This is a genomic window from Streptomyces sp. NPDC048825 (assembly GCF_043198355.1).
Lineage (GTDB): Bacteria > Actinomycetota > Actinomycetes > Streptomycetales > Streptomycetaceae > Streptomyces > Streptomyces xiangluensis.
Window position 1 is genome coordinate 171,345 of the sequence record NZ_JBICUR010000010.1, and the last position, 57,671, is coordinate 229,015.

Genomic DNA, 57,671 nt, shown 5'->3' on the forward strand with positions numbered 1-57,671 from the left:
TGATGCGGCTGCTCGCCTCGCTCCCCCACTATGTGGCGAGCGGCGACGGGGAGGGTATGCAGCTGCACCAGTACGCGACGGGGGTGTACGCCGCCGGGGAGGGCGTCGTCCGGGTGGAGACCGCGTATCCGTGGGACGGCCGGATCACCGTGACCGTCGAGGAGGCTCCGGCGGACCGTGACTGGTCGCTGTCGCTGCGGATCCCGTCCTGGTGCACGCAGTTCAAGGCCTCGGCACCCGATGGGAGCGCTCCGACCGAGGCGGGCGACGGCTGGCTGAGGATGCGCCGCCGCTGGTCCGCGGGCGACACGCTCACCCTCGACCTCGACCTGAGCCCTCGGCTGACCCGGCCCGACCCGCGCGTCGACGCGGTCCGCGGCTGTGTGGCCGTGGAGCGGGGCCCGCTCGTGCACTGTCTGGAGGGTGTCGATCAGCAGCCCGGGGTCCGGCTCGACGATGTGACACTGCCGTACGGCTCCGACCTGGCGGTCGCTCAGGATCCGGAGCTGCTGGGCGGGGTCGCCGTCGTCACGGCCGACGGGCGCCGCCGGAGCGACGGAAGCGGCGTACGGCTGACAGCGGTGCCGTACTACGCCTGGGCAAACCGGGAAGAGGGCGCAATGCGGGTGTGGATTCCCGAGGAGTGACCTCGCCGGCCGGTTCGGCGTCCCACAGGGCGAGTTCGCGGTCGCGCGGACCGTGCACCACGGGCGGCCCGTCCGAACCGAAGACGCGCACCGGATGTGAGGCGTCCCAGGCGGGCCAGCCCGGGTCGCCCTCGGCGGCGAACCGCATCCACGCGGAGTGCATCGCGTCGGCCAGCTCCTGCGGGGCCCCCTCGCCCGCGAGCTTGGCCGACTCCGGGACGTCCCCGGTGTCGAAGACGAAGCCGAGCTCCAGTGCGTGGCACGCGCCGAGATCAGGGAGGTTCGAGGGCCAGGCGAACTCGTACACGTACGAGGAGCCGGGGCGGGCGTCGGCCAGCCGGTGCAGGGGGATGCGCAGCAGGTGGTCGGTGACCATCTGGCCGAGGAGTTCGGCGGGGCGGGCGTCCGGGTGGAGGGTGCGATAGCCGCGCGGGACCTCGGAGCCGCAGTGGCAGCGGGCCATGGCACCGGCGAGGGCGACCGGACCGAGCCGGTCGACACGCTCCATGAGACCGCCCGGCACCAGCCACAGCCGGTACTCGTCCCGGGTCCAGCCCATGAGCAGCTCGACGCCCGGCGCCGCACCACCCTCGACCAGCGCCTCCATGGGGTCCCGCGGGACGACATCGCCGTCGACGACGATGCCGAAGGCGGGCCCGCCGAGGACGGGGCTGCTCAGCCGCCCCACCTCGGCCTGCGTGCGCAGCAGCAGCTCGCGGTCGACGGCGGCGAAGGCCTCGGCCGTCGCCGGGATCTTCAGCCGGGCCGCCATCCGGCGCACCATGCGCCGTACTTTGTCGCGGTCGAAGGCTTCGGGCGGCGCGCTCTGCAGGACGGCCCGTCTGAAAAGGCCCTGTGCCTGCGGGGCGGCAAGCAGGGCTCCGGTGCTGATCGCCCCGGCCGACTGGCCGAAGACGGTCACCCGGTCCGGGTCACCGCCGAACTCGGCGATCGCCTCGCGCACCCACTCCAGGGCGGCCAGCTGATCGCGCAGGCCCGGGTTGGGCGGGGCGTCCGGGAAGAGGCCGTAGCCCTCCACGCCCAGCCGGTAGTTGATCGAGACCATGACGACGCCGTCGCGGGCGAAGGCGCGTCCGTCGTAGACGGGCACGGCCGAGGAGCCGCGGGTCAGTGCGCCGCCGTGGATCCACACCAGCACCGGCAGCCGGGCCCCACGGCCCGGCTCCGGCGTCCACACATTGAGGTTGAGGCAGTCGTCGCCCGGCACGACCGGGTCGGACAGCAGCCGGGCGAAGGCCTCGGAGTACGGGGGCTTCGGCGGTGTCGGCCCGAACGCGCCCGCGTCGCGCACACCCTCCCAGGGCGTGGGCGGCACGGGCGGCCGGAACCGGCGGGGGCCGAAGGGCGCCGCGGCGTACGGGATGCCGCGGAAGACGGCGATCCCGTCCTCGTACCTGCCGCGCACGTCCCCGTACGGGGTTCTCGCCAATGGCGTCGTCCGGTCTGCCGTCATCCGAGCACCAGCTCCTCGCACGCTCGTGAACCGTCGTTCACCTCAGAGCACCACACCTCCTCCGGATATTCCGGCGTGCGTCGCTGATGGGGGGCTATTTGGCGTACATCAGGGTGCCGAAGCCGAGCTGGTCGTAGCCGCCGCTGTTGGAGCCGTAGTCGCCGCCACCACCCTCCGGATAGGCCGTCCCGGCGATGCGCTGCAGGTACGGGACGGACAGGTTGCGGCGCCGCCGGTAGTGGGAGTCGAGCATGGCCCACACCGGGCGGACCTGGCCTCGCGCGACGTCGGAGATGACCGTGTGCTCCCTGAAGTCGCAGTTGACGCCGGTACCCCAGGTGTACCGCGTGAACGGCACGCTCTCATTGAGGTTGTACTTGGCGACGTACTGAGCGGCCTTCATGAACCGGTTGCTGTCGTAGCCGTACAGGTCCTCTCCCTGGTTCCAGGCCATCTCGCAGATCGCGCCCATCTGGCCCATGCCCATGATGCTGTGGCCCTGGTCCCGGCCGGACTCCTGCCACTGGCCGAGGTTGTCCGGGTGCAGGAACGGCACGGCCTTGCGGATGGCGCCGTTGCCCGCGCCGTTCTTGAAGTAGTTCACGGCCTGGTCGTACTTGGCGCCGTCGTCGCAGAGGATGCCGATGGCCAGGACGGACGCGACGTTGCACAGGTCCCAGTTCGCCCAGTAGTTGGTGATGCAGGCGCCGTTGTGCTGGGTGAGGAACTGGTTGTTGAGCGGGTAGAACACGTTGCGCATCATGTTCTGGAACCGGCCGAGATCGAAGCCGGCGTATCCGCGCATGAGTTCCGCCGCGTTGGCGAACTCCCAGCCGTAGATCCCCGCGGCGAGGAACCGGTCGGCGTTTCCGGTGATGGTGGTGAGCCTCGACGACCAGGCGTTGAGGATCCGCACGGCGCAGTCGGCGTTGTCGCGGGTGCCGCCCACGTGCCAGCGCAGCGCGTTCTGGTAGGCGGCGGCGATGTCGTTGTAGAGGATTCCGTAGTTCTGGCCGTCGCCGCCACGGATGATGGTCGCCTGCGGGTTGGGGGTCCAGGTGGACCGCGAGTGGGAGTTGTTGATCAGGCGTTCCCAGCCGGAGCGCCACGGGTCGTCGCCCGCGGCGACGCGGACCTTGGCGCGGTTGATGTCACCCCAGTTGTGCAGCATGCCGGGGTGGGTGAAGGTGGCCGGCGCCGCCTCGGCCGAGCCCGTGAGGGCTGTGGCCGAGGCGCCGACGGCGAGAGCGGCGGTGAGTCCGCCGGCGGTCTTCAGAAGACCGCGTCGGCTCAACTCCGTCTGGTCGAGGTGCTGGTGGGGGGGGAGTGCGGCTCATGTGGTGCATCTCCAATCCCGTGGGGGGATCTACAGGGGGGTGATGCTCACCTCGCTGAATCGCGCGGTGCTGCGGGCCAGGGGGTTGCGGGAGCAGACCACGAGGCCCACGTAGTAGGGGGCGTCACCGAAGCCGGGGATCTCGCCTGCGGCGAGAGTCGTCCAGGTGGCGCCGTCATCGGTGGAGACGGCCGCGGTGAAGGCGGTTCCAGCGCGCTTCAGCCGCAGCAGACAGGGGGCGGTGACCGTGCCGTTGCCCGTGAACGCCGACCGTCCGGCCACGGTCGTACGGAGCATCAGCTGGGCGGCGGTCCCGCCCGTGACGATCGCTCCGGCCGCCTGGTCGAACGGTGACAGCGACTTGGCCATCAGCAGCCCGACCCGGTCGCCGCTCGCACCTTCGCGGGAGACGAGCCGGGCGGTGATCTCGCTGTCGCCGGTGATCGGGCGACGTACGAACTGCCCTGTCATTCCTTGGTTGTTGACGGTCAGGTCGGTCCCCGCACCGCGGACGACGAGGGTCCCGTCCTCGTACGCCGTGCTGCCGGGGGTTCGCACAGCCACCACGCCGAACGTCCCGAACTCCCGGTCGTCGAGGACCACGTCACCGAGGTCGCCGTACGTCCAGGGGGCGGGCGGCGGCGTGCCGACCGTGAGCTTGATCGAGCCGGTTCCGTCACCTGCGGCGTTGCCCGCGGTGGTGGTGACGGTGAACTCGCCGGTCTCGGTGGGTGTTCCGGAGATCCAGCCTGTGCGCTTGTCCACGCGCAGTCCGTCGGGCAGGCCGAGCGCGGTGAACCGTACGGGCTCGTGCGAGGCCCGCAGCAGATGCCGGAAGGCGACGCCCTTGTTCGCGAACGCGGTGGTAGCGGAGGGGAGTTCCGGCACCGAGGGGCTCGGCATCTTCGCGGTGGCGTGCTCGGACAGCGGCCCGCGTCCGCCGCTGTTGGTCTTGGCGACGGCGTAGTGGTACGTAGTGCCGGGCTGCCCGGTGGCGTCCGCGTACCGGATGCGGGTGCCGAAGCCGACCGGGCCGACATCGGTCGCGACGGTCACATAGGGGCCGTCGGCGTCGGTCGCCCGCAGCACCTTGTACCGGGCGGAGAGGTCGGGGTCGGTCCAGGCCACTTCCACCGCGTCGGCTCCCGCGGTCGCCCGCAGGTCGCCGGCGGCCCGGGCGGGACGCGGCACGGACCAGACCTCACCGGACATGGAGGTCACGGTGACGTTGTCGAATGCACCGGTGCCGGTCTCGGCGTACTCCTCGTCGACGCCCAGGCAGGAGGTGAGGACGAGTCCCGCGTACGCCGTCCCACCCAACTCGACCTCGGTGGATCCGACTTCGGTCCAGCGGATGCCGTCCGGTGAGATGGCTCCGGTGCAGCGGCGGCCCTTGCGGGTGACGCGCACCCAGTACGGCATACGCATCCGGTAGCCGTCGCCCGCGCCCTCGACGTACGGGGCCTCGAGCGGCGTCGCCGACTCGGGCAGGGTGCCGAGGTTCGAGATCGGGAATGACGCGCTGGTGGTGATGGCCTGCTGCTGGGTGGGCGGCACGGGGGTGCTGCCGGTGGCGGAGATCGGTGCCCCGGCCTTCGGGCGTACGGTCCACACACCGCTCCAGGTGTGCAGCGGCAGGCCCTGGATGAGCATCGAAGCGTGCGGGGCGTCGCCCTCCGAGGGGGAGCTGCGCAGAGTGACGCCGATCTTGGAGTACTGGGAGCTGAGCGGGTACACGATGCGCGCGGTGATGGTGCCGTCGCCGCGCAGCGGCAGGTGCGCGAGCCGGTAGGTGTCGGCGGTGCCGCTCGCCTCCAGGACGAACCGCTCGCCGTCGAACACCGCGGAGCCGGCGCGCTTCACATCTCCGATGTCCTGGGTCGACCAGGGCTCGGGAAGACCGACGGTGGCCGATGCCCAGCCGGAACTGCCGCTCTTTCCTTGCGAGTTGACTGCCGTGATCTTGTAGTAGTACGTCCGTCCCGCGCGGGCTTCGCTGTCGGTGTACGCCGGCTTGTCGAGTCCGGAGGCGATCTGCTCGTACGGGCCCTCGGGGCGGGTGGCCCGCTGGACGGTGTACTCGCTCGCCCAGGCGGACGGCAGCCAGCCGACGGTGACGGCCTTGTCCTCCCCCACCGCCGTGACGCCGGCCGGAGCCGTGGGCGCGGTCGGTGCGGGTGCCTTGGTGCCGGCGTAGGCGAAGGTGCCGAAGCTCGGCAGGTCGTCGTTGCTGCCCTCGACGACGCGGGCGCCGCCCGTGCCGCGGAAGACGGCGGCCTTGGTGTACGGGGTGTCGAGACCGCGGACGCCGGCGTAGTGGGCGTAGTACATCTCGTAGATCGGGGGGATGTTGCCGCGGACCCGGTCCGAGACGGTCGTCTTGATGTACTTGCCGGTGCGGTCCAGGTCGGGAGTGAAGGGGACGTCGTTGCCCAGGTTGTAGCGGGCGGCGTACTCGGCGTTGGCAAGGATGCGGTTCTCGTCGAAGCCCCACAGGTCGACGCCCTGGTTCCAGGCGACCTGCGCGGCATCCCCCATCAGGCCGACGGCGAGCTGCTCGTGGCCCTGGTCGCGGCCAGACTCCTGGCCTTGGCCACCGGCGTTGACGATGCGGCCCCGGACGCTGCCGTTGCCCGCGCCCGCCACGGCGAAGCGGAGGGCGTCCTCGAAGAGGGTGGGCTCCTCGCAGAACACGCCGATGGCGAGGATGGTCTGAATGGACGTCAGGTCCCAGTTGCCGTTGGCGTAGAGCATGTATCCGGACACTGCCGGATACCAGACGTCCCGGAAGGACTGCTCGCAGCGGGCGATGTCCTCCTGAGCCCATCCGTCGTAGCCGCTGTGCCGCAGCAGCTCGGCCGCGTTGACGAACTTGAACGCCTGGAGTCCGGCGCCGAGCGGGCCGTCGGCCCCGGTGATCGCCGTCAGCGACTTCGACCAGGCGCCCAGAATGTCCCGCGCCTTGTCGGCGTGGGCGCGGTCGCCGGTGACGCACCACATGAGGGCGTTCTGGTAGGCGGCGGCCGAGTCGGCGACCGCCTGGTTCTGGAAGTTGGTGGGGCCGCGGCCCCAGGAGGTGATCTGGCCGGTGTTCTGGATCGTGTACGTGGCCTTCGAGCGGGCGTGGGCGGCGAACGCCAGGTAGCCGTCGTGGACCGGGGACTCCTGGGCGGCGATCGCGGCCTTCATCCGGTCCAGGTCCTCCCGGGAATGCAGGAGACCGGGGTGTCTGAAAGTGAAGGCCGCTTCGGCGGCCCGGGCCCAGGCGGCCGGGGCGGCGGCGGACAGCAGTCCGCCACCGGCCGCGGCCACGAGGCCCGCCGCGCCGAGGAACGACCGTCGGCTGAGGGCATGCATGGAACTGTCTCCTGGCTTACGGGTGCTGGACGGTGAGCTTGACGGACTTGGTCCCCGTGCCGGCCGTGTTCGTGGCGGAGACGGTGATCGTGTACGTGCCGGGGACCTGCGGCTTGCCGTAGATCTGACCGGTCTTCTTGTCGACCTCGAGGCCCGTGGGCAGCCCCTCGGCGTCGTACGCCGTCGGCAGCGCGCTCGCGGTGACGAGGTGGTTGAAGATCTGGCGCGCCGTGGCCGTGGCCTCGCCGGCGCTGGTGATCTCGGGCGTGGCCGTGGAGGCCGCGGTGGCCGCGTCGAGGAAGCGGAGGTTCTTCACGTGCTCGTTGGCGAACGCCGGCACCATGTCGGTGGTCAGGTACCAGCCGGGCTTGCGCATCTTGTCGTGGACGACCGTGCCGTTGATCGCCAGGTTCTGGAAGGTGAGGTTCTTGATCGGGTGGTCCGCGTCATAACCGGTCAGGATCGCCATGTTGGCGTGCGTGCCGTTGTAGGAGAGGTTGCGGACGTAGACGTCCTCGATGCCACGGCCGTGCGCGGCGTTGTACCGGTTGGCCATGACCCGCATGTTGACCAGCTGGCCCCAGGTGAAGTCCTCGACCCGGACGTCCTGGATGCGGATGTTGCGAATGAGGTTGCTGTCGCCGGGGTTGAGGGCGAAGCAGCCCTGGTAGAGGACTTGCGGTTCGCGGTGCTGGAGGACGTCGATGTTGCTGAAGACGATGTTCTCGATGGTCTCCGGCTTCTCCGGGTTGCCATGGGTGCCCATGTTCATCGGGTGCGCGACGTCGGCCCAGAGGGTGGAGTTGCGGACTGTGACGTTTCGGCAGTCGCCGTACCAGTCCCAGCGGTGGGCGTAGATGGCGATGCAGTCGTCGCTGTTGCGCATCCAGACGCCCTCGATCAGGACGTCCTCGCTGCTGAACACGTCGATGCCGTCGCCCCACTGGCCGCTGCTGTAGGAGTGCAGGTTGCGGACGGTGACCTGCTTGGACTGGCCGATGGTGCAGGAGTAGCCGGTCTTCGGATTGAGGACGAGGATGCCGTCGATCTCGATGTTCTTGGAGAACGACACCAGGGTGGCGGCGTCCGAGTCCCAGATGATGCCCCGGCCCACCAGGCGGGCGTTCTCCACGTTGACGAACTCCACGCGGGCCTTGAGCACCGCGCCGCCGGCCAGGTACACCGTCTTGCCGCTGGGCACCTTCACCACGCCGCCCGAGGGGGTGTGAAGGCCGGGGCCGAAGTAGATGACGTCGGGGTCGTCCTGCTCGGGCCGCGTCATCTCGATGGGGTTGGCGTGCAGCTGCAGGTTGCCGTAGATGTCGCCGTCGATCTCGATGGAGAGGTTGCGCGGCTCGGTGAGGCTGAAGGTGACCGTGTCGCCGCTGACCTGATGCTGGATGTCGTACGACAGCGGGCGGATACGCGCGGAGGGGATGGTGCCCTTGGACCAGGTGACCTGCACTTCCACGGTGCCGGTGAAGTCGAGGCCGGCGACCGAGGTGGGGCGGATGGTGCCGCTGCCGGTCTTCTCGTTGATGGTCTTCGTGGTGGCCCGCAGGACGGGCACCGGCTTCCACTGGCCGCCGGGCGTACGGGCCTTGACGACGTAGGTGGTGTTGACCGGCAACGCGCCCGGGACGGGGTGGATGACCAGCCGGTCCGCGGCCTCCGGTCTGTCGTCGGCCGCGCTCGCGGTGCCGGCCGCCGCGCCGATCAGGGAGTACGCGGCGGCGGTGGCGCCCGCGGCCTGGATGAGGGTGCGCCGGGACAGGCCGGTGCCTTCGGTGTCGTTCATCGAACAGCCTTTCAAGAACGCGGAAGCGTGAACGGGGAAGCGTGAACGGGGAAGGGAGAAGGGCTACTTGAGACCGGTGGTGGACATCCCGGCGACGAAACCGCGCTGGGCGACGAGGAAGATCAGCAGGATGGGGACGACGTACATCACGGAGCCCGCCGCCAGAAGGTTGTTGACGGGCAGCCCGCCGTCCGTCACGTAGGAGGTCATGATGGCGACGGAGAGCGTCGTGCGGTCGCTGGACAGGAGCAGCATGGGGGCGATGAAGTCGCCCCAGGTCCAGGTGAAGGCGATGACGAAGCTCGCGGACAGGACCGGCCAGGACTGCGGCAGGAAGATCCGCCAGAAGATCCCGGCGTAGCCGACGCCGTCGACGATCGCGGCCTCCTCCAGCTCCCGCGGCATCCCGGCGAAGAACTGCCGGAAGAGGAACACCAGATACGGAGCGGCCGACAGCCCCCACAGCACCCACGGCCAGTACGTGTCGACCATGCCGAGCTTCGCGAAGATCAGGTACGTCGGGAAGAGCGTGATCATCTGCGGCAGCATCATCGAGCCGAGCAGCACACCGAAGAGGATCTTCTTGCCGGGGGCGGTCAGGCGGGCGAAGCCGAAGCCGACCCATGCGGAACTCAGGGTGACCAGGGTGGCGTAGATCAGGGAGATGATGAGGGAGTTGCGGGAGTACCCGAGGAAGTCGATGGCGGTGAAGGCATCGGCGAAGTTGTGCCACTGGATGTTCTCGGGCAGCCAGTGCACCGGGGAGGCCGCCAGTTCGGGCGTGGTCTTCAGACCGGTGATGACCAGCCAGCCGAAGGGGCCGAGCATCAGGCCGGTGATCACGACGAGCACCGTGTAGAGGACGAGGCGGGACTTGCGCACCCGTACCCGGCCCCCGGAATCGGGTGTCTTGACGTCCTTGGAGGTCCGGGGGGCCTTGGGAGTCACGGTGGTGGCGGTCACTTCTTCGCCTCCGGGTCGACGTTGTAGAACACCACACCGGACGTGAATTTGAAGATCAGGCCGGTCGCGATGAGGATCAGGACGAAGAGCACCCACAGGAGCGCGGAGGCGTAGCCGTAGCGGCCGAGCGCGAAGTACTGCGCGAACACGTGCATCATGTACATGTAGTTGGACTGCGGGATCGAAGTGACCCCCGCCGGGGTGGCGTTGGCGGCGAGCAGCATCGGCATGATGGTCTGCACCGAGGCGATCATCCCGGTCACGGCCTGGAAGAGCAGGACCGGCGAGAGCAGCGGCACGGTGATGCTGCGGAAAGTCCGCCAGGCGCTCGCGCCGTCGATCCGGGCCGCCTCGTGGAGTTCGCGAGGCACGTCCTGGAGCCCGGCCAGCGAGATGATCATGATGTTTCCGGCCGCCCACAGCACCGTCATCAAAATCACGTAGCGGGCGTACGGGTCGTCGAGCCAGGCGATGGCGTCGATGCCGAAGATGTTGAGGACGCCGTTGGTGGCGCCGGAGTCCCGGTTGAAGAGCTGCTTGAAGATGAGGCCCGCGCCCACCGGCGGCACCACAGCCGGCACGTACAGCAGCGTGCGCCACAGACCGCGCGCCTTGAGCGGGCGGTTGACCAGGACCGCGAGCCCCATTCCCGCGATGATCGACAGCGGTACCGAGGTGATGGCGAACAGACCGGCGCGCCCCAGGGCGTCCCAGGTCACCGGGTCGTTGAGCAGCTCCTGGTAGTTGCCGAGGCCGACGTAGCGCCAGTTGGGGGAGATGCCGTCGAACGTGGTGAAGCTCAGCCACAGCGCGTACGCCATCGGGCCGATGGTCAGCAGCAGGAAGCCGATGATCCAGGGCGAGGTGAACATGTAGAACGCCCGGTGCCGGCGGGCGGTCATGGAGGTCCGGGGCGCGCCGCCGGAGCGTTCGGCGCCGGTACGTGAGACGGCCCGGGGCCGCTCCGCCACTTCGGGGATCTGGCCGACTGTCATCCCACCTGCTCCTTACCGCGCTTCAGCTGCTCGTTGAGGGCCGAGTTGAGGCGTCCCGCGAGGGTGTCGACGGAGATCTGGCCGTTCATCGCGGCCGGAAGGACCTGGTTGATGAGGGCTTCGAAGGCGTCCCACTTGGCGTAGGGCGTGAAGGGCGTCACCGAGAAGTGCTCCAACTCGGCCTCCTGCGCCTTGAAGACCCGCTTGTGGTAGTCCTCCTTCTGCGGCATCAGCGGGCGCAGCGACTTGAGCGTCGGTATCCCCCAGCCGCCCTCCGCACGCCCCTTGGCCGGGGCCTCACCGAAGAACCACTCGAAGACCCGCCAGGCGGCGTCCTTGTTCCGCGCCTTCTTGGGCATCCACAGGCCGGTGCCGGCCTGGCAGGAGCTGAGCCGTGGGCCGCCCTCGAAGACGGGAGCGGGGGCGAGGCGGGAGACCGCCGCCACCTTCGGATCTTCGTTGATCATGCCGCCGAGCCAGTAGCCGCTGCCGGACATGGCCATGCGGTTCGCGACGTAGGTGGGACCGTCCCAGGTGTCGGGGTTGGGCTGGATGAGGCTCGGCCCGACTTTGGTCCTGGCGTACTCCACGTACCAAGTCAGGGCCTTGCGGGCCTCGGGGGTGGTGAAGTCGACCCGGCTGAAGTCCTGGGAGAAGAGGCTGCCTCCGGCGGCGGCTGTCAGGTTCGTCAGGAGGACGGTGAGGTTCACGCCGTTGTAGCTGCCGCCGTACACGGTGGTCTGGCCGTTCTTCCGCTGGACCAGACGCTTGGCGTTCTCCAGCCACTCCTCGTACGTGATCGGCTCGGTCTCGGAGGGGTAGTCGACACCCGCCTTGTCGAAGAGCGCGGTGTTGTACCAGAACATCGCGTCCTGGGAGAAGTCCTTCGCCATGCCGTAGCGGGGACCCTTGCCCTGGGTCGTGCCGTCGAACCGCCACACGTCGTTGGCCGGGTCCAGGTCGTCCGTCCTGAGGATGGTCGACTTGGCGAAGTACGGGTCCAGGTCCTCGGCCACGCCCCGGGCGGCGAAGTACGGCGCGTCCAGGGCGCCGAGGCCGCGGACCAGGTCCGGCGGGTTGCCGCTGGTGAGCATCGCGATCAGCCGGGTGATGTCGTTCTTCACCACGGTGATCCTGATGCCGAGTTCCTTCTGGGCCTGCTGGATCAGCTCCGGGGAGACGTCGTCGAGTTCGACCATCATCGTGATGCTCTCGCCGCCGCCGGGCGCGGCTCCCGCGGTCGACAGGGCACAGCCGCTGAGGGCCGCCGCTCCGGCCGCGGCACCGCCCGCCGAAAGGGCGAGGAACCGGCGGCGGCTGGGGGGAGCACCAGGGCGTGCGTGCATGTACGCCTCACCTTCTTGCGGGGAGATGGGCAGGCCGATGGGAGCGGACCGGGAGCCGACCGGATTCGACAACCGGTTGCTATGGCAGTGGGCAGAGCTTCTTCCTGTCTGGAAACTGCGTCAAGAGTCTTGACGAACTTTCGAAAAGACTGGGTAACCTCGGCGACATGAGCCAGAAGGCCGGAGGTCGCTCCGGCGTCTGCGGCGAACCAACCAAGAGCAGCTCCTGGCATTGCTGATCCATCAAGGTCCCCTGCACAGGTCTGCACTGGCGCGACTGGCGGGCGCGTCCCGTACGACGGTCTCGACCATCGTCACCGAGCTGCGAGGACGCGGCCTGGTCACCCAAGGCCGAGGGGAAACCGATTGCCGATCTCGACGGACGGGCAGGTGATCTGCTGTCGGTCGATCCGCGCGCGGCGGTCGCGGCCCGGGATGAACCACACCTTCGACCGCGTGTGGGTGCACCTCGGTGCACCTCGGCGATCTCTCCGCGCGGAGGTCGGAGCGCCGGCACGGCTCTGGACAAGTGGGACGCCGACCGGGTGCCCGATGAACCGGGCGGACCTGCCGAACCCCGCGGACCCGGCGGCCCCGCCGGATTCCACCCTCACCCACTCGGGGTAACCGATTACGACGAGTTTTAGGATCCGGTCGCCATTGACAGCTACCAGCGAACCGCACCCTGCCCTCGGACGGTTACCCCGCACTAGCTGCTACACCACCTCCTGAAGCGTTCGCTTACAAGCCCGCGAGCATCGACAGACACCAACCTCAGTGATCACCGTACGCATTGACCGCCCCTTCGCGTCAGACTTACGGTAGAAGACGCTTTCAGAAAACGTTTCCCAGCACCTCAGGAGAGTCATGTCCAGCGCCCAGCCGCCGAGGGCCGTGTTCGCCATGGATCCGGTGCACCTCCCCCTGCTCTTTCCTGCGCCGCTCATGGCGCGGCTCCAGCAGGTCGCCGAGATCGACACCACGCTCGTCGTACAGGACTTCACCGCCCCCGAAGCCGCCTCGACGCTGGCCCGGACCGAGGTGCTCATCACGGGCTGGGGCTGCCCCCACCTCGATGAGGACGTGCTCGCCGCGGCGCCGAACCTGCGCACCGTTCTGCACGCCGCGGGCTCGGTCCGCTCGCTGGTCGGCGAGGCTCTGTGGAAAGGCGGGCTCACCGTCTCCAGCGCGGTGACCGGCAACGCGCTGCCGGTCGCGGAGTACACGCTCGCCATGATCCTGCTCGCCGGGAAGGACGCCTTCGCGTACCGCGAGCGCTTCCGGGAGACCCACGCCCACCCGTCCACCGCCGAGACCGCGGACACGGGCAATCTCGGCCGCCGGGTAGGGATCATCGGCGCCTCCCGGGTGGGCCGTCGGCTGCTGGAGCTCCTGCTGCCCTTCGACCTCGACGTCGCGCTGTACGACCCCTACGTGGACGCCGACGAAGCCGCCTCACTCGGCGTCGAACTCCTGTCGCTCGAGGATCTGCTCACACGCAGCGACATCGTCAGCCTGCACGCCCCCGACATCCCCGAGACCCACCGCATGCTCGACCGCGACAAGCTCGCCCTCATCAAGGACGGCGGAGTGGTGATCAACACCTCCCGCGGAGCCCTGGTCGACCCCGACGCACTGGCCGACGAGCTGGTCGGCGGCCGGCTGAGCGCGGTACTGGACGTCACCGAACCCGAACCGCTGCCCGCCGGATCCCTGCTGTACACGCTCCCCAACGTCTTCCTCACGCCGCACATCGCCGGCTCCCTCGGCAATGAGCTGGCACGCCTCGGCGGCATCGTCGTCGATGAGCTGGAACGCGTTTCCGCGGGCCTGCCTCTGACCCACGAGGTGCGGCATGCGGACCTGGCCCGTGTCGCCTGAGCCCGGCCCAGAGCACCGGCCGTCCCCCCGGAGAAACAATGGGATACGGTTCCAGCACCGGTCCGGGGCAGGAGCCCTGGCGGTCCGGTGGGCAGTCGCTACGGTGAAGGAGCCGCAACGGTGAGTGAGCGCACGGCGTCGGGTGACTCCGGACGGGCCACCATCCGGGATGTGGCGGCACAGGCGGGCGTCTCGGTCGCCAGCGTCTCGCGCGTCCTGTCCGGCAACTATCCGGTGTCGGAAGAGCTGCGCCGCCGGGTGATGAAGGTGGTTCAGGACCTGGACTACGTCACCAACGCCCACGCCCGCTCGCTCGCCGGTGGCGGCACGCCGACGGTGGCCATCCTCATCAACAACATCACGGGTGCCGCCTTCACCCACGTGGCCAAGGGAGTCGAGGGCGCCGCCTCGTTGCGCGGCTGGCTGTCGCTGGTCGGCACGACCGGCGACGATCCGGAACGCGAACTCGCGCTGGTCAACCTGATGCGCCAGCAGGGCGTCACCGCGGTGATCCTGCTCGGCGGCGCGTACGACTACGACGAGTACCAGCTGAGGATGGCCCGGTTCGCCCGTTCCCTGGACGCGGCCGGCTCGCACCTCGTGCTGGTGGGCAGGCCTCCGCTGGAGGGCGACGTACCGGCGACGACGGTGGACTACGACAACGAGGGCGGCGCCTACGCCATGGCCAGCCACCTCCTGTCCGCCGGTCACCGCCGTGTCCTGGTACTGCCGGGCCACGCCGAACTCACCACCGCCCAGGGCCGGTTGAACGGCGCCCGGCGGGCCTTCGACGCGTACGGCGTGCCCTTCGATCCGAAGATGGTGCTGCACGGCCCCTACGACGACGAGCACGGGTACGACGCCGTCGAGGAAAGCCTGCGGCTGGGGCTGGACTTCACGGCGGTGCTCGCGGGAACCGACGTGGTCGCCGCGGGCGCCATGCAGGCCCTGCGTGCGGGCGGGCTCAGGGTGCCCGAGGACGTGTCGATCGTCGGCTACGACGACATCCCGCTGGCCTCTCAGCTCACCCCCCAACTGACCACCGTTCACGTGCCGTACGAGGAGATGGGCCGCGTCGCGCTGCGCGCGGTGGCCAACCGGCGCGAGAACGGCGCAGGCCGCCGCAAGGGCGGCGACGGCGACCACGTGGTGCTGGGCACACATGTCGTCGTACGGCACTCCGTCCAGCCTCCCCCGGTGCCTTAAGGGCCTGGGACGTACCCCCCAGCTCGACAGTCGTAGCAGCTCGAAAGATGGCTGTTACGTAAACGCCTTCGAGGAACCTCGAAGGCGCCGGGCAGCGTTCCCAGAGCGCTACAGGCATCCGCTTCCGCGCCGCTGACCTGCACATCCGTATCGGTGTGCTGGTGGCTCACGCCGACGACGGCAGGCAACGTCACGGACAACCGAACTTAACAATTTGCCGTCGGACTCTTGCGTGAAACAGAGGGAGAGACCTACGTTTCACAGCAACCGTTTTCTACAGCTTCCGCCAGAGGGTTTCCGAGACACGAGCCGACGTCTTCCCCGCTCGCCGTCGCCCCACCGAGCCACCCCTCTTCCGCGATCGTCTACGCCTCGAAGGATGACCGTACGATGAACTTCACCAACCCCCGGAGAAGGTTCGCTCGCGCCGCTGTCGCGGGTGTCGCACTGACAGGTCTGCTCGCTGCCTGCGGCGGCTCCGGAGACGACGAGCCCGCCAAGTCCTCCGGTCCGGTCACCCTCGACTTCTGGGGCTGGGCCAACGGCCAGGAGGCCGTCGTGAAGGCGTTCAACGCCTCCCACAAGGACGTCCAGCTGAAGTACACCAAGGTCACCGACCAGCTGACCATGCAGAAGCAGCTGACCAACGCCGTCAAGGCCGGTAACGCTCCCTGCCTGATGCAGAACACCGGCGAGTACGTGACGAGCTGGGTCTCCCAGGGCGCGCTCGCCGACATCACCGAGTACGTCGAGGCCGACAAGGACAAGTTCAACCCCGGCTCGTGGGCCACCGGCCAGGTCCAGGGCAAGGTCTACGGCGTCCCCACCGCTTCGGCGCCCGCCTTCACCATCTACCGCACCGACCTCTTCGAGAAGTACAACCTGGAACCCCCGGCCACCTGGGACGACTTCATCGCCGCGGGCAAGGAGCTGAAGAAGCACAAGATCAAGATCACCAACTACGCCGGTGAGGACCCGAGCACCCTGGAGGTGCTCGCCATGCAGGCCGGAGCGCACTGGTACTCCGTCGAGGGCGACTCCTGGGTGGTGAACTTCCAGGACGAGGGCACCCTGAAGGCCGCCGACGTGATCCAGCAGATCATCGACAACGACCTGAACTCCAAGCTCTCGTTCGCCGACTACGCGGCCGTGCAGCGCAACTACGACAACGGCGGCACCGCGACCCGGCAGATCTCCACCTGGCAGATGTCCGGCATGGTGCAGAACTTCACCAAGTCCTTCGGTGACTGGGCGCTCTCCCCCTGGCCGACCTTCAAGGGCGAGGCGCCCAAGACTCCGGCCGGCACCAACCAGAGCGGCAACCTGACGCTGGTGTCCGAGCAGTGCAAGAGCAAGGAGCAGGCCGCCGAGGCGGCACTGTGGATGTCCACCGACACCGGTGCGGTCAAGACCATGGCGAGCCCGGAGACCGGCAGCGGTGTGATGCCGGCGCTGGCCGACAGCGACGCGTACGTCTCCGAGGCGATCTCCGAGAAGCTGCTCGGCAAGAACTACGAGCCGGCCAAGAAGATCGTCACGGACAGCCTGGGCACCGTCACCAGCGACTGGACCTTCGGCCCGAACTGGACCGCGATGTTCACGGAGATGCAGGACGAGTGGGCCGCGGTCGTCAGCAAGAAGCAGAAGGTCACCGACCTGCTCGCGCACATGCAGGAGTGGACGGTCAACGACCTGAAGCAGCGCGGCATCAGCGTCAAGGGCTGAGGCACACTTCATGATTCGCTCACTGCGCTGGAAGGGTGCCGCGTTCACGGTGCCCTTCCAGCTCGGCTTCGTCTTCCTCTATCTGCTGCCGATCGGCTACGCGGTCTACCAGTCGCTGTATCTGCAGAAGCAGTCCGGACTCGGTCTCGGCGGCGCGACCAGGGAGTTCGTCGGGCTGGAGAACTACCAGCAGGGCCTGACCGACTCGGCGTTCATGACGTCCATCCTCAGGGTGGTGCTGTTCGCCTGCGTCCAGATCCCGTTCATGCTGCTGATCAGCCTGGTGCTGGCGCTCTTCCTGGACGCGGTCACCTCGAAGGTGGCCGGCCGGTTCCGGATCCTGCTCCTGGTTCCTTACATGATCCCCGGCGTGGTCGCGGCCATCGTGTGGGTCAACCTGTACAGCCCCGAGGTCGGCCCGCTGACTCCCCTCGGCGAGCTGTTCGGGTTCGACTGGAACTTCTTCGCGCCCTCGATGGTGTGGCCGGCCATCGGCAACCTGCTGACCTGGCACGGCATCGGCTACAACATGGTGATCATCTACGCGGCGCTCCAGGGCGTGCCCCGCGAGCTCTTCGAGGCCGCGCGTCTTGACGGCGCCTCTGAGCTGCGGATCGCGCGGAGCATCAAGATCCCGTTCGTGCGCGGGGCGCTCGTCCTGACCGCTCTGCTGTCGATCATCCAGATGCTGCAGATCTTCAACGAGCCCGCGCTGTTCCGGAACGTGACCCCGCAGACGGTCAGCGACAGCTTCACCCCGATCATGATCATCTACAACCAGGCGTTCAACGCCGGCAACTACCACTACGCCGCGGCTCTGTCGGTGCTGCTCGCCCTGATGCTCGGCGTCGCGTCCTTCCTCTTCTACCGGCTGACCTCGAGGGAGGCGGACTGATGGCGCTGACAGAAAACCGTAAGGAAAACGGCACGGAAACCTCCGCCGTGCCACCCCACGGGCGCGCCGTCCGCCGGCGCACCCGCCCCGACCCCGCTGCCCGTTCACGGGGTGGGCAGCGGTTCCTCCTCGTCGGTCTGGTCCTGGCCGGCGCCTACAGCCTGTTCCCGGTGTACTGGCTGATCATCGCCGCGACCAAGGACCGCGTGGGGCTGTACCAGAGCAACGGGCTGTGGTTCTCCGGCTTCCACCTGTGGGAGAACCTTCAGCAGGTCTTCACGTACGAGGACGGCATCTTCCTGCGCTGGACCGCCAACTCGTTCCTGTACGCGGGGGTCGGCTCCCTGGGCGGCACCCTCATCGCCCTCCTCACGGGCTACGGCCTTGCCCGCTTCGACTTCCCCGGGCGGGGCGTGGTGTTCACGGCCGTGGTGGGTTCCTTCCTGATTCCGATCGCGCTGCTCACGCTGCCGCTGTACCTGATGTTCTCGGAGATCGGCCTGGTCGACACCCCCTGGGCGATGCTGATCCCCTGCTTGATCAACCCGTTCAGCGTGTACCTGGCCAAGGTCTACACGGAAGCCACGATCCCGTTCGAGCTGCTCGAGGCGGCCCGGATCGACGGCGCCGGCGAGCTGCGGATCTTCTTCAGCATCGTGCTGCGGATGATGACCACGGGCGGCGCGACGGTGTTCCTGCTCGCCTTCGTCAACACCTGGAACGCCTTCTTCCTCCCGCTGACCGTGTTGCGCGGCGAGGAGAACTGGACGCTAAACCTGGGCCTGTACAACTGGTCCGGCAAGCGCCTGGAGTCGGGCATCGACGTGACCAGCCTCGTCCTGACCGGTGCGCTGCTGTCGATCATCCCGATGGCGATCATGATGGTCGCGATGCGCCGCTATTGGCGGACCGGCGTCACCCTGGGCGCACTCAAGTAACCAAGCCCGTGTAACGCAACTAGGCGGTCAGAGACGTGACTTCGTCGCTGACCGCCGAGGCGTCCGCCAGGCATTTCTGGCGGAGAAACCGTTCCTGGGGACTGAGCAGTGGTGAGTCCGCTCAGCCGCACGCCCCGAACGGTCTTGGGCGCACTGGTCCCCGGCGTACTCAACCCCGGGGTAGCGACACGGATCCTGTCCGTGGTCCGATCCCGGGAGGCCGGTTCCCTGCGCGACCTGGCCAGATGGGTACGGCCAGAGGTGATGGGGAGGCCCCGAACCATCACTCCGGTGGAGCGGGGCCCCGCACGCTGGCGCCGTACCCGGCGTCCCAGATCGCACGATCACCGTAGCCCGAACAGCCCAGGACGCCGCAAGCCCGGAAGTCGATCACCACACGATCGAGTTAAACCGCCCTTGTGCACACTCCCGGGCGAGCAGCCAGCACCCCTACTCCTGCCCGCTGTCCCCGCCGTCCTCGCTGTCCAGATCCCGCACCTCGAACCAGTCGAAGTCGGCCGGAGCGCGTGTTCCGCCCAGATCCTGGGCGCAGATCCCGACAAACGCACCGGTGAAACGCAACCGGTTCCCGTAGTCGTCGGAGAGCTTGCTCGCGTCGAGGACCGGGCCCACGGCCTGCCAGTCGGTTCCGTCAGGCGAGGCGAAGAAGCGCAGTTCCGTACCGTCGAAGCGTGCCCTCAGGTACGCCAACGGCCAGTCGTCGGCGTCGAGTTCGGACTCCTGGAGCTCCCCGTACGCTCCGTCGTCGCTGAGGACCACGCCCAGGACGCGTCCCCTGCCCTCGGTATGGGTGAGGCGCAGGTAGTAGTGCGTCGACGTGTCGTACCAGCAGATGAGGCCCGCGCGCTGGCTGAAGTGGGAGGGGCGGAAGTCGACGACCGTCGTCACCTCGCACCGCACCGAAGCGAGGCGCCGCGCGAGAAGGCTCTGGTCGAAGAGCGAGTGCGGACTCTGCCGGCCGCGCAGCCGCAGATGTCCTGGGCGTTCGCCGAGTGACAGCCACTCGGAGGTCGCGGGCGCCCGCAGCGTACTCCAATGCCCGTCCAGGGAAGGCGAGTTGAAGTCGTCACGGGCGGGAGGCCCGGCGGCCGGGCCCGGTTGTCCCGGCTCCACCCCCGTGGGTGCCAGAACCTCCAGACTCGGCCGCCGTCCGCCGTCGGCCAGCCGCAGCCAGCCGTCGTCCGTCCAGGTCACGCGCTGCAGGCAGGTCTCCCGGCCGAGAACGCAGCGCGGCCCTTCGGGCGTCTGTACGGGGCGGGAGGCCAGGTGCACGAGGTACCACTCCCCCGCCGGAGTCTCGACCAGCTCGCCGTGACCGGCCTTCTGAAGCGGCCAGTCCGGGGTGTCCCGGGTGGTCAACAGCGAGCCGAGCGGGTCGAGTTCGTACGGTCCTGTCAGCTCGCGGGAGCGGGCCATGAGGATGCCGTGGTTCCAGCCGGTGCCGCCCTCGGCGAGCATCAGGTAGTACCAGCCGTCGCGGAAGTAGACGTTGGGGCCCTCGATCAGCTCGTCGTGCTTGAGGATCGTGCATGGCTGCCCGATCAGGGCCCGCTTGTCGGCGTCGTACTCCTGGAGCAGGATCCCCGCGAAGGACGGGTGCCCGTCGCGCGGGTCCCACTGGATGTTCAGCAGCCAGCTGCGGCCGTCCTCGTCGTGGAAGAACGACGGGTCGAAGCCGGAGGAGTTCAGGAACACCGGCTCCGACCACGGACCCTCGATCGACGGGGCCGTGATCAGGTAGTTGTCGACGTCCTTGTAGGGGTGCCCGATGGTGCGGACGATCGTGTAGACGAGCCAGAACTGCCCGTCGTGGTACGACAGTGAAGGCGCCCACACGCCGGCCGAGTCGGGGACTCCGCGCAGGTCGAGCAGATCAGGACGGTCCAGGATGTGGCCGGCCGGCTCCCAGTGGACGAGATCCGTGGAGCGGTGCACGGGCACGCCGGGGTACCACTCGAAGGTCGAGGTGGCGATGTAGTAGTCCACGCCGACGCGCACGATGCTCGGGTCCGGGTGGAATCCCGGCAGCACGGGGTTGCGGAGGTGGCCCGAGGTCATGCCGGTCCTTTCACAGGTGTCTCAGGTGCCTCAAAGACGGCTGCGCCAAGGGCGGCGTGGACGCCGCCGCGCGGCGGAGGCCTCGGGGCCTGCGCCGCGCGGCGGCAGTTCGGTGACGCTCAAGAAGTCGCGCAAGCCGTAGTCGACGTGAGCGATGACGGTCCCACCGTCCGCCGCTTACGCCATCGTTGAGACGCACCCAATCTAGGAACCGGTTGCTATCGGGTCAACGATTCCTTCGCGTGAGCTGCGCTACTCGAAACTTTCGCTGCCGCTTGGAGTGACGCGAGGACATGCCGGGGCATGGGTCCGCGGGTCCATGTGGCGCGGGGCATGCGGAGCCCACAGGGCTCAGTCACAGGGCAGGCAGGCTCCTGTACGTCACTGGGATGTGGACCCGGCCCAGATCGCCGAGGCGTCGTCGCGGTACGGGTCGGGCAGCCGGATCGGGCGGACGGGGATGATGCGTTCGCGTCCTTCGGTGACGGCTGTCCACGGTGTGGGGTGGCCGGAGTAGCACAGGGTCGCGAGGGCGAAGACGGAGTCGGCGTAGACCTCGACGTACTCGCCGATGGTGAGGATGCGCAGCGAGGCCGCGGGTTCGCTCAGGATGGTCTCGCCGAGGCGAGTGCCGTCGGGGCCGGTGACCCAGAGGTTCTTGCCGTCGCAGCCCACGGCGAGGGCCGCACGGTCGGTGCCCGGTGCGTCGGTGCGGAGGGTGATCTCCACGGGCCCGGAAATGGCGACGTCGCCGACCGCGTGCAGGGTGGGGCGGTCGGTCTCCTCGCCGAGCCAGGCGTTCAGGCCGGGCCACCATTCCAGGCGGGGCGCGCAATCGCCTTGCGCCACAAGGGATTTGGGCTGGGCGAGCATGCCCCGGCAGCGGTCCCCGTCATCGCTGAGGCCGACCTGGCGGGGTGTCGTGTGCAGGACGACGCGGGAGCCGTCCGGAGCGGGGATCACCCTGGGGGCGTAGGCACCGGTCGGGCTCAGCGGGCCACGGCGGGTCCACGGGCCGCGCAGGCGGGGGGCCGTCCACGCCTCGATGCAGCGGGTCTGCCCGATGGAGCCGAGCAGCAGCCAGCTGCCGTCGTCGAGGCGTTCCAGGACCGGGCACTCGAACTCGTCGATGTCGCCCGGTGCGAGGAGCGGCGGGTGGACGGTCCAGTGCTCCAGGTCGTCGGAGGTGGCCAGGGCCACGCAGCCGCCGGCCTCCACCGGGAGGGAGGCATCGCTCGCGCAGACGGCCATGACCCAGCCGTCGCCCTCGTCGTCCCGTACGACGAAGGGGTCGCGCCAGCCCATCCCTTCGCCTGTGCGGTACCAGCGCGGGTCGGCCTCGACGACCGGTCCGGTGCCATGGCGGCGCCAGCCCGTGCCGTCGGTGCGGTCGGAGTACGCGAGTCCGACGGCCTGGAGCGGCGTACCGCCGGGCAGCAGGCCGCTCACCCCCGTGTAGAACATCGCCATTCCGTCGCCGTACCGGAACGGATGCATCGTCCACACCGCCTGGGCGTCGAAGCGGCCCGGCAGCCCGTTGCCGAAGGCGGGTCCTTGCGGCTGCCAGTGAACGAGGTCGGTGGAGGTCGCCCGGCCGTACGAGGTCTCCATCCGCATGTGATCGAACTCGGCCGTCCAGGGCCCCTGAAGGTGCAGCACCGTGTAGGTGCCGTCCTCGTCCCGGAGCAGGGCGAAGTCGTTCAAGCAGAGGCCTGGCGGGGCGTATCGCATGCGTAGTTCCTGTCGGCTCACAGCGCCCAAACGCGTGCGCTGACCATCGAGTTAAAACGGGCTCAGATTGGAATCGGCCCAAGTAAATCTGAACGCAAACGCTTGCGCAACAAGGAGGCCGGGTTTACGGTCTCGTCACCCCCACATCACACCGACGTGAAATCAACGGGAGGAACTGCGCCGTGACGGCCAGCATCAACGACGTCGCCCGCGCCGCCGGCGTCTCGGCGTCCACCGTGTCCCGCGCCCTGCGCGGCCGGACCGGCGTCTCCGACGAGGTACGGGACAAGATCGCGGCCGTCGCCGCTCAGCTCGGCTACACCGCGTCCCGCTCCGCCGCCAGTCTGGCCAGCGGCCGTACGTTCACCATCGGCGTCCTGGTTCCGTACGTGGGCCGCTGGTTCTTCGGCACCGTGCTGGACGCCGCCGAGCGTGTGTTCAGCGCGGCCGGGTACGACGTGCTGCTGTACAACCTGGGCTCGCCGGAGATTCGCAAGCGTTTCTTCACCAGGCTGCCGGTGCGCAAGCGGGTGGACGCGGTGCTCTCGCTGCTCATCCCGGACGAGGAGGAGTCGGCCGCGCTGCGCTCGCTGGGGGTGCCACTGGCCACCACGGTCGGCGGCACCCGGCCCGGTTTCACCGTCGTCGGCATCGACGACCGGGCCGGCACCGAGAGCGCCGTACGCCATCTGGTGAACCTCGGCCACCGCCGCATCGGCATGATCAGCGGAGCCAGCGGGCCGCTGCACTGGACCACCCCGATCGAGCGGCGCAACGCCTACCTGGACGTCCTGGCGGACGCCGGAATCGAGCACGATCCGGCTCTGGAGGCGGACGGCGACTACACCGTCGAGGGCGGTGAGCGGGCGATGACCGAACTGCTGGCCGTCTCCCGCCCGCCGACCGCCGTGTACGCGCAGTCCGACGAGATGGCGATGGGCGCCCTGCGCGCCCTGCGCCGCCACCGGCTCAGGGTCCCGGACGACGTGTCGGTCGTCGGCTTCGACGACCACGAACTCGCCGATGTGGTCGGCCTGACCACCGTCGCCCAGCCGGTCGCCGACCAGGGCGCCGAGGCCGCCCGGCTGCTGCTGCGTCAGCTGGACGAACCCGGCGCCGAACCACCCACGGAGCAGGTGCAGATGCCCATCCGCCTCGTCCTGCGCGAGACGACCGCCCCGCCCCGACCGCGCGGACCGCAGTAACCCGCACCACTCGAGCTCTACTTCCCCCACGCCCAGACAGCACGTCAGCACTGCAAACCCTCGCCACAGCACGGAAGGCACAGCCATGAGTTCGACCAGCAGAAATGTCCGCCGCACAGCCAGTACGGGCCTGGCTCTCGTCCTGCCCCTGGCGGCGCTGGCCGCCTGTGGCGGGGGTGGTACCACCGACACCTCCGCCGAGGCGGGCAGCGGCAAGGGCACCATCAGCGTCTGGGCCCACCAGGGCCAGAAGAGCGAGGACACCGCGATACAGAACGCGGTGAAGTCCTTCAACTCCTCGCAGAACGACATCAAGGTCGAGCTGAAGCTGATCCCCGGCAACGACTACACCAAGACCATCACCACGACGGACGCCTCCGAGCTGCCGGACGTGATGGAGTTCGACGGCCCGACCATGGCGAACTTCGTCTTCAACCAGAAGCTCGCCCCGATCGACGACTACGTCTCCGCCAAGACCCTGGACAACGCCAGCGAGGCCAACAAGGCGCAGGGCGAGATCGACGGCAAGCACTACGGCCTTGGCCAGTACGACTCGGGCCTGGGCATCTACGGCAACAAGAAGCTCCTGGACGCGGCCGGCGTGAAGTACCCGACGAGCGTGGACGACGCCTGGACGGCGGACGAGTTCACCGCAGCGCTCAAGACGCTGAAGGCCAAGGACTCCGACGGCAAGGTCCTCGACGTTCAGGAGAACAACGGGTTCACCACCGAGTGGGGCACCTACGGCTTCTCCCCCATCGTCTGGTCGGCCGGTGGTTCGCTCCTCAAGGACGGCAAGGCGAAGGGCGCAATCGACTCGCCGGAAACCGTGTCGGCGCTGCAGACCTTCCAGTCCTGGAAGTCCGATGTCGACCCCAACACCGACGGCAACGCCTTCGCCAAGGGCCGCGTCCCGCTCAGCTGGGTCGGCCACTGGATGTACCCCGTCTACAGCGAGGCGCTCGGTGACGACCTCGTCGTCCTGCCGCTGCCCGACTTCGGCAACGGCCCCAAGACCGGCCAGGGCTCCTGGGCCTGGGGCATCGGCGCCGACTCCAAGAACGCCAAGGCCGCCGGTACGTTCCTGGACACTCTCCTGAACGACGAGAACGTCGCCGCGATGACGACGGCCAACGGCGCCCCGCCCGCCACCAAGTCCGCGCTCGCCGCAAGCGACCTCTACAAGCAGGGCGGCCCGCTCCAGCTGTTCTCCGACCAGCTCGCCAAGCCTTGCGGCGACACCGACATCACCAAGTCCTGCGTAGCCGTGACCCGCCCGCTGACCGCCGGATACCCCACGGTCACCGCCAAGTTCGCCGAGGCCCTCAACTCGGTCTACGGCGGCGCCGACCCGAAGGACGCCTTGTCCAAGGCCGCCAGCGCCATCGACCAGGACTTCTCCGACAACGCCGGCTACGAGATCCCGTAGGACCCATCGGCCGGGGCGGGCCGCGCACACCGCGCCCGCCCCGCCGGGAACAGGACACCCCGTGAAATCCGTCGAACCCGCGCACGCCGCACCCCATGCCCGGGAGCAGGCCCCACCCGTGACCTCCGTCGAACCCGCGCGCCCTGCGCGCGCTGTGCGCAAGAACCGCGACTGGTTGCACGGACTGCTCATGTCCACGCCCGCCGTCGTCGGACTCATCGCCTTCGTCGGTATCCCGTTCGGCTACGCCGTCGTCCTCTCCTTCTACAACGTCCGCCTGGGCTCCCCCCTGGAACCGACCTGGTTCGGGATCGAGCACTACCGGCGGCTGTTCACCGACCCCGATCTGTCCGGCCCGTTCCTCAGGTCCCTGCTCAACAACCTGACCTTTGCCGCGGTCGTCGTACCCGTGCAGACCGGTCTGGCGCTCGGCCTTGCGATCCTGCTCAACCGAAAGCTCAAGGCGATCGGCCTGTTCCGGTCCCTGTTCTTCATGCCGGTCGTCTTCCCGATGGCGCTGGTCGCCGTGATCTGGCGGCTCATCCTCGCCCGCAGCGATCAGGGCATGCTCAACTCCGCGCTGGACGCGGTGAGTTTCGGCAACTGGGGCGCCTTCGACTGGCTCGGCGACTCCGCCACCGCGATGGTCTCGATCATCATCCTCTCCATCTGGCAGGGCGTCGGCTTCCAGATGGTCATCCTGCTCGCCGGGCTCCAGCAGATCCCGGGTGAGCTCTACGAGGCCGCCGAGCTCGACCGCGCCTCCCGCTGGCAGCAGTTCCGGAATGTCACCCTGCCCGGCATCCGCGGCACCCTCGTGTTCGTCGCCATGCTCACCTCGGTGCTCTCCTTCCGCGTCTTCGACCAGGTCTACGTTCTCGTCAAGGGCGGCGGACTCAATGAGGACGCGGCCCGCACCGTGATGTACCAGGCGGTCACCACCGCCTTCGACCAGAACAACATCGGCCAGGCGTCCGCGATCACCGTCGTCTTCTTCCTGATCGTCGTCGTCCTGACCCTCATCCAGCGCCGCGTCGTCCGGCCCGACAACACCGACTAGCAAGGGCTGACCATGAGCATGAACACGGGCCTCACCCGCACTCCCCTGCGCCGCGTCCTCGACTACGCCGTCCTGTCCGTCCTGGCTTTCGTCTTCGCGCTGCCCGCCATCTATCTGCTCATCGGCAGCCTCAAGCCGTCCGACGAAGTCCTGAACGGCCTGTCCGGCTTCCTGCCCACCAACCTGTCCTTCGACAACTACACGGCCGTCCTCGACAGCCTCAACTCCGAGAGCACCGGCTACTTCTGGCGCTTCATGGGTATCTCGCTGCTGCTGGCCTTCGTGGTGGTGACGGGCGGTCTCTTCGTCAACTCCATGGCCGCGTACGGGCTTTCACGGCTGAAGTGGCGCGGCCAGAACGCCGTCTTCACCCTCGTCCTGCTGCTGATGCTGATCCCGTTCGAGTCGGTGGCGGTCCCGCTCTTCTACATGTTCAACGACCAGCGCAACACGCTCCCCATCCTGGCGCTCCCGTTCATCGCCAACGCCTTCTCGGTCTACCAGTTCCACACGTTCTTCCGCACGATTCCGCCGAGCATCGAGGAAGCCGCCCGCATCGACGGCGCGGGCCCCTGGCGCACCTTCTTCGCCATCATCGTCCCGATGTCGAAGCCGGCCTTCGCCTCCGTGGCGATCCTGACCTTCCTCATCCAGTGGGGCTCGTTCCTCTGGCCGGTCCTGATGGTCTCCGATCCGTCGGTACGCCCGTTGCCGCTGGAGATGAGCGTCTTCCAGGCTCAACTGCCCCCGGACTGGGGTCAGATCCTCGCCTTCGGCGTGCTCCTGGTCCTGCCCGTGCTGGTCGTCTTCGCCTTCTTCCAGCGCTGGTTCGTCCAGGGCGTCGCCAGCTCGGCCGTCAAGGGCTGAGTCAGCCGTGCCTGCGGTCCCGTACGCAGCGGAAACCTGTGTTGCCGACCGAGCTGTCCGGACTGTTGGCGGTGCGGGCCGCGACACGGTAGCGGTTGCAGTAGGAGTCGTGGCACAGGTAGGAGCCGCCGCGCATCACGCGGGCCGTGCCCTGCTCCGGTCCCGTGGGGTCGGTGTGGGGCCCGGTGCCGTGGTCGGTGCCCCACCAGTCGGCGCACCACTCCCAGACGTTGCCGGAGGTGTTGAACAGGCCGAACCCGTTGGGCGGGAAGGCGTCGACGGGGGCGGTGCCGACGTAACCGTCCTCGCCGGTGTTGCGGAACGGGAAGCGTCCCTGCCAGATGTTGCAGCGGTGTTCGCCACCGGGCGTGAGCTCGTCTCCCCACGGGAAGCGCTTCTGGTCGAGGCCGCCGCGGGCCGCGTACTCCCATTCGGCCTCGGTCGGCAGCCGGGAGCCCTCCCACCGGCAGAAGGCGAGTGCGTCGCCCCAGGAGACATGGACCACCGGATGGTCCCAGCGGCCGTCGAGGCCGCTGCCGGGCCCTTCCGGCGCAGCCCAGTACGCGCCCTGCACCCCGCACCACCAGGGCGTTCCCTCCGGCCGAGGTGACTCCTTGCGCAACTCCCCCGGCAGGAACCGGGCGAAGACGTACGACCAGCCGAAGCGCTCGGCGTCGGTGCGGTAGCCCGTGGCGTCCACGAACGCCGCGAAGCGTTCGTTGGTGACACAGCGGGCGTCGATCTCGAACGGTCCGAGGGTCACCTCGCGGACCGGGCCCTCACCGTCACCGGGGTTGGCGTCCACGTCCTCACCGCCCATACGGAAGGTGCCGCCGGGCAGCGCCACCTTGGAGCCGCCGGGCGCCGTGCCGCTGCCGGGAACGGGCGGCGGCTCGGACGCGGCGGGTGCCGCTTCGGAGGACCGGCCGGGTGCACAGCAGTGGGAACTCACGCGGCCCAGTACAACACGCCCCCGATGTGCCGGAGCGAGCGAGTCAGCCCGGCGGCAGCGGCTGCTGGGCCCAGATCGTCTTGCCGTTGACGGTCTGCCGGCTGCCCCAGCGCTGGGTGAGCTGGGCGACCAGCAGCAGACCTCGGCCACCCTCGTCGTAGACGTGCGCCCGGCGCAGATGCGGCGAGGTGGAGCTGCCGTCGGAGACCTCGCAGATCAGTGCGCGGTCGCGGAGCAGGCGCAGCTGGATGGGCGGTTCGCCGTACCGGATCGCGTTGGTGACCAGTTCGCTGACGACCAGTTCGGTGACGAAAGCGGTCTCGTCCAGGCCCCACTCGGTGAGCTGCTCGGTGGCGTACTGCCGGGTGGCGGCCACGATTTCGGGGTTCGGCTCGATGTCCCAGGTGGCCACCTGCTCGGCGCCGAGCGCACGGGTACGGGCCAGCAGCAGGGCTACGTCGTCGGCGGGCTGCGGTGGGAGTACGGACTTCAGCACCGCGTCGCACAGGGCATCCAGCGAATCGGCGGGCACGGTCAGCGCACCGCACAGATCGGCGATGCCGCGGTCGAGGTCGCGGTCCCGCCCCTCGATCAGCCCGTCCGTGTAGAGGGCGATCAACGAGCCCTCGGGCAGCACCAGTTCGGTCGCCTCGAAGGGCAGGCCGCCCACCCCCAGCGGCGGCCCGGCGGACATCTCGACGAGCCGCGTGGTGCCGTCAGGCAGCAGGACGGCCGGCGGCGGATGCCCGGCGCCGGCCACGGTCAGCCGGCGCGAAACGGGATCGTAGAGCGCGTACAGACAGGTCGCTCCCAGCTCAGCGACGTCGTCGGTGGTGCTCTCGTCCGTCGCCAAGTGCGACACCAAGTCGTCGAGGTGGGTGAGGAGTTCGTCGGGCGGCAGATCCACGTCGGCGAGGGTTCGTACGGCCGTACGCAGTCGCCCCATGGTCGCCGACGACTGGAGGCCGTGCCCGACCACGTCCCCGACGACCAGGGCGACCCGGCTGCCGGACAGCGGGATCACGTCGAACCAGTCGCCGCCGATACCGGCCGCCGCCCCGCTCGGCAGGTAACGGTGGGCCACCTCCACGGCCGCCTGCCCGGGCAGCCCCCGCGGCAGCAGGCTGTGCTGAAGGGCCAGCGCGGTCGACCGCTCACGGCCGAAGCGGCGGGCGTTGTCCACACAGACGGCGGCCCGGCTCGCCAGCTCCTCGGAGAGAACGACATCGTCACCGACGTACGCATCCGGATTGGCGGCCCGCACGAAGACCGCGACACCCAGTGTCGTGCCACGGGCCCGCAGCGGCACCGCCAGCATCGAGTGGACCCGCACGCCGTACTCACGGTCCTTGGCGTCACGTGCCTCATGGCCGCTCAGCCACCGGTCGAAGTCCGGCTCCCCCGCCCCGCTGAGCACCGCCACTCCGTCCATCAGCGCTCGCGCGGGCGGCGAGAACGGCGGATAGGTGTCCGCCTCGCCCAGCTCGACGGCCGCCTCCGGTGTGCCCGTGGTGACGGACCGGTGGGCGGCCCGATGCAGCACCACATCGGTGCGCTGTGCCGTCGGCGGTTCGTCCGCTCCGAGGACCCAGTCGAGCAGGTCGACGCTGGCGAAGTCGGCGAAGCGCGGTACCACGAGCCCCACCAGTTCCTCGGCGGTGCGCACCACGTCCAGGGTGGTGCCGATGGAGGCGGCGGCCTCGTTCAGCAAAGCCAGCCGCTGCCGGGCCCAGTGCTGCTCGCTGCTGTCGAACGCCGCCAGGGCGGTCCCGACCAGCTCGCCGGAGGGGGCCCGCACCGGCCACATCTCGATGTTCCAGGCGTGGTACCGCGTGGCGGACGGTGCCCGGGTGAAGCTCTCGTAGTGCACGGGTTCCCCGGTCTCGGCAACCTGCCGCAGATGCTGCAGGAAGCCCCGGCTGTGATCGGCGTCCTCCACGGTCTCCGGGTAGTACCGGCCGACCAGGGTGTCCTCCGGGACCCCCATCACCTGGCAGGCCACATTGTTCAGCCGCACATAGTGCTGCCCGGTGTCGAAGATCGACATCGACATGGACGCCTGCTCGAAGGCCTGCGCCGCGAGGCTGGGCCCCTGCCCGTCGAACCGCTCGGCGGTGACGACGAATCCGGTGGCCGTACCGTCCGCGCCCAGCAGGGGGCTCGCCCTCAGGGCCAGCGCGAGCCGGGATCCGTCCCGGTGCCGCAGCACGGCGGTGCCGGTCAGCGCGGCGACGAGCTCGGACGGCATGTCCTCGGCGAGCAGTTCCCCCGCCGCCCGGCCCACGGCCTCCTCGGCCGCGTATCCCGTCAGCCTCCGGGCACCCTCGCTCCACCCCGTCACCGTGCCCTGTGCATCAAGGATCGCCGAAGCGGCGACTTGCTCCATACGCCCCAGAATGAGGGCATCGTGCCATCCCATCAACCCGGCTGTCGTCGGTGCATCAACCGTCTGTCGTCGGCACGTCAACTGGCTGTCATTGGCAGGACCGCGACAGCGGCCTCAGAATCGCGGCATGCACCCCGCCACCGTGCCCCTGTGCATCGCGGATCGCGGATCGCGGAAACGACTACGCCCCGCACCGCCGCGTGGCGGAGCGCGTCGCCATCGAGGGGGACCGGCCGTACTGACCCGCCCCGCCCTCACGGCGAGCGGGTCAGGGCTTGCGTGCCGCCGGGCCGGCTTCCTCTCCCGTGCCGACTTCTGCGGCGTAGGAGAGGAAGTCGTCGACCATGCGGTGGAAAAGCGTGGCGAGCTGCTGGAGTTCCTGGGGTGACCAGTCGGACAGGGCCATCTGCATACCGCGGGCGCTCATCTCGCGGATGCGGTCGACGGCTTCCTGGCCGGCCTTGGTGATCTGGATGCGCTGGGCGCGGCGGTCGTCGGGGTCGGGTACGCGGGTGACGTAGCCGCCCTTCTCCAGCTGCTGCACCTGTCGGGTCACATGCGAGGCCTCCACGGCCAGCCGGTTCGCCAACTCGCCGGGACGCATCGGCTCGGAGTCGTCGATCTGCCGCAGAAGTGCCACGGCGGCGCGGTCCAGCGGCACTCCGACCAGCGCCATGAGCCGGTCGTGCTGGCGCGTTCGGCCCATGAGATAAGCGATGCGCGTCAGCGCCCGCTCGATCTCGATCACTTCCGTGGAGGCGGGGGTGGTGGCCGGCGTTGGTGTGGACATAGGGATCACTTTACCAGCTTCTTGCCTAACTCAACTAAATCCACCCGTCCCCGGCCGGCCACCCGCGCTCCGGTACGCCCCTCATGGTGCACGCCGCGGAGACAGCTTGAGCACGCTCCCCTCGCCGTTGGCCGAGAGAAGCAGGGAACCCTCCGGAGTGACGGCGAGACCGGCGAACTGGCGGGGAGAGCCGGGCATACCGTGGGCGAACAGCGCGGGCTGTTCGGTGTGACCGGTCCCTGGGGGCAGGCCGACCGCCAGGTCCTCGGCGTCGACCCTGGTCTCGCCCGTGGCGAGGGAGATCGCCAGCAGCCTGCGGTGCTCGGTGTCCACCGTGAACAGTTCGTCGCCCAGGGCCGCCAGCCCCTGCGGTGCGCCGAGCCCCTCCGCGACGGCCACCGCCTCTCCCCCGTCGACCCCCTCGCTGATCCGGAGCACCGCCCCGCGCCGGTCGTCGCTGACATAGCAACGCCCCTCCACGTCGAAGGCCACGTCCACGGGGTGGTCGAGCCCCTCCGCGAGCACGGTGACGGAGTCGTCGCGCTCGTCGATCCGTACGACCCGGCCGGCGCCCGACTCGGCGACCACGAGGAAGCCGTCCGGCCCCACCGCGATACCGAACGGCTGGTTCAGCCCGGCCGCCCGTTGCCGCGTGGTCTTCTCCACAGGGTCGTGGGTCTGGACGTTGCCGTACTGGGAGGTGAGGTGCAGGAGCCCGTCCGCGGCGGTGATGCCGTGGGTGAAGATGAGCAGCTCCTGCGTGGTCACTTCGCCCGGCTCACCGTCGGCGGTGGGCTCCGGGCGCGCCACGCGGTAGTGGTCGGCGGCGTAGACCGTGCCGCCGAGGTCGATCGTCACCCCGTAGGGGCCGTCGAGTCCGGTGGGCACGATCTCGCGGATCCGGCCGTCGGGGTGCATCTGAGTGACGCCGCCGCTGGCAAAGCTGGAGACGTACATGCGGTTCTCGGCGTCGAAGGCCGCGTTGTCCAGGCCGACGACACCGCTGGTGACGATCGACCGGTCGCCGCTGCCGAAGAGATCGATACGGGTCACGATGCCGGCCACGCCGCGCGACAGAACCGTCAGCACCCCGCCCTGGTCGAAGCGCACCGCGACCGGCTCGTGCACGTCCTCCGCGACCAGTTCGGGGGCGCCTCCGTCAGGGGGTATCCGCCAGACCTGGTTGGTGAGCATGTGCGGGTAGTAGAGGTAGCCGTCCGGGCCGAGCTGCATCGCGTTGCCGAGGGCCAGCCCTTCGGTGAGCACGACCGGGTCGCCGCCGTCCGGGAACAGCTCGAGCAGGCGGCCGTCCATCTTCATCTCGTTGACGAAGAGGCGGTCACCGACGCAGGTGATGCCGTTGGGCACCTTCACCTCGTCGGAGACCAGGGTGTACTCGCCCTTGGGGCTCCGGCGCCACACCCTGCCCGGCGTCAGGTCCGCGATGTACATCGAACCGTCCGCCCCGAAGGCCAGGTCGTCCGGCGCCTGGACCGGACCGTCCAGCGGCACCACCACGTCGACGTCCCCCGAGGCGGGATCCACGGCGCTGATCTGCCCGGCGATGAACTGCGCGACGTACAGCCGCCCGTCGGGCCCGAAGGTCACGCCGTTCGAACCCCACAGCCGGTTCGGCCGGTTGAGCCGTCTCATCTCCCACCGGCTGCTCGTGGCGGACCGGCGGCCGGTGTCGTCGTAGCGGCTGGGCTCCATGCTCACTCCCCCTGTCATTCGGCCTGACTCATTCGGCTCCGGATCCGGCTCCGGCTCCGGCTTCGGCTTCGGCTTCGGCTTCGGCTTCGGCTTCGGCTTCGACGAGGACCTCGTGCATGCCACCGTCCTCGCGCCAGCGCCGGAGCAGTTCGTGGAACACGACCGGCCCGTCGCCGTACGACTCGCTGCGCTTCCTCGGCCTGCCCTCGTTGTTGTAGTAGCCGGGTGTGCACTCGGCCTGGAAGGCGTGCAGGTCGGCCGCCTTCTCCCGGATCGTGGCCACCCAGGCGGCCTCCGCCTCGGCACTCGGCTCGATGTACCGGGCCCGCCGCTCGCGGGCCTCGCCGACGACCGCGGCCACATGGGTGGCCTGCTCGTCCAGGACGTGCACGAAATTGACGGCGCTGGCGTTCTGCAGCGGGCCGAGCTGGAAGAGGTTGGGAAAACCGTGGCTGTAGAAGCCGTGCAGCGTCTTCGGGCCCTCCTTCATCCAGGTCTCCAGCAGGCTGACACCGCCACGGCCGTGCACCGGGATGAGTCCGGACAGGATCCCCGAGGCGCCGACCTGGAAACCAGTCGCGAAGATGATGCAGTCGACCTCGTACTCGTTCCCGCCGACCACGATCGCGTCCTCGGTGATGCGCTCGACGCCCCCGTGATCAGCCGTGTCCACGAGGGTCACATTGGGCCGGTTGAACGTGTCGAGGTAGTGGTCGCTGAAGGTGGGCCGCTTGCACATATAGCGATACCAGGGCTTGAGCAGTTCGGCCCTGGCCGGGTCGTCCACGATCGCGTCCACGCGGGCGCGGATCTCGTTCATCTTCTGGAAGTCGGCAAGCTCGTACAGCCGTTCCCTCTCCTCGGGAGACACGTCCGTGTAGCTGTTGCTCGGGATGAGCTTCTGCTGCAGCCGTGCGGTGGAGGTCCAGCCGTCGTTCACCAGGTCCTCGCCGGCCCGCCCACCGGTGACGAGCGCGAGGAAGTTCTCCCTGCGGCGCTTCTGCCAGCCGGGAGTGAGCGACTTCGCCCACTGCGGATCCGTGGGGCGCTGGCCGCGTACGTCCACCGAGGACGGGGTGCGCTGGAACAGGTACAGGTGCTGGGCGTCGCGTGCCAGATGCGGCACGACCTGGATCGCGGTCGCGCCGGTGCCGATGACCGCCACATGCTTGTCGGCCAGCTTGTGCAGGTTCCCGTTGGCGTCGCCGCCGGTGTACGCGTAGTCCCAGCGGCTGGTGTGGAAGGCGTGCCCCCGGTACGTCTCGATACCGGGGATGCCGGGCAGTTTGGCCTGGCTGAGCGTTCCGCTCGACACGACCACGTATCTCGCCCGCATACGGTCGCCGCGGTCGGTGGCGACGATCCACTCCAACTCGTCCTCGTCCCACCGCAGTTCGGTCACCTGGGTCTGGAAGCAGGCGTCGTCGTAGAGGTCGAAGTGCTTCCCGATGGCCTGTGCGTGCTGCCTGATCTCCTCTCCCGGCGCGTACTTCCACTTCGGGACGTAGCCGAGCTCTTCGAGCAGCGGCATGTAGACGTACGACTCGATGTCGCAGTGGATTCCGGGATACCGGTTCCAGTGCCAGGTGCCGCCGAAGTCCCCGGCCTGCTCGATGACCCGGATCTCCCGCACTCCCGCCTGGCGCAGTCGCGCGCCGGCCAGCAGACCGCCGAACCCGCCGCCGACGACCAGTGCCTCGACCCGGTCGTGCAGCGGCTCCCGCGGCACGAACTTGGTGTACGGATCGTCTGCGTACGAGGCGAACTCGCCGACGAGGGGCTGGTACTGCCTGTTGCCGTCCGGACGGATCCGGCGGTCGCGTTCGGCCCGGTACTTCTCGCGCAGGGCGTCCGGGTCGAAACCCAGTTCCTCGGGGGTCAGTTCCTCCGAGGTCAAGGGTGTGGTGGCGGACGGATTGTGGGGGTTGGACATCCGTGTCCTCTCTACTGTCCGTGCTGTCCGTGCTGTCCGTGCTGTCCGTAAGCAACTACCGTTGTACGGCGTGCCGTTGGCCGGTCTTTGGCCGTCAGTCCGCCGGCCTGTGCCGGCGGATCCAGGCGGCCTGACCGCCGTCGACGAGCAGGTCGGTGCCGGTGATGTAGCGCGATTCCGGGCCGGCGAGGAATGCCGCGGCGTCGGCGATCTCCCCGGTCGTTCCCATCCGGCCCGCGCCGCACGCGTCCAGCATCCGCAGCATGTGCGCGCCGGTGTCCGACTCCGCCTCCGCCCGCGACATCGCGGTGGAGATCACGCCCGGGCTGAGGGTGTTGATCCGGGCACCGCGCCGGTTCCAGGCGAGCGCGGCGGCCTCGGCCCGTACGTGGTTGGCGCGCTTGGAGAGGATGTAGGCGCCGATCGCGTTGTCCCCGACGGCGGCGACGGCGTCGAGCCCCATCAGTTCCTCCGCGGGAGCCGTCGCAAGGACGGCTTCCTCCTCCCGGCTCAGGGACGCCATATGACCGGCCATGCTGGAGACGCACACCAGGGACGTGCCCCGGGCGGCCACCTTCTCGAAGGCGTCGATCACGTGCACGGTGCCGACCATGTCGACCTCGAAGATCTTCTGCGCCGACGCGGTCGCGGCGGACACCCCCGCGGTGTGCACCACGGCGGCCAACCGGCCCTCGCCCGACGCCGTTTCCGCGAGCTTCTCGACCGATTTCCGGTCGGACACATCGGTGACCACGCCCTGAGCGGCATAGCCCTCGGAGCACAAGGCATCGACGAGCCGGCCGAGCCCCGCGAGCGAGGCATCGGCGACGAGCACGGTACGCCCGCTGCCCAGCCGCCGCGCGACCGCCGAGCCCATGCCTCCGGCCCCCGTGACCACGAGAACCTCAGGACGGTCCGCCATCGACAACCTCCTTGATTTCAGGGGTCGTTACCAGTCTCGCGGAGAGGAGCGGCCTCACTCCTCCACCAGCCGGATGGCCGCGGCCGGGCAGATCGCCACGGCTTCGCGCACCTCGTCCAGGAGGTCGTCGTCAGGTGTCTCGGCCAGCAGGATGGCGACGCCGTCCTCGTCCCGCTGGTCGAAGACGTCCGGGGAGGCCATGACGCACTGCCCCGATGCCACGCATTTCGGCTCGTCCAGTTCCACACGCATGGTTGCTTCCTTCTGCGATACGGCGGTACGGGGTGGGTCACCAGGTGACGGGCAGGGAATGGACGCCATAGGTGGTGCCCGTGTGGTCGAACTCCAACTGGTCGATGGTCGTGGCGAGTCGCAGGGTGGGGATGCGGCGGTAGAGGGTGCCGTAGACGACCTGGAGCTCCAGTCGGGCGAGGTTCTGGCCCAGGCACTGGTGGGGGCCGTAGCCGAATCCCTGGTGCTGACGGGCGGGTCGGCTCAGATCCAGTCGCTCGCTCTCGGGGAACGCTTCCGGGTCCCAGTTCGCGGCGTGCAGATCGAAGATGATGCCGTCCCCGGCACGGATCACCACACCACCGATCTCGATGTCCTCCTTGGCGACCCTGCGCACTCCGGTCTGGAGGATGGTCAGGTAGCGCAGCAGCTCCTCCACGGCGTTCGCGATCACCTTCCGGTCGTCGGTGTCGCGCAGCACGGTGAGCTGGTCGGGGTTCTGCAGCAGGGCGAGCGTACCGAGGCTGATCATCGTGGCGGTGGTCTCGTGCCCCGCGATGAGCATGGCCACGCCCATGTTGACGGCCTCCACATGGGCCATCTCGCCGGCCTTGGCCCGGCCGGCCATCTCGGACAGCACGTCGTCGCCCGGGTTGTCGAGCTTCTCCCTGAACAAGGTGTCCAGGTACTGGCCCAGTTCGCGGCTCGCCGCCATCGCCTCCTCCGCCGAGAGCGAAGTGTCCAGGACAAGGCCCGCGTTGCGCTGGAAGAACGCGTGGTCCTTGTACGGAACGCCGAGCAGTTCGGCGATGACCAGCGACGGCACCGGCAGGGCGAGCGCCGTGAGCAGGTCGACCGGCTTCGGCCCGGCCAGCATGTCGTCGATCATGCCGTCGACCATCTTCTGGATGGTGGGCCGCATGGCCTCGATCCGCTTGACGACGAACGGCCCGTTGACCGAGCGGCGCAGCCGTGTGTGCTCCGGCGCATCGGTGTTGGTGATCAACTTAGGGGTGTGGGGGGCGATCTGCGCCCGGTGCGCGTTGACGTGCGGAAAGCCGGGCTCACAGTCGTCGTTGCTGACGCGGGGGTCGGTCATCAGGGCTCGCTGGTCGGCATGCCGGGTCACCAGCCAGGGCGTGCCGCCGTTCCAGATCCGGACCTTGCTGATCCCCTTCTCCGCCCGCAAGGGCTCCACGGCGGGCGGCGGGGCGAGCGGGCACGCTGCGGCCCGGCGCATCGGATACTCGGGAAGCGGCGCGCTCGCGTGCGCGGGACAGCCGGTCACGGTGTCGGCCATGTCTCTCCTCGGTGGTGGGGGCTCCGAAGGGATCGGATCGGAGACCGGCGACGCGCTGGCCGAAGGCCTCGATGAGCACATGGAAGCGGACCGGACTGACGCCTTCCGGACAGTTACCTGACAGAACGCTGATGTGATCCAGATCACCCGCGAAGGCCGCAGCGTGGGCACCCGAGTCACAGCGGCACAGACATACCACCCGGAGTACGGGAAGTGAACAAACGGTCCGGATACGGCCGTACGCGGCTACTGAGAGATCTCCCAACCTCTGGCGCGGCACGCCGAATTGGCGCGCATCAGGGCGGGCGGGCCGGTCGGCCCTCGGCCGGGACCACTGGCCCATGGCCGACATGGTCGCGTCCGTACGAAGCTCATGAAAGGGCCGGGGACAGCACCCGCCGCCCGCCGCATCGGACCCCGGAGGTACCCCATGCTTCGCCCCATCGCCGTCGGCGTCGACGGTTCCCCCGAGAGTCTGGCCGCCGCCGACTGGGCGGCCCGCGAGGCACAGCGCCGTCGGCTGCCGCTGCGTCTGGTGCAGGCCTGGCTCTGGCAGCCGCAGGACGTGCCCATCGCCCAGGACCCGGAGGTCCGCAGGCACTGGGCCCTGCGGATACTGCGCGAGGCGGAGCAGAACCTCGCGGGACGGTATACGGATCTGCCGATCAGTACCGAGCAGATCGCCGGTACGGCCGCCGAGGTGCTTCTCACGCAGGCGGAGCGGGCCGACATGCTGGTGCTGGGTTCCAGCGGACACGGCACCATCGCGGGCTTCCTGCTCGGCTCCGTCGGCCAGCAGGTGCTCGCCCACGCGGCGGGCCCGGTCGTGATGGTGCGGGCGGACAAGCACGCCGCCGCCGAGGCCCCCGGTGACGAAGTTGTGGTCGCAATCCAGGAGTTGGGCGATCCGGCCGATGAGCCGCTGCAGTTCGCCTTCGAGGCGGCTGCCGCCCGAGGGGCGACCCTGCGCGCCGTACACGCCTGGAATCTGCCCGCCCTGTACGGATACGGCGCGGCCGCCGGTCAACTGGCGAGCCAGGCGGGCGGTCTGGCGGCACTGAAGGAAGAGGCGCTGTCGGCGGCCCTCGCACCGTGGCAGGAGAAGTACCCCCAGGTGCAGGTCACCCAGACCGTCGACCTGTCCTTCGCCTCCGGAGCGGTGCTCCAGGCCGCCGAGCGCGCCGCCCTTGTGGTGGTGGGCCGCACGAAGCACCGGCCCCCGCTCGGAATGCATGTGGGCCCGGTCGCCCACGCGATCCTGCACCACGCCAAGGCCCCCGTCGCCGTCGTCCCCCACGACTGACGCGCGCTCAAGAAGGAGCGCGGAGAAGCCACCATGAAGGCGGCGATCTGACGGGGCAGGTCAGGGGGTGGCACCCCGTCAGATCGCCGGCCGGTAGAAGAACGTGCGCCGCGACACGATCAGTCCGCCGTCGGTCTCGATCTCGAACCAGTCGCAGAACAGCTCGCTCAGCGGCTCGCCCGTGCGTGAGACACCTGTGAACTCACCCCAGCAGCAGACCTCGTACGTCCCCGAGACACAGCCGTACAGGCGGTGCGCGCCGCCCGCCACGATGCGCACCTCTCGGTAGAAGTGGTCGATGGCCGCCCGCCCGTGCAGCGGCGCGTATCCGGGGCGCTCGTAGCGCGCGGTCTCCGTGAACAGGCCGGGCAGCGCCGCCCAGTCCTGTGCGTCGATGACCAGGAGCAGTCGCTCGATGACGAGCCGCTGGTCAGGCATTGCCGCCGTTCCGGTCGCGGAGGTGGTGCAGCGTCAGTCGCACACTGTGCCGGTTGCACTGCTCGAACAGGTCGAGCAGACGGTCCGTCAGATCGCCCTGCGGATTCCTGATGATGAAGATTCCGGTCAACTGGAGATGGGCGGCCTCGAGCTGGCCATTGCGCTGAACGTGTTCATTGATCTGCCAGATGATCGATCCGCCTGTCACCCCGTTTGCGGCCTTCCGTTTGAGGACGACGAACGAAATCGGATACTTGGCCGGCACCGCGTCCACATCCACGATGTTTCCCGCCGCTTCGCTCCGTCGCTCGATCGAGCGACGGTAGTGACGGAGGTAGCTCTTCTCCACCCAGTCGGAAAGCAAACTCGAAGGACTGTCGAGCGACTGAAGGTTCTCCAGCTGTATCAGCCGGTGGTACTTCACCCGCCGGTCCAGGCACCGCTCAATACGATTCAGATACTCGTCCTGAAGCCGCTCGATCTCCGGATCCGGATCCTGGTGGAAGATCTCGACGAAGGAGTTCACGGCGTAGATCTCATCGCCGTCCCGCGCACTGTCGATGACCTTCCCGGCCTCCTCGTAGAGGCGCGCGGCCTGCGTGTAATGATCCTGTACCGGGCCATGGCGAGCCGGGTAGTACTTCGTGAACGAGCCGACACGCTCCCGGAACTCGTCGAAGGACCGGTGTGTCTCCCTGCTCAGTTTCGCGACCTTCGCCCGGGTGAGCCTGGCCTCCCTGGCCCCGTCAAGGGCGCTGGACACCACGCCGTACACCAGAAAGGCGAGCATGATCAGAATTCCGCTCAGGAGACCAGTCTGCGTCGAACTGATGCGCTTTCCGAACCAGTCCTGAACGAGACTGATCACTCCCGCAAAAGGAATGGCAGCGAAGAAGCCGGCGAGCCATCGACTGATGCCGTACCACGGCCGCCTCTCCTCTTCCTCGTCGTCTCCCCCGTCACTATTGCGCGGCTCTGCCATATGTTGCCTCCCCCGAGCGCCACACACACCGGGTAATCAGATTACCCAGGCAACTCTCCTTGACACGCGCGCATTTGGAGCCCACAGAGGTGTTTTGACGGACCGTCCGCCCCGGTGCGCGAAATGAGCGCACGCCTGCGACCGGCGCTCAGGAGGAGAGGTCGACGCCGTACATGGTGCGCCCGCCGACGAGCTCGCGCCCGGCGACCAGATCAGCCTCGATGCGGACGAAGACCTCGCGTGGCGAGGCGGCCCCCAGGAGCGCAGGCCGGCCCATGACAGCCGCTCCTACTCGGCAGGGCCGGTCACCACCGCGGCCCGGCCGGTGACGACGACGCTCCATCCGGAGTGCGTGGCGGCATCGACCTCATCCGCCTCGAAGGCGACGACGAAGCCGTCGACCGCGCGGACGAGCTCCGAGCCCGCGGCCGTAAGCGGCAGCACCGCGCCGTCCTCGTCCAGGCGGAAGTTGACCGGCAGGATGGCGGGCAGCGCCTTGACGCGTGTGGACGATCCGGCCCACGGGAGACTTCGCCGGCAGGCTCACACACTCCTGCCGGTCGAACTCGCGGAAACCGTCGTCCGGATACACAAGTCAGTCGTTCCGCGCGGCAGAACCCGCCGTCACCGCAGACCGCCGCTGCCGTAGGGGGCGTACAGATCCAGCAGCCGGGTCCTGGCCGCCTGCAGCCGGTGGGCGAGGACCCCGCCGACCCACTGCGCGACGGCCGCGCCCAGCGCGGGATCGGCCTGGCCCATCACACGAACCGTCTGCGCGTCGAACTCGTAGGCGCGCACCGGCGACGTGGCCTCCGCGCCCAGCTGCCACACGTACGGGGCGAACAGCCAGGACCAGCCGACGAGTTCGCCGTGCCCAAGTGTCTCGATGACGGGAGACCGGCGCCCGGGCACATGCATGTCCAGGGTGACCGTTCCACTACGGATGATCCAGAACCGGTCGGCCCGGTGACCCTCCTCGAAGAGGCGACTCCCCTGGGGGATGGACACCTCACGGGCCGCGCGCATCAGCCTGCCGCGGTGATCCACGGAAAGCGCGCTCGTCATGGTGCTGATAGCGGTCATGGCAACGGCCTGCCTTTCTACGCGACGCGAGCGAACGTTCTCTGGTGGGTGCCGCTCACCGGCCGGCGGAAGGTTCCATCCCTGCCCTTACGAGCCTGCCGCCCGCGAACGCCTCACACCCTGGGCCGAACGTCCCGTGTCACGGCCATATGGCCCAGGAGGCCGTTCGGGGACCCCTCCCCCCGGCCCCTCAATAGACTCGCCGCCTGCTCTCGGACGGGACGCGAAAGGGATGGGGACACCATGGCGAGGCTGACCACGGCAGGACGTACGGGACGACTGACGGGCAGTGCCCTGTTGGCGACGCTCACCCTGCTGACCGTGGCAGGCTGCGGCGGCTCCGGCGATGACTCCGGGGGTGCCACGGCAGGCGCGAGCACTACCGAGTCGGCGGACTCCCGTGCCGACAGCACCCCTGAGAGTCCGTCAGCCTCCGCCTCCAGCCCGTCCCCGTCCCCGTCCCCGAAGGTGACGGCGGCCGACGGAACCGACACCGGCGCCTGCGCCGACGGCAATTGCGAGATCGCGGTGTCCAAGCCGGTGACGATCCACTTCAAGATCCCCGCCGGTCCCGCCAAGCTGTCCGTGACCAAGGTCGGCAAGAACGAGGTCGGCTACAAGGTCACCCAGGGCACCAGCACCAACGGCAGCTCGGCCGGCGGCACGGCGAGCGGCGAGGGCAGCGGCTGCACCACGTTCTTCTACGCCAACGGAAGCGGCACCCAGTGCGGAGGGGCCGGGGAGCCGCCCGCCAAGGAGGCCGGCACGGTCGCGCTGCAACTGGTGCCAGGCCCCGACGGCACCGCGATCCTCCGCCTCGTATCGGCCTGACCCACCCGCCGGGGCGAACGGGGCCGACGGAAGCGATCTCGTCGCCATCGACGCGGCAGACTATTTCGTAATGGGATCCATTTTCATGTAGCGTCGAGGTCGCTCGCTCACCAAGGAGGACCCCATGGCCGTTCCCAAGCGGAAGATGTCCCGCAGCAACACCCGTCACCGCCGTGCCCAGTGGAAGGCCAGCACCCCGCAGCTCGTGCCGGTCACGATCGACGGGACCGTCCACCAGGTGCCGCAGCGGCTGGTGAAGGCGTACGAGCGCGGTCTGCTGCACCCCGAGGACTGAGCGCGATGGCGGACGACCGGCTGCCCGTGACCGTGCTGTCCGGATTTCTCGGCGCGGGTAAGACCACCCTGCTCAACCATGTCCTCGGCAACCGTGAGGGACTGCGCGTCGCGGTCATCGTCAACGACATGAGCGAGATCAACATCGACGCCGCCCTTGTACGCGGCGGCGAGGCCGCACTCTCGCGCACCGAGGAACGTCTGGTCGAGATGACCAACGGCTGCATCTGCTGCACGCTGCGCGACGATCTGCTGGAGGAGGTCGACCGGCTGGCCCGCGAAGGCCGCTTCGACTATCTCCTCATCGAGTCCAGCGGCATCTCCGAGCCGATGCCGGTCGCCGCCACCTTCGCCTTCGCCCGCGACGACGGAGCCGTACTCGGCGACCTCGCCCGGCTCGACACCATGGTCACGGTCGTCGACGCCGCGAACTTCCTGCCGGAGCTGACAGACGGCGACGAACTCGCCGAGCGGGGCCTCGACCAGTACGAGGACGACGAGCGCACCGTCAGCGACCTGCTGATGGACCAGATCGAGTTCGCCGACGTCATCGTGCTGAACAAGCTCGACCTGGTCGACGACGAGAGCGCGGCCCGGCTCCGGGCGACCCTCACCCGCCTCAACCCCGTGGCGAGGATCGTGCCCGTCGCCCACGGCCGGGTGAATGTCGGCGAGGTGCTCGGCACCGGGCTGTTCGACCTCGATCGCGCCCAGCAGGCGCCGGGCTGGGTCATGGAGCTCAACGGCGACCACGTCCCGGAGACCGAGGAGTACGGCATCTCCTCCACGGTCTTCCGCTCCCCAATGCCGTTCCACCCCGGGCGGTTGTGGACCTTCGTCACCGAAGAGCTCGACAGCGGGGCCTTCGGGCAGGTCCTGCGGTCCAAGGGCTTCTTCTGGCTGGCGAGCCGCCCGCAGGTGACGGGGCTGTGGTCGCAGGCCGGTTCCGTCGCCCGTTTCGAGCCCTCCGGTGCCCGTGGGGCGGACGGTCCCTCCGGCCAGGAGCTGGTGTTCATCGGCACCGGGCTGCGCGCCGAGGCGCTGCGGGCGGCGCTGGCCGGCTGCCTGATGAGGGACGGCGAGAGCACGCCGCTCATCGATCCGTTCCCCGCCTGGGACACGTACGGCATCGACGATGCCTGCGAGCACGAGCCCTCCGAACCAGTGGCAGGGGCCTGAAGACACCGGGTCGGGCGGTGGCCGGTCACAGCGCTGCCAGATCACTTCTCCGCGTGCAACCTTGTTGCAACGGGGCAGTTGGTTGGCTGAGTCACCGTCCAGCACCGGCAAGCGCTGAGGAGTGATGCCCGGTGAACTCACCCGCCCCGCGTGTGGAGCTGACGTCCGCCGCTGCCGAACTGCTGCGTCGCCTGCGCGCCGTTCACGGTCCGCTGATGTTTCATCAGTCCGGTGGCTGTTGCGACGGCAGTGCGCCCATGTGTTATCCGGAGGGCGAGTTCCGGACCGGTGACTCCGATGTGCTGCTGGCCTCGCTGACCGTCGAGGGCATGGACGAGCCGGTGTCGTTCTGGATGTCGAAGAGCCAGTACGAGGTGTGGAGTCACACCCGGCTCATCGTCGACGTGGTGGAGGGGCGGGGCAGTGGATTCTCGCTGGAGGCACCCGAAGGAGTGCGTTTTCTGATCCGTTCGCGTCTCGTCGGTACATAGCATCGGCGCGGCAACCATCCTGTGGTGAACTCCCCTGTGTTCTGGGCTCATTGAGGACACGGCGGAGACATCAGGGGGCGGTATGGGACGCGGACGGTTCAGAACCGTGCTGACGGTTCTCGCGGTATGGAGTGTGCTGGCCGGTGCAGCCCTGGTGGGGGCGGCACCGGCCGGCGGTGCGCAGGGCGCCGTCCAGATCACGCCGGGCGTGAAGTACACGCAGTTCGACATTCCGGCCGCCAAGGGTATGGTGCACGCGCATGTGATCGATGTCGATCTCCGCAATCCCCGGGTGGGTGTCGACCTCATGCACCCCGGCGCGGTGGCGGCCCGCGCCCCCGTCTCCCAACTGGCCGATGGGCGCGGCGCTGTCGCAGGCGTCAACGGCGACTTCTTCAACATCAGCGAGGTCCAGCATCCAGGGGTCGAGGCGACGGGCGCGTCCGTCGGTCCGGCGATCGCGAGCTGGCGCACTCTCAAGGCGGCGGTTCCGGACGGTCAGCGATTCGGTCCCGCCCTGCCGCCCGCTACGAGCACGAAGGACGTGCTGGGCGTGGGCACCGACCGCCGGGCCCGCCTCGACAGCCTGGCCCTCGACGGTTTTGTCCGTACGAGTGAGACACGGCTGCCGCTCGGCGGGCTCAACCAGTACGCGCTGCCGGTCGGTACCGTCGGCGCGTTCACCTCGGACTGGGGCTCCGTCTCCCGGGTGCGGGCCACCTGCGGCACGGACACCGACCGGGCCGCGCCCTGCAGTGCCGACACCTATGAGGTGACGGTCAAGGACGGCCGCGTCGTGTCCTGGTCCGACACACCCGGCAGCGGTCCCATCGCGTACGGCACCACCGTCCTGGTCGGCCGGGAGGCGGGCGCCCAGCAGTTGCGGAAGCTGTCGCTGGGCGAGCGGGTCAAGGTGCGGCACCGCCTGGTCGCGGCCGCGTCCAGGATTCCGTACCGGTTCGTGGTGGGCGGCTACCCGGTGCTGAGGGACGGTCAGCCGCTCGCCGGCCTCGACAACGCGACCTCGGCGGTACGCACCGCGGCGGGCATCTCGGACGGCGGCAAACGGCTGACGCTGCTCGCGCTGGACGGGGCGCCCGAGTTCCGTACCGGTCTCACGATCGCCGAAGTGGCCACCACGATGCGGCAGTTGGGCTCCGTCGACGCCTTCAGCCTCGACGGCGGCGGGTCCACGACGCTGGTCGCACGTGAGCCTGGTGCGGCTGCGGTGAGCGTACGCAACCATCCCAGCGCCGGAGCCGAACGCCCGGTGCCGAACGGGATCGGTGTGTTCTCCCGACCATAGGCGGCGTCGAGCCCTGCCAGGGCCTCAGGGCCTCAGGGCCTCAGGGCCTCAGGCTGCCCACGATGTCCGCTGTCGCCGAGATGCCCTCGTGGATGGTCGGCGCCATGCTCGTGCTCGCGAGATAGAAACCGAGCAGGATGCACACCAAGGCGTGCGGGATCTTCAGCGCCCCATTGCGCATGAAGATCACCGCCAGCACCACGAGCAGCAGCACCACAGAGATGGAAATGGCCATCGTCAACCTCCTCCGCCACGCCCACATCGCGGCTTTCGGCCGCAAGTGTGACGTAGCGGGGAGTTCGTCCGGGCGGCTGACGTGTCCGCCGATCGTGTGTTGACTGCTTGTGCAAGCGCTGGGCTACGCCCGCTGGTTGGCGTCCAGGAACTTCTCGAGCCCCGCGAGATCATCCGTGTTGATGTAGTCGACGTCGGCGGCGAGTAGTTCGCCCCAGAGTGCGTCACGGGCCGGGCCGGCCAGGTCGGGCGTGGCCCAGAAGCGGACCTTCTGACGGCGCGAGTGGGCCGCCGCGATGATGCTCCGCAGCTTCTGGCGCTCCGGTTCGGGGAACGGACCGATGCCCTGCCAGGTGAAGTTGAGCGTCCAGTTGTCGCTGATCAGCGGGATGAAGGAGGCGGGCGCCGGGCTGCCGAGGTCGGCGAGACGGCCGTCGTAGAAGGCGCGCCGTACGGTCTGGGCCTCCATGGGTGTACGGGCCGCGCGGTCGCCGGATATCACGGCGGTGACCGGGCCGGGGAAGACCCGTCCGTGCGCGTACGTCGTGAACAGGTGCTTGTAGCGGCGCAGATGGCGGTCGAGTTCGAGGTACGTCGAAGAGCCCTCGGTCTTGAGGTCGATCAGGAGCTGGATCGGCTTGCGGTAACCCCGGTACACCGAACCGTGGTTGGCCTTCACACGGCGGGCGAGCGGGCCGAGGTACAGGGACTCGAGGGTGCGGGCCGGGTCGAGGTCGACCGCGTCGTGGGCCACCAGGAGCTGGTCGCCGACGAGGAAGATGTCGGCCTCGAGGCTGCCGAATCGGTGGTCCAGAGCATCGAAGAGGGGCCTGGGGTGCAGGTAGTCGTTGTGCGCGTGGGCACGCCACAGCGGGCGCGGGCCGTGCTTCCGCTCGCTCGCCTGCGCGTACGCGGGCACGGCGACCGAGCCCGCGAGGGCGGCGGCGAAGGTGGTGAGTGCTCTGCGACGGGTGGTGAGGGCCATGCTCTGCCTCCCTGGGAGTGCCGTATGGGACCTCAGCGAGTATGAGGTCCCTCGGGTGCCAAGGAGCAGTGTCTTGTGGGGAGTTGGCTGGAGTGCCGCTGTGCGTTCACTTCGGCGGAGCATCGGGCGCGGCAACGCCCATCCCCACAAAAGAACGGAAAAGGCCCGCCTCCATAGGCGCTTCCCAAGGCGCTTCCCAGGGGGCGCCGCCGGTCACCTCACTTGGCGGTACGGCCCTCTGGGGCGGGGGCTGGAACGCCTCGCGTCTCCGGGCCCGGACCGGGCAGTTGTCCGGTCCGGGCCCGGAGACGCGAGCACGAGCGGCTTACTTCAGCGCTCCTGCCATGACGCCGCTGACGAACTGCCGCTGGAAGGCGAAGAAGACCACCAGCGGGATGATCATGGAGAGGAAGGCACCGGAGGACAGGACGTCGACATTGGTGCCGAAGGCGCGGGTCTGCTGCAGCAGGGCCACGGTGAGCGGAGCCGAATCCGCGTCGGCGAAGATGAGGGCGACGAGCATGTCGTTCCAGACCCACAGGAACTGGAAGATGCCGAGCGAAGCTATCGCCGGCCCTCCCAGCGGAACCACCACCCTGACGAAGAGCCACAACTCGCCCGCCCCGTCGAGACGGGCGGCCTCCAGCAGTTCGCGAGGGATGCCCGCGAAGAAGTTCCGGAGCAGGAAGATCGCGAACGGCAGACCGAAAGCAACGTGGAAGAGGACGACGCCGACGATGCTGCCGAAGATCCCGAGATCCCCGAACAGGCTGGTGATGGGCACCAGCGCAACCTGCAGGGGCACCACGAGCAGGCCGACGATGAGCAGAAACACCCAGTCCCGGCCTGGGAATTCGACCCAGGCGAAGACGTACCCGGCGAGTGAGCCGACAATCACCACCAGCAGCGTGGCAGGGACAGTGATCAGCAGACTGTTCAGGAACGAATGCGTGATCGCCGGGTCGTCCAGCAGGCTGGTGTAGTTGTGCAGGGTCAGCTGCGCGGGCTTGGTGAGCACGGTCCACCAGCCGGACGACCCGATGTCCAGTGGCCCGCGCAGCGAGGAGAGCAGCAGGCCGACGGTGGGCAGCAGCCAGAACACGGCCACCACCAGCAGGACCAGACGTGTGGATCCGCCGACGAGCCGACGCGCCGCGCGGGCGGCAACGCCCGGACCCGGGCGGCCGGAGGCAGTGGGGACGATGGTGTCGGTCTGGCCGGCCTGGGCGGTCTGAAGGGTTGTCATCGTGACCTCTCCTTTCGGAACCGCTTGATGTTGAGGAACATGGCCGGCGCCACTAGGGCGAGCAGGAGCACGGCGAGCGCGCTGCCGGTGCCCTGGTCGTTGCCGCCGCCGAAGGAGGCCAGGTAGAGCTGCAGGGCCAGTACGTTGGCGTCCTGTTGGCTGGCGCCGGGCGCGATGACAACCACCAGGTCGAAGATCTTCAGCACGTTGATCATCAGCGTGACCAGGACCACGCCCAGCACCGGGGCCAGGAGGGGCACCGTGATGCGGCGGAAGACCTGCCACTCCCTCGCGCCGTCGACACGTGCGGCCTCCAGCAACTCCCGGGGAATCCCGGCCAGCCCGGCGGCGATGAGGACCATCGCGAAGCCCGTCCACATCCAGACGTAGGCACCGATGATCGACCAGGTGACCAGGGTCGGGCCGAGCCAGTTGACACCCGCGTACTGCTCGGTGAAGTTCGTGGCGGGCAGGCGCAGTTGAACCGGTGAGGCGCCGAGCCGGTTCGCGGGCAGGGCGAAGGTGCCGTCCTTGGCGGCGGTCGCCGTGGCGATGACGCGCCCGTCACGCACAGCCTCGACCCGGACGCCGGACAGCGCCTTCTCTCCCTGGTCGATCTTCCCGGGGGTGCTGCCGCCCGGCTGGAAGTCCAGCCAGACCGTGCCGCACAACGCACCTTGCGGACAGGCACTCGGCGAAGCGGCCTGCGTCGCGCCGGTCAGCGTGCTGGGCTGCAAACCGACCAGTGGCAGTGTGGCCGGACCGCCATCGGCGCTGACGGGCCTGCTGGTGTAGGGGCCGCCGACCGGCCCGGCCAGGGTGCCGCTGCCGGGGCCCGCCACGCGGGGATGGGCCCCGGGATACGCCGATGCCTTGAAGAAGGTGTCGTGGACGCCGGTCACCACCGCGTTGGCCACGCCCTTGCCGGGGTCCTGGTCGTAGACCAGCCGGAAGATGATGCCGGCGGCCAGCATGGAGATGGCCATCGGCAGGAAGACGACCAGCTTGAATGCCGTGCCCCAGCGGATCCGATCGGTGAGCACGGCGAAGATCAGGCCCAGCCCGGTGGCCGCGACGGGTGCGACCACGACCCAGATCGCATTGTTCTTGATGGCGATGAGGGTCTGGTGGTCGGTGAAGACGTCGGTGTAGTTGGAGAGCCCGACGAAGTGCGTGAATCCGTCGGGGCCGAAGAGACTGCGTATCACCGACCACACGATCGGATACACCACGAGCGCACCGAGCAGGACCAGCGCGGGCAGCAGGAAGAAGACCGCGATCCAGCTACGGCCTCGGAGCGTCCTCCTCCTGCGGCGGGCGGGTGCCCCCGCCGCCGCTGGGGCGGCGGGGGACGGAGGGGAGAGGGTCTGTGACATGGCGACTGCCTCAGCCCGCCTTGGCGAACGACTTCGCGGCGTCCGCTTCGAGCTGTTTCTGCGCGCCCGCTACGTCGGATGGCTTGGCGAGGAAGTCCTGCAGGTCCTTCCACTCCCCCTGCCCCTTGGTTCCGCCGAACGCGGCCGGCGCCTGATCGGACATGTCGAACCGGATGTTGTCGCCGGCCTTGATCAGGTTCTTCGCGATGCCCCGCACGGTGTCGTCGCGGTAGTTGGAGAAGGCGACCGCCTTGTTCGGAGACAGGAAACCGCCCTGCTGTACGGCGATTTCCGCCGCCTCCGGGGAAACCAGGAAGCGCATCAGTGCCTGCGCGCCTTCGCCGTCCTTGAGCGCGACCGCGACGTCGCCGCTGCTCACCACTGGCGCCTTGCCGCCGTCCACGGACGGGAAAGGGAAGACCTTGGCGTCGGTGCCGACCTTGGCCGTGGTCTCCTGGGTGATGTTGGTCGCGATGAACTCGCCCTCGTAGACCAGCGCGGCCTTGGGCGGGTCGGAGAAGACCTGGCCGACCGAGGTGGGGAAGTCGGTCTGCAGCGTGCCGCGCGTGCCTCCGGCCATCAGATCGGGCCTGCCGAAGATCTGGCCCAGCGTGGTCAGCGCCTTGGTCACCGATGGATCTGTCCACTTGATCTGATGCTTCGTCAACTTGTCGTACATGGCCGGGCCGGCCTGGCTGAGGTAGATGTTCTCGAACCAGTCGGTCACGAGCCAGCCCTCGGCGCCGCCTATGGAGAACGGCGGGGTGCCGGAGTCGGAGAGTGTCTGACCGTCCTTGAGCAGTTGCTCCCAGGTGGTGGGGGTGGTGCTCAGTCCGGCCTGCTCCCAGATCGCCGTGTTGTACCAGAACAAGGACTTGTTGGTGACCTTGAAGAACACGCCGTACTGCTTGTTCTCGTACGTACTCAGGTCGCGCCAGGCCTTGCTGTAGTTCTGGTCCAGCTCCTTGGTCACGGCGGGCTGGAGCGGCTTGAGCCAGCCCTCCTTGGCGAACTGCTGCAGCACGCCGGGCTGGGGCAGCAGGGCCACGTCCGGCGGAGAGCCGCCCTGGATCTTGCTGCCGACGAAGGTCGACACGTTGTCGCCGGTGGGCACGAAGGTGGTGCTCGCCCCCGTCAACTCGTCGAAGCGGGCCAGTACCTTGAGGAAGTTCTTCTGCTCGGCGCCTGTCCAGACGCCGGCCACCTGCAGCTTCTGCCCGTCGAGCTTGGGCAGGTCCAGCGTGGAGGCGCCGCCCGCACCGGTGGTTGCGGGGGCGGTCGAGGCGTCCTTGTCCGAGGAGCCGCACCCGGCGGCCCCGATCATCAGGACGGCGACGGCCGTCAGTACTGCCGCTCTGCCATTCATTGGGTCACTCCTTTGTGAAAGAACGTACGGAACGTGTTGCGACGGACAACGGGTCAGTCGGTGAGGCCGTCGGCCACCCACCAGGCGGCAGTGCTGCCAGGGAGGGTGCCGGGCGGGCAGGGATCGCTCGCGAGCAGCGGTGTGCCGTGGACCGGGGCGGGACAGGGGACGTCGCCGAAGTTGACGGCGCACACCAGCCCGTCACCGCGGACGAAGGCCAGGACCTGCGGCGGGGAATCCAGCCAGCGCAGCGTCCCGTTGCCGAGCGACGGCAGGCTCTGGCGCAACCGCAGCGCGTCGCGGTACAGATGCCAGAAGGAATCGGGATCGGCCATGCCCCGCTCGGTGGTGTGCTCCGCGAACCATTCGGGCTGGGGCAGCCAAGGCTTGGCGACGCCTTCGCCCGAGGTGAAACCGAACGGGGACATGTGCCCCGACCACGGCAGCGGTACGCGGCAGCCGTCCCGGATGCCCACGCGGCTGCCGCTGCGATGGAAGATCGGGTCGGTGAGCACCTCGTCCGGCAGGTCGACGACCTCCGGCAGGCCCAGCTCCTCGCCCTGGTAGATGTAGGCGGCGCCGGGCAGGGAGAGCATCAGCAGCGCGGCGGCGCGAGCACGCGCGGAGGCCGCGTACCGGGTGACGGTGCGGACCTGATCGTGATTGTTGAGCACCCAGGTGATGGTCGACCCGGTGTCGGCTATGTCCCGCAGCGCGTCCTGGATGACCCGGCGGAAGGTGGCGACGTCCCAGGGGGCCGTCAGCATGTGGAAGAAGAACGCCTGGTGGAGTTCGTCCGGGCGGACATAGGCGGCCTGCTCGGCCGGGGTGCGCACGGACACCTCTCCGACGAGCAGCCGGTCGATGCCGTCCCGTGCGGCGTACTCCTCGCAGATGGCGCGCCAGGTGCGCCAGACACCGTGGGTCTCGGGCTGGTTCCACGCCAGGGGGTTGACCGTGTCCCGGGCGAGCGCGTCGGCTGCCGGGTCCGGGGAGTCCGGCAGTGCGGGATGCTTGAAGAGGCCGGTGGCCACGTCGATGCGGAACCCGTCGACGCCGCGGTCCAGCCAGAACCGCAGTACTTGCTCGAAGTAGCCGCCGACCTCGGGGTTGCGCCAGTTCAAGTCGGGCTGCTCCGGCCCGAACAGGTGCAGGTACCACTGGCCCGGCGTGCCGTCTGGCTCGGTCACCCGGGTCCAGGCGGGTCCGCCGAACATGGAGTGCCAGTTGTTGGGCGGCAGTTCGCCGCCCGCACCCCGGCCCTCGGCGAAGTGGAAGCGGGATCTGCCCGGACCGCCGTGCGGGCCTTCGGCCAGGGCCTGCAGGAACCACGGGTGGCGGCTGGAGCAGTGGTTGGGGACGATGTCGATGAGGACCTTGAACGCGAGTCTGTGCGCGTCGTCCACCAGGTGGCCGAACTCGTCCAGGTCTCCGTAGACCGGATCCACGTCGCAGTAGTCGGCGACGTCGTAGCCGTGGTCGTACTGCGGCGAGGGGTAGAACGGGTTGAGCCATATGCCGTCGACACCGAGTCGCTTGAGGTACGGCAGGCCCGCGCGGACACCGGCGAGGTCGCCGATGCCATCCCCGGTGCTGTCGAGGAAGCTGCGGACGTACACCTCGTAGATGACGGCGGTGCGCCACCACTGTTGTCGTGCGGTGTGCTCTGGCCGCTCGGAGGGGCGCGGTTCGTTCTGTACCGAGCCGTCGTCGACGAACGCGTCGATCATCGGGAAACCGTCCTGGGCTGGGCGTGATGGGAACCGGCCGCCGAGCGGGGAGGGCGACGGCCGGCCGACTGGGCGCCGGATCCCGCGCCGCGGAAGGCGCGTCGGGAGGGGATGGGATGCAGATGAGATGCGGATGGGGAGGCCGGTTGGCAGGTGGGGCTGACGGCTGACGGCTGACGGCTGACGGGCAAGGATTCGTTCGGCTTCGTTCGCCGGGCCAAGCGGGGTCGCCGGGTGTGAGGCCACCGATGAGGACGGAAGCCCATTCGCCGGCGCGATGCCCGCCGGTGAGGCCGGAACGCCGTTCGCCGGCGCGACACCCGCCGATGCGGAGGAAGGGCGGTCCGCCGATCGCGCCGCTCGTCGACGGGTGCTAAAGGACCGTCAGATCACGGATAACCGAGGCTCTGCCGAAGCGACGGCGAGGGGCTGCGCCGTGGCGTTCAGCGCCGCCCCCATCGCGCCGGCGTACGGGCCGAGTGCGGCGGCCAGGAACGTCACCGGTCCGATCAGTCGCCGACGGTCGCGCAGTGCCAGTTCGACGGCCGGTCGCATCACGCCGAAGGCCGGCGCCACACCACCGCCCACGACGACCGTCGAGAGACCGAGCTGGGTCAGCACGCTGCCCAGGACCGTACCTACTGCCGTGGCGGCGGTATCGAGGATCTCCCGGGCTGTGGTGTCGCCCGACTGGGCGGCCTGGACCAGATCTTCGGGTGTCGCGGTCCGGTTGTGGTCCGCGGTCCCGCGCGAGGCGAGGACGCGGGACCAGGCGACTGCCAGCGCCCGGCCGCCCGACACCGTCTCCAGGCAGCCGCGGGCTCCGCACGCACAGCGGCTTCCGCCGGGCGCGGCGGTCATGTGCCCGATTTCGCCGATCCTGTCGCCGGGGCCGCGCAGGACGCTGCCGCCCAGGGCGATCGCACCGCCTATCCCGGTGCCCATGGTCATGAACACCACGTCGGTGTGACCGCGCGCGGAGCCCAGAGCGAGTTCCGCCGAGGCGAACGCTCGTGCGTCGTTCATCAACAGGACGGGCTTCGCGGTCGCGCGTTCGAGCGTGTCCGCAAGCGGGTAACCCTGCCACTCGCCGTCGATGTTCGGAATGGTGGTGGTGGAGCGCAGGTCCGGGCTCAGATGGCCGGGCAGCGCCACGCCGATGGCCTCGGCGGTGCGCGCGCCCACGAGTTCGGCGATGGTGGCGGCGACCTGCGCGGGACCGGCGGCCGGCGTGGGCAGCGTGCCCCGCGCGACGACCACCGCGCCGGCACGGTGCACCCACTTGATGTTCGTGCCCCCGATGTCCACCCCAAGGGCGGACCCTTCGGGGCGAGGGCCGCCCCTGGTCGCGACCATGCGATCTCCTGATGGATCGGTATTGCCTGTATAGACTTAACGGGAAGCTAGGGCGCGCAAATCGTCCAGTCAATCAGTTGAGACGTAAAGAATCGGAAACGTCGAATGATTTGAGTCGACACGATCAGCGCTTTAGTAAGCCAGCAGCAGACGCTCGGACAACCTGTCTAGCCTTTTACGCCGAGACGGTCAGTCGGGTGCGATCAGGGCGCCGTCGGCTGCGAGTTGCTCACGCAGTTCGACGATGTTCCCGTCGCGGGGCCGGCATCCGGCGGAGACCGCCAGGGCCGCCGCGGTCCCGGCGGCCTGCCCCATCGCCATGCACTGTCCGATGGAGCGGACGGAGGCGTGGGCGTCGTGGGTGGCCGACAGGCACCGGCCCGCGACGAGCAGACCGTCAACGCCACGGGGAAGCAGGCATCGGTAGGGCACACCGTAAGTGCGGCCGGTGGGCGTCTGGTCACCGGAGCCGACGTACTGCCAGATCGTCCGCTGCCCGGCGGCATGGTCCTCGATCGGAGCCCCACAGCGCGCGATGGCGTCATCGAACTGACGCGCACTCAGGACGTCCTCCTTGCCCAGGACGTACTCGCCGATCAGACGGCGGCTCTCCCGCACGCCGATCCGCGGCGCGGAGGCGATGAGGAAAGCCCGTTCATATCCCGGCACTTGCTCGACGAGGAACCGCGCGTACTCGACGACCTGGCGACGCCCCTCCTGCTCGGCTGCCGAAAGCTGCCAGGGGTCGGTCGGGTCGACGCCGCTCACGCGAGTCACGTTGGTGTGGACGACCCCGGGTTCGGTGGTCCGGTGGACAGAACCTTCGCGCCGCGGCAGCTCGTACGCTCCCGAGTCGGCGTGCAGGGCCATCAGGCGGTGCAGCTCCGCCGTCGAGGTCGCCTCGGCGTCGACACCGGCGAGCCGGAAGGTCTGGGTGAGCGGTTGCACGACGCGGTCCTCGGCGGGTCGCTCCAGCGCAGCCCCCGCGCGCCAGGCGATGTCGGCATCACCGCTGGCGTCGACGACGACCCCGGCCCGTACGAATCCGGGGCCGGCGACCGTCTCGACGACCACCCCGAGAACGTCCTGACCCTCCATCACCACCCGTGACGCACGCGCGTGGAACAGGACCCGCACCCCGGCCCTGCCGGTGAGTTCGTCCCAGACCAGCTTGAGTGTCTCGGGGTCGTAGGTGATGCCGGTGCCCGCGCCGTAGGTGTTGGGTCGCTCGAAGGCCGCCTTGCGATCGGTGAGCTCCTGGCACACCTCCCAGCCCACGCCGCCGACGACGCGCTCCCCCGTGCCGGGCGCGTAGAAGCCGTAGAAGGTGTCCAGGACGCTCGCCCCGGTGCCGCCCAGGTGAGCGGCACCCTCCACGAGCAGGGTGGAGGCGCCCCGTCGGGCGGCCGCGACGGCTGCCGCGGAGCCCGCCGAGCCTCCGCCGACGACCACCACATCACCGTCCCACAGCAGCGGATGGCGCTCGGCCTCCGCCTGATTGACGCGTGTGCCGTTCACCTCAGGTGCCACCCTCCGTCTACGGGGACGACCGCGCCGGTCGTGCGGCAGGAAGAGTCCGACAGCAGCCACATGACGGTGTCGGCGATCTCTTCGGGGCTGCAGGCCCGCGCCCCGAGCGGCATCAGCCGCGGCAATCGGTCCTGGATCGCGGGATCGGTCATGGCACGGGCGGCCATCGGGGTGTCCACCAGGCCGGCCGCGACGATGTTGACGCGCACCCCCTTGGGGGCGCCGGTGAACGCGGCCGAGCGCACCAGGGGCACCAGGGCGCCCTTCGCGCTGGCGTAGGCCGCGGTGAGGAAGTCCTCATCGAGCGTGCTCGCCAGGGCGGAGCCGATCACGACGATCGACCCGCCCGAGCCGGACAGCCGCCGTATGCCGGCACGCAACAGGTAGAACACCGAGTCGAGATCGACCCGGTGCACTTCACGCCATGCCTCGTCGCCGCACTCGTCCACCGGCCCGTCGCCGAGACGCCGGCCGGACATGCCCACCGCGTGCACGATGCCGTCCAGACCGTCCAGGGCCTCGGCTGCTCGAGCCACGGCCGCGTCGGCACCCGCGGATACGGTGATGTCGTACGTGTCGCGGTCGGCCTCGAAGACTTCGGCACCGGCTGCCCGCGCCGCGTTGACACACGCGGCCCCGATCCCGCCCTGAGCGCCGGCCACCAGCAGCCGCTTCACGGCGCGCCGTCCGCGGTGCGCAGAGCGGCGGCGGAGCGGCGGGCGAATTCGAGATAGGCGCCCTCGAACAGCTCGTTGCTGCGGTCCGCGCCGACCAGGCGGGAACTGGTGATGACCGGAGGCATGGCGCCCCGCTCGGCGAGCAGTTCGGCGACCCGGACCTTGATCTCGTTGACCACGGCGATCGCGGTGAAGGTACTCACCGGGCCGACGGGAACGTCCAGGCCGTCGACGTGGCAGATGGCGTCGCCGACCGGCGATCCCAGGTCGATCACCACATCGGCGTGGTCGGCGAGCCGGGAGCCGCTCGGATGCCGCGGTTCGGCGGCGTTCGTCTCCTGCAGCGACGTGGCCGCGATGACCGGCAGCCCTGCCTTCTTCGCGCCCATCGCCATCTCGATGGGGACGGCGTTGAGCCCGCTGACACTGAAGATGAACATGCTGTCCGAAGGACGCAGCCGGAAGTTGGCCAGGATCTGGTCGGCCAGTCCCTCGACGCGCTCGATGAACATCGCCTGCCGCTGTCCGTTGGCCCCCACCACCTGGGTGTGGAACGTCATCGAGAGCTCCACCAGTGGCTGGAAGCCGGGATAGGAGCCGTAGCGGGGAAATATCTCCTCCACCGGCATGCGCGAATGACCGGTGCCGAAGGTGTAGACGACCCCGTCGGCGGCGATCGACCTGGCGGCGATCTGAGCCGCGGCCTCGACGGCGCCGGCCTGGGACTCGGCAATCTGCTCGACGATCCCGACTGCGGTACGGATCCACGATGACACGTGCAGATACCTCTCGGTGCGAGGGCGGAGACAGACGGAGACAGGGCGCTCCTGCGGAACGGCCTCCGGCGAACTCGATAAGTCTAGACAGGTAGTACGCCTCTGGACGCTAGAGCGGCGACCAGTAGAACGTCAAGCATCTGTACCGGTTGATCACTGATTACAGCCGAGCGGCACTGGTGTGGACGCGCGCCGAAGTGACGGCCTATGCTGCGGGGGCCTACCGGTATAGACAGCGGGGCCTTTCGCTAGAGACAGCGGAGGCCAACCGGTACAGACAAAGGGAGGAAAACCGTGGCTCGGCGGCCCATGCCGCGACATGAAGCAGTGGAACGGCACATCCGCGGCCGGATCGCGGGGCTGAAGCCCGGGGATCAGATCGAGTCCGACGCGGAACTGTGCGACTTGTTCCAAGTCAGCCGGATGACCGTCCGGCAGGCGACCCAGCGTCTGGTCGCCGAGGGTGCGATCTACCGGATCTCCGGAGTCGGCACCTTCGTGGGGGAACCGCAGGTCCACCGCCAGATGGGCAAACTCCGCTCCTTCACCGAGGAGATGGCCCTGCGCGGCATGACCGTGTCATCGACCGTCCTGGCGAGTGAACTGCGCGTGGGCAGCCAGGAGGAAACCACCGCGCTCAGACTCGCTCCTCAGTCCAACGTCGTTCATGTACGGCGGCTGCGGTTGGCCGACGACCAGCCGATGGCGATCGAGAACGTCGTGCTGCCACCGTCCTGTGCCTGGCTGTTGCGCGAGGACCTGGCCCATGGCTCGCTGCACCAGGCCCTCACCGAGCAGGGTTTCGCCCCCTCGCGGGCAACCGGAACGCAGATAGCGGCCATCGCCACCGAGGACGACGCCGCTCTTCTGGAACTGCCCGTCGGGGCGGCCATCTTCGTCGAGCGCCGACTGATCACGACCGGCGACGGCACACCCGTCGAACTCACCGAATCCCGCTATGCGGGTTCCCGTTTCGTGTTCCACATCGAACTGGCCTAGGGGCTTCCGAACTGGCCTGGCCGGTCGGTCCCGGCCACCGGTCATGACCGCCGGTACCAGAACCACGGCTGCAACTGTCGGTCGTGGCGCCCGGCCCCCCCGGCCCGAGCCGGGTGGGCCCCCGACACCGGTCGGAGGGTCGGCATCGTGAAGGAGAACAGCATGCCTGTCGTCGAGACAGTCCTGGGCCCTGTCGCCGCTGCCGAACTCGGCGCGGTGGATGCCCACGAGCACGTCTTCCTGCGTACCCCGGTCAACCCGGGTGACGAGTTCCTCGACACCGGCAAGGCGGCGGCCGAGCTCCTGCGGGTGGCGGCGAGCGGCATCCGT

Annotated in this window: 49 protein-coding genes and 1 pseudogene (2 of these 50 cut by a window edge); 19 read left to right on the top strand and 31 right to left on the bottom strand. The window is 69.1% G+C overall.

The genetic code is table 11. From position 1 onward, the window contains the following. Nucleotides 1-647 carry the 3' end of a glycoside hydrolase family 127 protein gene (locus tag ACGFNK_RS24310; protein WP_393419110.1) on the top strand. It extends 1,228 nt beyond the left edge of the window, so 647 of the gene's 1,875 nt are visible here — the last part of the coding sequence; the start codon falls outside the window, past its left edge; the stop codon is at nt 645-647. Here the strand turns inward: ACGFNK_RS24310 and ACGFNK_RS24315 are convergent. The 7 genes from ACGFNK_RS24315 to ACGFNK_RS24345 form a co-directional block, all read right to left on the bottom strand. Next, nucleotides 529-2,121 (bottom strand): carboxylesterase/lipase family protein, encoded by a 1,593-nt coding sequence (locus ACGFNK_RS24315; protein WP_393419112.1) that lies wholly within the window; start codon nt 2,119-2,121, stop codon nt 529-531. The genes ACGFNK_RS24310 and ACGFNK_RS24315 overlap by 119 nt on opposite strands. Before the next feature lie 94 nt (nt 2,122-2,215). Next, on the bottom strand, nt 2,216-3,415 hold the full coding sequence (locus ACGFNK_RS24320) for an alginate lyase family protein (RefSeq protein ID WP_393419114.1): 1,200 nt from the start codon (nt 3,413-3,415) through the stop codon (nt 2,216-2,218). Nucleotides 3,416-3,487: 72 nt separating this feature from the next. Then, the gene (locus tag ACGFNK_RS24325) at nt 3,488-6,814 is read right to left on the bottom strand and encodes an alginate lyase family protein (protein WP_393419116.1); all 3,327 of its coding nucleotides are present in this window, start codon (nt 6,812-6,814) and stop codon (nt 3,488-3,490) included. 16 nt (nt 6,815-6,830) lie between these two features. Further along, complete coding sequence (locus ACGFNK_RS24330) at nt 6,831-8,612, bottom strand: glycosyl hydrolase family 28 protein (RefSeq protein WP_393419118.1); 1,782 nt, start codon at nt 8,610-8,612, stop codon at nt 6,831-6,833. Nucleotides 8,613-8,675: 63 nt separating this feature from the next. Beyond that, a complete protein-coding gene (locus ACGFNK_RS24335; RefSeq protein ID WP_393419120.1) occupies nt 8,676-9,575 on the bottom strand; it encodes a carbohydrate ABC transporter permease in 900 nt (299 codons plus the stop codon). Further along, nucleotides 9,572-10,570: a carbohydrate ABC transporter permease gene (locus tag ACGFNK_RS24340; RefSeq protein WP_393419122.1), complete on the bottom strand. Its 999-nt coding sequence runs from the start codon at nt 10,568-10,570 to the stop codon at nt 9,572-9,574. Before ACGFNK_RS24340 ends, ACGFNK_RS24335 begins: the two co-directional genes overlap by 4 nt. Further along, a complete protein-coding gene (locus tag ACGFNK_RS24345; protein WP_393419124.1) occupies nt 10,567-11,916 on the bottom strand; it encodes an extracellular solute-binding protein in 1,350 nt (449 codons plus the stop codon). The genes ACGFNK_RS24340 and ACGFNK_RS24345 overlap by 4 nt, the downstream gene beginning before the upstream one ends. A 232-nt stretch (nt 11,917-12,148) precedes the next feature. On the opposite strand from ACGFNK_RS24345, the gene ACGFNK_RS24350 reads away from it, so the two are divergent. The 6 genes from ACGFNK_RS24350 to ACGFNK_RS24375 all read left to right on the top strand — a co-directional run bounded on the left by ACGFNK_RS24350 (nt 12,149) and on the right by ACGFNK_RS24375 (nt 18,561). Continuing rightward, a complete protein-coding gene (locus ACGFNK_RS24350) occupies nt 12,149-12,310 on the top strand; it encodes a helix-turn-helix domain-containing protein (RefSeq protein WP_393419126.1) in 162 nt (53 codons plus the stop codon). Nucleotides 12,311-12,783: 473 nt separating this feature from the next. Beyond that, complete coding sequence (locus tag ACGFNK_RS24355) at nt 12,784-13,797, top strand: hydroxyacid dehydrogenase (RefSeq protein ID WP_393419128.1); 1,014 nt, start codon at nt 12,784-12,786, stop codon at nt 13,795-13,797. Nucleotides 13,798-13,917: 120 nt separating this feature from the next. Then, the gene (locus ACGFNK_RS24360; RefSeq protein WP_393419130.1) at nt 13,918-15,003 is read left to right on the top strand and encodes a LacI family DNA-binding transcriptional regulator; all 1,086 of its coding nucleotides are present in this window, start codon (nt 13,918-13,920) and stop codon (nt 15,001-15,003) included. A gap of 390 nt (nt 15,004-15,393) precedes the next feature. After that, complete coding sequence (locus ACGFNK_RS24365) at nt 15,394-16,728, top strand: ABC transporter substrate-binding protein (protein ID WP_393419132.1); 1,335 nt, start codon at nt 15,394-15,396, stop codon at nt 16,726-16,728. Between the two features lie 10 nt (nt 16,729-16,738). Then, entirely contained in the window at nt 16,739-17,623 is an 885-nt protein-coding gene (locus ACGFNK_RS24370; RefSeq protein WP_393419134.1) for a carbohydrate ABC transporter permease, read from the top strand. Continuing rightward, nucleotides 17,623-18,561 carry a carbohydrate ABC transporter permease gene (locus ACGFNK_RS24375; RefSeq protein WP_393419136.1) on the top strand — a complete coding sequence of 313 codons (939 nt, stop codon included), beginning with the start codon at nt 17,623-17,625 and terminating at the stop codon, nt 18,559-18,561. The genes ACGFNK_RS24370 and ACGFNK_RS24375 overlap by 1 nt, the downstream gene beginning before the upstream one ends. A gap of 450 nt (nt 18,562-19,011) precedes the next feature. On the opposite strand, the gene ACGFNK_RS24380 is transcribed toward ACGFNK_RS24375, so the two are convergent. Continuing rightward, nucleotides 19,012-20,640: a glycoside hydrolase family 43 protein gene (locus tag ACGFNK_RS24380; protein ID WP_393419138.1), complete on the bottom strand. Its 1,629-nt coding sequence runs from the start codon at nt 20,638-20,640 to the stop codon at nt 19,012-19,014. Between the two features lie 381 nt (nt 20,641-21,021). After that, nucleotides 21,022-22,371, bottom strand: coding sequence for a mucin-1 (locus tag ACGFNK_RS24385; protein WP_393419140.1), 1,350 nt, complete (start codon nt 22,369-22,371; stop codon nt 21,022-21,024). 182 nt (nt 22,372-22,553) lie between these two features. Here ACGFNK_RS24385 and ACGFNK_RS24390 point away from each other — a divergent pair, with 182 nt between their 5' ends. The 4 genes from ACGFNK_RS24390 (at nt 22,554) to ACGFNK_RS24405 (ending at nt 26,932) form a co-directional block, all read left to right on the top strand. Beyond that, complete coding sequence (locus tag ACGFNK_RS24390; protein ID WP_393419142.1) at nt 22,554-23,576, top strand: LacI family DNA-binding transcriptional regulator; 1,023 nt, start codon at nt 22,554-22,556, stop codon at nt 23,574-23,576. 85 nt (nt 23,577-23,661) lie between these two features. Continuing rightward, nucleotides 23,662-25,005 (top strand): ABC transporter substrate-binding protein, encoded by a 1,344-nt coding sequence (locus ACGFNK_RS24395; RefSeq protein WP_393419144.1) that lies wholly within the window; start codon nt 23,662-23,664, stop codon nt 25,003-25,005. A gap of 61 nt (nt 25,006-25,066) precedes the next feature. Beyond that, a complete protein-coding gene (locus ACGFNK_RS24400; protein WP_393419146.1) occupies nt 25,067-26,065 on the top strand; it encodes a carbohydrate ABC transporter permease in 999 nt (332 codons plus the stop codon). Between the two features lie 12 nt (nt 26,066-26,077). After that, the gene (locus ACGFNK_RS24405; protein WP_393419148.1) at nt 26,078-26,932 is read left to right on the top strand and encodes a carbohydrate ABC transporter permease; all 855 of its coding nucleotides are present in this window, start codon (nt 26,078-26,080) and stop codon (nt 26,930-26,932) included. Nucleotide 26,933: 1 nt separating this feature from the next. On the opposite strand, the gene ACGFNK_RS24410 is transcribed toward ACGFNK_RS24405, so the two are convergent. The 8 genes from ACGFNK_RS24410 to ACGFNK_RS24445 all read right to left on the bottom strand — a co-directional run bounded on the left by ACGFNK_RS24410 (nt 26,934) and on the right by ACGFNK_RS24445 (nt 37,159). Continuing rightward, nucleotides 26,934-27,884 carry a formylglycine-generating enzyme family protein gene (locus ACGFNK_RS24410; protein ID WP_393419150.1) on the bottom strand — a complete coding sequence of 317 codons (951 nt, stop codon included), beginning with the start codon at nt 27,882-27,884 and terminating at the stop codon, nt 26,934-26,936. Between the two features lie 43 nt (nt 27,885-27,927). Beyond that, nucleotides 27,928-30,270: a SpoIIE family protein phosphatase gene (locus tag ACGFNK_RS24415; RefSeq protein WP_393419152.1), complete on the bottom strand. Its 2,343-nt coding sequence runs from the start codon at nt 30,268-30,270 to the stop codon at nt 27,928-27,930. A 268-nt stretch (nt 30,271-30,538) separates the two neighbouring features. Next, nucleotides 30,539-31,060, bottom strand: a complete 522-nt coding sequence (locus tag ACGFNK_RS24420) for a MarR family winged helix-turn-helix transcriptional regulator (protein WP_388668601.1) — start codon at nt 31,058-31,060, stop codon at nt 30,539-30,541. Between the two features lie 81 nt (nt 31,061-31,141). Next, complete coding sequence (locus tag ACGFNK_RS24425) at nt 31,142-32,773, bottom strand: hypothetical protein (RefSeq protein WP_393419155.1); 1,632 nt, start codon at nt 32,771-32,773, stop codon at nt 31,142-31,144. A gap of 28 nt (nt 32,774-32,801) precedes the next feature. Further along, nucleotides 32,802-34,706, bottom strand: coding sequence for a flavin-containing monooxygenase (locus tag ACGFNK_RS24430; protein WP_393419157.1), 1,905 nt, complete (start codon nt 34,704-34,706; stop codon nt 32,802-32,804). 94 nt (nt 34,707-34,800) lie between these two features. Continuing rightward, nucleotides 34,801-35,628, bottom strand: coding sequence for an SDR family oxidoreductase (locus tag ACGFNK_RS24435; RefSeq protein ID WP_393419159.1), 828 nt, complete (start codon nt 35,626-35,628; stop codon nt 34,801-34,803). A gap of 54 nt (nt 35,629-35,682) precedes the next feature. Continuing rightward, nucleotides 35,683-35,880, bottom strand: coding sequence for a ferredoxin (locus ACGFNK_RS24440; RefSeq protein WP_393419161.1), 198 nt, complete (start codon nt 35,878-35,880; stop codon nt 35,683-35,685). Between the two features lie 37 nt (nt 35,881-35,917). Next, nucleotides 35,918-37,159, bottom strand: a complete 1,242-nt coding sequence (locus ACGFNK_RS24445; protein ID WP_393419163.1) for a cytochrome P450 — start codon at nt 37,157-37,159, stop codon at nt 35,918-35,920. Between the two features lie 430 nt (nt 37,160-37,589). Between ACGFNK_RS24445 and ACGFNK_RS24450 the strand changes: the two genes are divergently transcribed. Further along, the gene (locus ACGFNK_RS24450; RefSeq protein ID WP_393419165.1) at nt 37,590-38,462 is read left to right on the top strand and encodes a universal stress protein; all 873 of its coding nucleotides are present in this window, start codon (nt 37,590-37,592) and stop codon (nt 38,460-38,462) included. 78 nt (nt 38,463-38,540) lie between these two features. Here ACGFNK_RS24450 and ACGFNK_RS24455 read toward each other — a convergent pair whose 3' ends face one another. The 4 genes and pseudogenes from ACGFNK_RS24455 to ACGFNK_RS24470 all read right to left on the bottom strand — a co-directional run bounded on the left by ACGFNK_RS24455 (nt 38,541) and on the right by ACGFNK_RS24470 (nt 40,965). After that, nucleotides 38,541-38,900, bottom strand: a complete 360-nt coding sequence (locus ACGFNK_RS24455; RefSeq protein ID WP_393419167.1) for a nuclear transport factor 2 family protein — start codon at nt 38,898-38,900, stop codon at nt 38,541-38,543. After that, nucleotides 38,893-39,882 carry a hypothetical protein gene (locus ACGFNK_RS24460; protein WP_393419169.1) on the bottom strand — a complete coding sequence of 330 codons (990 nt, stop codon included), beginning with the start codon at nt 39,880-39,882 and terminating at the stop codon, nt 38,893-38,895. The genes ACGFNK_RS24455 and ACGFNK_RS24460 overlap by 8 nt, the downstream gene beginning before the upstream one ends. A 148-nt stretch (nt 39,883-40,030) precedes the next feature. Beyond that, nucleotides 40,031-40,474 (bottom strand): annotated as a pseudogene (locus tag ACGFNK_RS24465) (pyridoxamine 5'-phosphate oxidase family protein). A gap of 32 nt (nt 40,475-40,506) precedes the next feature. Further along, entirely contained in the window at nt 40,507-40,965 is a 459-nt protein-coding gene (locus ACGFNK_RS24470; RefSeq protein ID WP_393419171.1) for a cyclic nucleotide-binding domain-containing protein, read from the bottom strand. Between the two features lie 243 nt (nt 40,966-41,208). On the opposite strand from ACGFNK_RS24470, the gene ACGFNK_RS24475 reads away from it, so the two are divergent. The 5 genes from ACGFNK_RS24475 to ACGFNK_RS24495 all read left to right on the top strand — a co-directional run bounded on the left by ACGFNK_RS24475 (nt 41,209) and on the right by ACGFNK_RS24495 (nt 45,066). Then, on the top strand, nt 41,209-41,796 hold the full coding sequence (locus tag ACGFNK_RS24475; protein WP_393419173.1) for a hypothetical protein: 588 nt from the start codon (nt 41,209-41,211) through the stop codon (nt 41,794-41,796). A gap of 124 nt (nt 41,797-41,920) precedes the next feature. Continuing rightward, nucleotides 41,921-42,091 (top strand): 50S ribosomal protein L32, encoded by a 171-nt coding sequence (rpmF, locus tag ACGFNK_RS24480; protein ID WP_165338983.1) that lies wholly within the window; start codon nt 41,921-41,923, stop codon nt 42,089-42,091. A gap of 5 nt (nt 42,092-42,096) precedes the next feature. Continuing rightward, a complete protein-coding gene (locus tag ACGFNK_RS24485; protein ID WP_393419175.1) occupies nt 42,097-43,269 on the top strand; it encodes a GTP-binding protein in 1,173 nt (390 codons plus the stop codon). 131 nt (nt 43,270-43,400) lie between these two features. Then, a complete protein-coding gene (locus ACGFNK_RS24490) occupies nt 43,401-43,760 on the top strand; it encodes a DUF779 domain-containing protein (RefSeq protein ID WP_386343236.1) in 360 nt (119 codons plus the stop codon). A gap of 82 nt (nt 43,761-43,842) precedes the next feature. Further along, complete coding sequence (locus ACGFNK_RS24495) at nt 43,843-45,066, top strand: phosphodiester glycosidase family protein (protein WP_393419178.1); 1,224 nt, start codon at nt 43,843-43,845, stop codon at nt 45,064-45,066. A 40-nt stretch (nt 45,067-45,106) separates the two neighbouring features. Here the strand turns inward: ACGFNK_RS24495 and ACGFNK_RS24500 are convergent, their stop codons facing one another. From ACGFNK_RS24500 to ACGFNK_RS24545, 10 genes are all read right to left on the bottom strand, one after another. Next, a complete protein-coding gene (locus ACGFNK_RS24500; protein WP_386343238.1) occupies nt 45,107-45,301 on the bottom strand; it encodes a hypothetical protein in 195 nt (64 codons plus the stop codon). Nucleotides 45,302-45,424: 123 nt separating this feature from the next. After that, nucleotides 45,425-46,285 carry a phosphatidylinositol-specific phospholipase C/glycerophosphodiester phosphodiesterase family protein gene (locus ACGFNK_RS24505; RefSeq protein ID WP_393419180.1) on the bottom strand — a complete coding sequence of 287 codons (861 nt, stop codon included), beginning with the start codon at nt 46,283-46,285 and terminating at the stop codon, nt 45,425-45,427. A 325-nt stretch (nt 46,286-46,610) separates the two neighbouring features. Beyond that, nucleotides 46,611-47,531 carry a carbohydrate ABC transporter permease gene (locus tag ACGFNK_RS24510; protein ID WP_386343240.1) on the bottom strand — a complete coding sequence of 307 codons (921 nt, stop codon included), beginning with the start codon at nt 47,529-47,531 and terminating at the stop codon, nt 46,611-46,613. Beyond that, complete coding sequence (locus tag ACGFNK_RS24515) at nt 47,528-48,907, bottom strand: carbohydrate ABC transporter permease (RefSeq protein WP_393419182.1); 1,380 nt, start codon at nt 48,905-48,907, stop codon at nt 47,528-47,530. Before ACGFNK_RS24515 ends, ACGFNK_RS24510 begins: the two co-directional genes overlap by 4 nt. A 10-nt stretch (nt 48,908-48,917) precedes the next feature. Then, nucleotides 48,918-50,273 (bottom strand): ABC transporter substrate-binding protein, encoded by a 1,356-nt coding sequence (locus tag ACGFNK_RS24520; protein ID WP_393419184.1) that lies wholly within the window; start codon nt 50,271-50,273, stop codon nt 48,918-48,920. 53 nt (nt 50,274-50,326) lie between these two features. After that, a complete protein-coding gene (locus ACGFNK_RS24525; protein WP_393419186.1) occupies nt 50,327-52,003 on the bottom strand; it encodes a glycoside hydrolase family 13 protein in 1,677 nt (558 codons plus the stop codon). 384 nt (nt 52,004-52,387) lie between these two features. After that, on the bottom strand, nt 52,388-53,359 hold the full coding sequence (locus ACGFNK_RS24530; protein ID WP_393419188.1) for an ROK family protein: 972 nt from the start codon (nt 53,357-53,359) through the stop codon (nt 52,388-52,390). Nucleotides 53,360-53,548: 189 nt separating this feature from the next. Beyond that, nucleotides 53,549-54,877: an FAD-dependent oxidoreductase gene (locus ACGFNK_RS24535; RefSeq protein ID WP_393419190.1), complete on the bottom strand. Its 1,329-nt coding sequence runs from the start codon at nt 54,875-54,877 to the stop codon at nt 53,549-53,551. Further along, on the bottom strand, nt 54,874-55,566 hold the full coding sequence (locus ACGFNK_RS24540; protein ID WP_393419192.1) for an SDR family oxidoreductase: 693 nt from the start codon (nt 55,564-55,566) through the stop codon (nt 54,874-54,876). The genes ACGFNK_RS24535 and ACGFNK_RS24540 overlap by 4 nt, the downstream gene beginning before the upstream one ends. Then, nucleotides 55,563-56,342, bottom strand: coding sequence for an SIS domain-containing protein (locus ACGFNK_RS24545; RefSeq protein WP_344390632.1), 780 nt, complete (start codon nt 56,340-56,342; stop codon nt 55,563-55,565). The genes ACGFNK_RS24540 and ACGFNK_RS24545 overlap by 4 nt, the downstream gene beginning before the upstream one ends. A 327-nt stretch (nt 56,343-56,669) precedes the next feature. On the opposite strand from ACGFNK_RS24545, the gene ACGFNK_RS24550 reads away from it, so the two are divergent. Both ACGFNK_RS24550 and ACGFNK_RS24555 read left to right on the top strand, forming a co-directional pair. After that, a complete protein-coding gene (locus ACGFNK_RS24550; protein WP_393419194.1) occupies nt 56,670-57,341 on the top strand; it encodes a GntR family transcriptional regulator in 672 nt (223 codons plus the stop codon). 162 nt (nt 57,342-57,503) lie between these two features. Next, nucleotides 57,504-57,671, top strand: the beginning of a protein-coding gene (locus ACGFNK_RS24555) for a phosphotriesterase (RefSeq protein ID WP_393419196.1). The gene runs 783 nt beyond the window's last position; the window shows 168 of its 951 coding nt (coding positions 1-168); it begins with the start codon at nt 57,504-57,506; the stop codon falls past the right edge of the window.

Coding starts and splice junctions, on each gene's coding strand:
- ACGFNK_RS24420 (WP_388668601.1), bottom strand. CDS start 31,060: ATGTCCACACCAACGCCGGCCACCACCCCCGCCTCCACGGAAGTGATC.
- ACGFNK_RS24505 (WP_393419180.1), bottom strand. CDS start 46,285: ATGGCCCTCACCACCCGTCGCAGAGCACTCACCACCTTCGCCGCCGCC.
- rpmF (WP_165338983.1), top strand. CDS start 41,921: ATGGCCGTTCCCAAGCGGAAGATGTCCCGCAGCAACACCCGTCACCGC.
- ACGFNK_RS24530 (WP_393419188.1), bottom strand. CDS start 53,359: ATGGTCGCGACCAGGGGCGGCCCTCGCCCCGAAGGGTCCGCCCTTGGG.
- ACGFNK_RS24515 (WP_393419182.1), bottom strand. CDS start 48,907: ATGTCACAGACCCTCTCCCCTCCGTCCCCCGCCGCCCCAGCGGCGGCG.
- ACGFNK_RS24440 (WP_393419161.1), bottom strand. CDS start 35,880: ATGCGTGTGGAACTGGACGAGCCGAAATGCGTGGCATCGGGGCAGTGC.
- ACGFNK_RS24520 (WP_393419184.1), bottom strand. CDS start 50,273: ATGAATGGCAGAGCGGCAGTACTGACGGCCGTCGCCGTCCTGATGATC.
- ACGFNK_RS24470 (WP_393419171.1), bottom strand. CDS start 40,965: ATGACCGCTATCAGCACCATGACGAGCGCGCTTTCCGTGGATCACCGC.
- ACGFNK_RS24510 (WP_386343240.1), bottom strand. CDS start 47,531: ATGACAACCCTTCAGACCGCCCAGGCCGGCCAGACCGACACCATCGTC.
- ACGFNK_RS24455 (WP_393419167.1), bottom strand. CDS start 38,900: ATGCCTGACCAGCGGCTCGTCATCGAGCGACTGCTCCTGGTCATCGAC.
- ACGFNK_RS24325 (WP_393419116.1), bottom strand. CDS start 6,814: ATGCATGCCCTCAGCCGACGGTCGTTCCTCGGCGCGGCGGGCCTCGTG.
- ACGFNK_RS24385 (WP_393419140.1), bottom strand. CDS start 22,371: ATGCGATACGCCCCGCCAGGCCTCTGCTTGAACGACTTCGCCCTGCTC.
- ACGFNK_RS24435 (WP_393419159.1), bottom strand. CDS start 35,628: ATGGCGGACCGTCCTGAGGTTCTCGTGGTCACGGGGGCCGGAGGCATG.
- ACGFNK_RS24330 (WP_393419118.1), bottom strand. CDS start 8,612: ATGAACGACACCGAAGGCACCGGCCTGTCCCGGCGCACCCTCATCCAG.
- ACGFNK_RS24405 (WP_393419148.1), top strand. CDS start 26,078: ATGAGCATGAACACGGGCCTCACCCGCACTCCCCTGCGCCGCGTCCTC.
- ACGFNK_RS24485 (WP_393419175.1), top strand. CDS start 42,097: ATGGCGGACGACCGGCTGCCCGTGACCGTGCTGTCCGGATTTCTCGGC.
- ACGFNK_RS24370 (WP_393419134.1), top strand. CDS start 16,739: ATGATTCGCTCACTGCGCTGGAAGGGTGCCGCGTTCACGGTGCCCTTC.
- ACGFNK_RS24430 (WP_393419157.1), bottom strand. CDS start 34,706: ATGTCCAACCCCCACAATCCGTCCGCCACCACACCCTTGACCTCGGAG.
- ACGFNK_RS24380 (WP_393419138.1), bottom strand. CDS start 20,640: ATGACCTCGGGCCACCTCCGCAACCCCGTGCTGCCGGGATTCCACCCG.
- ACGFNK_RS24345 (WP_393419124.1), bottom strand. CDS start 11,916: ATGCACGCACGCCCTGGTGCTCCCCCCAGCCGCCGCCGGTTCCTCGCC.
- ACGFNK_RS24365 (WP_393419132.1), top strand. CDS start 15,394: ATGAACTTCACCAACCCCCGGAGAAGGTTCGCTCGCGCCGCTGTCGCG.
- ACGFNK_RS24425 (WP_393419155.1), bottom strand. CDS start 32,773: ATGGAGCCCAGCCGCTACGACGACACCGGCCGCCGGTCCGCCACGAGC.
- ACGFNK_RS24445 (WP_393419163.1), bottom strand. CDS start 37,159: ATGGCCGACACCGTGACCGGCTGTCCCGCGCACGCGAGCGCGCCGCTT.
- ACGFNK_RS24375 (WP_393419136.1), top strand. CDS start 17,623: ATGGCGCTGACAGAAAACCGTAAGGAAAACGGCACGGAAACCTCCGCC.
- ACGFNK_RS24340 (WP_393419122.1), bottom strand. CDS start 10,570: ATGACAGTCGGCCAGATCCCCGAAGTGGCGGAGCGGCCCCGGGCCGTC.
- ACGFNK_RS24450 (WP_393419165.1), top strand. CDS start 37,590: ATGCTTCGCCCCATCGCCGTCGGCGTCGACGGTTCCCCCGAGAGTCTG.
- ACGFNK_RS24315 (WP_393419112.1), bottom strand. CDS start 2,121: ATGACGGCAGACCGGACGACGCCATTGGCGAGAACCCCGTACGGGGAC.
- ACGFNK_RS24495 (WP_393419178.1), top strand. CDS start 43,843: ATGGGACGCGGACGGTTCAGAACCGTGCTGACGGTTCTCGCGGTATGG.
- ACGFNK_RS24525 (WP_393419186.1), bottom strand. CDS start 52,003: ATGATCGACGCGTTCGTCGACGACGGCTCGGTACAGAACGAACCGCGC.
- ACGFNK_RS24500 (WP_386343238.1), bottom strand. CDS start 45,301: ATGGCCATTTCCATCTCTGTGGTGCTGCTGCTCGTGGTGCTGGCGGTG.
- ACGFNK_RS24460 (WP_393419169.1), bottom strand. CDS start 39,882: ATGGCAGAGCCGCGCAATAGTGACGGGGGAGACGACGAGGAAGAGGAG.
- ACGFNK_RS24415 (WP_393419152.1), bottom strand. CDS start 30,270: ATGGAGCAAGTCGCCGCTTCGGCGATCCTTGATGCACAGGGCACGGTG.
- ACGFNK_RS24395 (WP_393419144.1), top strand. CDS start 23,662: ATGAGTTCGACCAGCAGAAATGTCCGCCGCACAGCCAGTACGGGCCTG.
- ACGFNK_RS24355 (WP_393419128.1), top strand. CDS start 12,784: ATGTCCAGCGCCCAGCCGCCGAGGGCCGTGTTCGCCATGGATCCGGTG.
- ACGFNK_RS24475 (WP_393419173.1), top strand. CDS start 41,209: ATGGCGAGGCTGACCACGGCAGGACGTACGGGACGACTGACGGGCAGT.